This window comes from Faecalicatena sp., from assembly GCF_058819085.1.
In genome coordinates this window covers 230687-288357 of record NZ_JBZUUL010000004.1, presented here as the reverse complement: position 1 = coordinate 288357, position 57671 = coordinate 230687, and the positions used below count along the sequence as shown (strand labels likewise).

50 protein-coding genes and 1 tRNA gene (1 of these 51 cut by a window edge) are annotated in these 57671 nt (G+C 44.6%); 37 read left to right on the top strand and 14 right to left on the bottom strand.

Annotated elements, in window-relative coordinates; translation table 11 throughout:
- The first annotated feature begins 179 nt into the window (after positions 1-179).
- Together AC4OGX_RS03400 and AC4OGX_RS03395 are read left to right on the top strand one after the other, a co-directional pair.
- Positions 180-1301 carry a tyramine oxidase subunit B gene (locus tag AC4OGX_RS03400; protein ID WP_493328451.1) on the top strand — a complete coding sequence of 374 codons (1122 nt, stop codon included), beginning with the start codon at positions 180-182 and terminating at the stop codon, positions 1299-1301.
- 25 nt (positions 1302-1326) lie between these two features.
- Positions 1327-2628: an APC family permease gene (locus tag AC4OGX_RS03395; RefSeq protein ID WP_493328450.1), complete on the top strand. Its 1302-nt coding sequence runs from the start codon at positions 1327-1329 to the stop codon at positions 2626-2628.
- Between the two features lie 102 nt (positions 2629-2730).
- Here the strand turns inward: AC4OGX_RS03395 and AC4OGX_RS03390 are convergent, their stop codons facing one another.
- Positions 2731-3606: a MurR/RpiR family transcriptional regulator gene (locus AC4OGX_RS03390; RefSeq protein WP_493328449.1), complete on the bottom strand. Its 876-nt coding sequence runs from the start codon at positions 3604-3606 to the stop codon at positions 2731-2733.
- A gap of 108 nt (positions 3607-3714) precedes the next feature.
- On the opposite strand from AC4OGX_RS03390, the gene AC4OGX_RS03385 reads away from it, so the two are divergent.
- On the top strand, positions 3715-4410 hold the full coding sequence (locus tag AC4OGX_RS03385) for a GntR family transcriptional regulator (RefSeq protein WP_493328448.1): 696 nt from the start codon (positions 3715-3717) through the stop codon (positions 4408-4410).
- 53 nt (positions 4411-4463) lie between these two features.
- Here the strand turns inward: AC4OGX_RS03385 and AC4OGX_RS03380 are convergent, their stop codons facing one another.
- Positions 4464-5501, bottom strand: coding sequence for an AraC family transcriptional regulator (locus tag AC4OGX_RS03380; protein WP_493328447.1), 1038 nt, complete (start codon positions 5499-5501; stop codon positions 4464-4466).
- Positions 5502-5787: 286 nt separating this feature from the next.
- On the opposite strand from AC4OGX_RS03380, the gene AC4OGX_RS03375 reads away from it, so the two are divergent.
- Positions 5788-7752, top strand: coding sequence for an alpha-L-rhamnosidase-related protein (locus AC4OGX_RS03375; RefSeq protein ID WP_493328445.1), 1965 nt, complete (start codon positions 5788-5790; stop codon positions 7750-7752).
- A 191-nt stretch (positions 7753-7943) separates the two neighbouring features.
- A complete protein-coding gene (locus AC4OGX_RS03370; RefSeq protein ID WP_493328444.1) occupies positions 7944-9107 on the top strand; it encodes an amidohydrolase in 1164 nt (387 codons plus the stop codon).
- Positions 9108-9125: 18 nt separating this feature from the next.
- Here the strand turns inward: AC4OGX_RS03370 and AC4OGX_RS03365 are convergent, their stop codons facing one another.
- Entirely contained in the window at positions 9126-10055 is a 930-nt protein-coding gene (locus tag AC4OGX_RS03365; protein WP_493328443.1) for a LysR family transcriptional regulator, read from the bottom strand.
- Between the two features lie 145 nt (positions 10056-10200).
- Between AC4OGX_RS03365 and AC4OGX_RS03360 the strand changes: the two genes are divergently transcribed.
- The 7 genes from AC4OGX_RS03360 to AC4OGX_RS03330 all read left to right on the top strand — a co-directional run bounded on the left by AC4OGX_RS03360 (position 10201) and on the right by AC4OGX_RS03330 (position 19116).
- Positions 10201-11508 (top strand): NCS2 family permease, encoded by a 1308-nt coding sequence (locus AC4OGX_RS03360; protein WP_493328442.1) that lies wholly within the window; start codon positions 10201-10203, stop codon positions 11506-11508.
- Between the two features lie 180 nt (positions 11509-11688).
- Positions 11689-13488, top strand: a complete 1800-nt coding sequence (locus AC4OGX_RS03355) for an adenine deaminase C-terminal domain-containing protein (RefSeq protein ID WP_493328534.1) — start codon at positions 11689-11691, stop codon at positions 13486-13488.
- Between the two features lie 220 nt (positions 13489-13708).
- A complete protein-coding gene (locus AC4OGX_RS03350) occupies positions 13709-14533 on the top strand; it encodes an AraC family transcriptional regulator (RefSeq protein ID WP_493328441.1) in 825 nt (274 codons plus the stop codon).
- Between the two features lie 90 nt (positions 14534-14623).
- Positions 14624-15241, top strand: a complete 618-nt coding sequence (locus AC4OGX_RS03345; protein WP_493328440.1) for a DUF4867 family protein — start codon at positions 14624-14626, stop codon at positions 15239-15241.
- Between the two features lie 108 nt (positions 15242-15349).
- Complete coding sequence (locus AC4OGX_RS03340) at positions 15350-16834, top strand: L-fucose/L-arabinose isomerase family protein (RefSeq protein ID WP_493328438.1); 1485 nt, start codon at positions 15350-15352, stop codon at positions 16832-16834.
- 84 nt (positions 16835-16918) lie between these two features.
- A complete protein-coding gene (gene xylB / locus AC4OGX_RS03335) occupies positions 16919-18391 on the top strand; it encodes a xylulokinase (RefSeq protein ID WP_493328436.1) in 1473 nt (490 codons plus the stop codon).
- 86 nt (positions 18392-18477) lie between these two features.
- Positions 18478-19116 carry a lactate utilization protein gene (locus AC4OGX_RS03330; protein ID WP_493328435.1) on the top strand — a complete coding sequence of 213 codons (639 nt, stop codon included), beginning with the start codon at positions 18478-18480 and terminating at the stop codon, positions 19114-19116.
- 63 nt (positions 19117-19179) lie between these two features.
- Here AC4OGX_RS03330 and AC4OGX_RS03325 read toward each other — a convergent pair.
- The 7 genes from AC4OGX_RS03325 to AC4OGX_RS03295 all read right to left on the bottom strand — a co-directional run bounded on the left by AC4OGX_RS03325 (position 19180) and on the right by AC4OGX_RS03295 (position 25506).
- Positions 19180-19250 (bottom strand) — tRNA-Cys (locus AC4OGX_RS03325).
- Positions 19251-19456: 206 nt separating this feature from the next.
- On the bottom strand, positions 19457-20176 hold the full coding sequence (locus AC4OGX_RS03320) for a transglycosylase domain-containing protein (protein WP_493328434.1): 720 nt from the start codon (positions 20174-20176) through the stop codon (positions 19457-19459).
- Positions 20177-20393: 217 nt separating this feature from the next.
- The gene (locus tag AC4OGX_RS03315) at positions 20394-22421 is read right to left on the bottom strand and encodes an ABC transporter permease (protein WP_493328433.1); all 2028 of its coding nucleotides are present in this window, start codon (positions 22419-22421) and stop codon (positions 20394-20396) included.
- Entirely contained in the window at positions 22411-23175 is a 765-nt protein-coding gene (locus AC4OGX_RS03310) for an ABC transporter ATP-binding protein (protein ID WP_493328432.1), read from the bottom strand. The genes AC4OGX_RS03315 and AC4OGX_RS03310 overlap by 11 nt, the downstream gene beginning before the upstream one ends.
- A 104-nt stretch (positions 23176-23279) precedes the next feature.
- Positions 23280-24329 (bottom strand): sensor histidine kinase, encoded by a 1050-nt coding sequence (locus tag AC4OGX_RS03305; RefSeq protein WP_493328431.1) that lies wholly within the window; start codon positions 24327-24329, stop codon positions 23280-23282.
- A complete protein-coding gene (locus AC4OGX_RS03300; protein ID WP_493328533.1) occupies positions 24326-25000 on the bottom strand; it encodes a response regulator transcription factor in 675 nt (224 codons plus the stop codon). The genes AC4OGX_RS03305 and AC4OGX_RS03300 overlap by 4 nt, the downstream gene beginning before the upstream one ends.
- Positions 25001-25035: 35 nt before the next feature.
- Positions 25036-25506, bottom strand: a complete 471-nt coding sequence (locus tag AC4OGX_RS03295) for a YbaK/EbsC family protein (RefSeq protein WP_493328429.1) — start codon at positions 25504-25506, stop codon at positions 25036-25038.
- A gap of 294 nt (positions 25507-25800) precedes the next feature.
- On the opposite strand from AC4OGX_RS03295, the gene AC4OGX_RS03290 reads away from it, so the two are divergent.
- Positions 25801-26643, top strand: coding sequence for a ZIP family metal transporter (locus AC4OGX_RS03290; protein ID WP_493328427.1), 843 nt, complete (start codon positions 25801-25803; stop codon positions 26641-26643).
- Between the two features lie 38 nt (positions 26644-26681).
- On the opposite strand, the gene AC4OGX_RS03285 is transcribed toward AC4OGX_RS03290, so the two are convergent.
- On the bottom strand, positions 26682-27638 hold the full coding sequence (locus AC4OGX_RS03285) for a glycosyltransferase family 2 protein (protein WP_493328425.1): 957 nt from the start codon (positions 27636-27638) through the stop codon (positions 26682-26684).
- 193 nt (positions 27639-27831) lie between these two features.
- Here AC4OGX_RS03285 and AC4OGX_RS03280 point away from each other — a divergent pair, with 193 nt between their 5' ends.
- The 19 genes from AC4OGX_RS03280 to AC4OGX_RS03190 all read left to right on the top strand — a co-directional run bounded on the left by AC4OGX_RS03280 (position 27832) and on the right by AC4OGX_RS03190 (position 47935).
- Positions 27832-28791 (top strand): leucine-rich repeat protein, encoded by a 960-nt coding sequence (locus AC4OGX_RS03280; protein ID WP_493328424.1) that lies wholly within the window; start codon positions 27832-27834, stop codon positions 28789-28791.
- Positions 28792-28823: 32 nt separating this feature from the next.
- Positions 28824-30146 (top strand): vWA domain-containing protein, encoded by a 1323-nt coding sequence (locus tag AC4OGX_RS03275; RefSeq protein ID WP_493328422.1) that lies wholly within the window; start codon positions 28824-28826, stop codon positions 30144-30146.
- Positions 30147-30235: 89 nt separating this feature from the next.
- Positions 30236-31747 carry an ATP-binding protein gene (locus AC4OGX_RS03270; RefSeq protein WP_493328421.1) on the top strand — a complete coding sequence of 504 codons (1512 nt, stop codon included), beginning with the start codon at positions 30236-30238 and terminating at the stop codon, positions 31745-31747.
- An 80-nt stretch (positions 31748-31827) separates the two neighbouring features.
- Positions 31828-32706, top strand: a complete 879-nt coding sequence (locus AC4OGX_RS03265) for a Cof-type HAD-IIB family hydrolase (protein ID WP_493328420.1) — start codon at positions 31828-31830, stop codon at positions 32704-32706.
- Between the two features lie 160 nt (positions 32707-32866).
- Positions 32867-34813: a sensor domain-containing diguanylate cyclase gene (locus AC4OGX_RS03260; protein ID WP_493328419.1), complete on the top strand. Its 1947-nt coding sequence runs from the start codon at positions 32867-32869 to the stop codon at positions 34811-34813.
- Entirely contained in the window at positions 34810-35607 is a 798-nt protein-coding gene (srtB, locus tag AC4OGX_RS03255) for a class B sortase (RefSeq protein WP_493328418.1), read from the top strand. Before AC4OGX_RS03260 ends, srtB begins: the two co-directional genes overlap by 4 nt.
- Before the next feature lie 76 nt (positions 35608-35683).
- On the top strand, positions 35684-35872 hold the full coding sequence (locus AC4OGX_RS03250) for a DUF951 domain-containing protein (protein WP_493328416.1): 189 nt from the start codon (positions 35684-35686) through the stop codon (positions 35870-35872).
- A 128-nt stretch (positions 35873-36000) separates the two neighbouring features.
- A complete protein-coding gene (rpsF, locus tag AC4OGX_RS03245; RefSeq protein WP_493328415.1) occupies positions 36001-36288 on the top strand; it encodes a 30S ribosomal protein S6 in 288 nt (95 codons plus the stop codon).
- A 14-nt stretch (positions 36289-36302) separates the two neighbouring features.
- Positions 36303-36749, top strand: a complete 447-nt coding sequence (locus tag AC4OGX_RS03240) for a single-stranded DNA-binding protein (protein ID WP_493328414.1) — start codon at positions 36303-36305, stop codon at positions 36747-36749.
- 46 nt (positions 36750-36795) lie between these two features.
- Positions 36796-37062: a 30S ribosomal protein S18 gene (gene rpsR / locus AC4OGX_RS03235; protein WP_216245705.1), complete on the top strand. Its 267-nt coding sequence runs from the start codon at positions 36796-36798 to the stop codon at positions 37060-37062.
- Between the two features lie 381 nt (positions 37063-37443).
- Entirely contained in the window at positions 37444-38184 is a 741-nt protein-coding gene (locus AC4OGX_RS03230) for a LytR/AlgR family response regulator transcription factor (protein WP_493328413.1), read from the top strand.
- Positions 38185-38458: 274 nt separating this feature from the next.
- Complete coding sequence (locus AC4OGX_RS03225) at positions 38459-39466, top strand: ATP-binding protein (protein ID WP_493328412.1); 1008 nt, start codon at positions 38459-38461, stop codon at positions 39464-39466.
- Positions 39467-39668: 202 nt separating this feature from the next.
- Positions 39669-39830, top strand: coding sequence for a cyclic lactone autoinducer peptide (locus AC4OGX_RS03220; RefSeq protein WP_493328410.1), 162 nt, complete (start codon positions 39669-39671; stop codon positions 39828-39830).
- Positions 39827-40408 carry an accessory gene regulator B family protein gene (locus AC4OGX_RS03215; protein ID WP_493328408.1) on the top strand — a complete coding sequence of 194 codons (582 nt, stop codon included), beginning with the start codon at positions 39827-39829 and terminating at the stop codon, positions 40406-40408. Before AC4OGX_RS03220 ends, AC4OGX_RS03215 begins: the two co-directional genes overlap by 4 nt.
- A 188-nt stretch (positions 40409-40596) precedes the next feature.
- Complete coding sequence (locus AC4OGX_RS03210; RefSeq protein ID WP_493328406.1) at positions 40597-43194, top strand: ABC transporter permease; 2598 nt, start codon at positions 40597-40599, stop codon at positions 43192-43194.
- Positions 43179-43940: an ABC transporter ATP-binding protein gene (locus AC4OGX_RS03205; protein WP_493328404.1), complete on the top strand. Its 762-nt coding sequence runs from the start codon at positions 43179-43181 to the stop codon at positions 43938-43940. The genes AC4OGX_RS03210 and AC4OGX_RS03205 overlap by 16 nt, the downstream gene beginning before the upstream one ends.
- 271 nt (positions 43941-44211) lie before the next feature.
- Positions 44212-45486 carry an aconitase X gene (locus AC4OGX_RS03200; RefSeq protein WP_493328403.1) on the top strand — a complete coding sequence of 425 codons (1275 nt, stop codon included), beginning with the start codon at positions 44212-44214 and terminating at the stop codon, positions 45484-45486.
- Positions 45486-45929 carry an aconitase X swivel domain-containing protein gene (locus tag AC4OGX_RS03195; protein ID WP_493328402.1) on the top strand — a complete coding sequence of 148 codons (444 nt, stop codon included), beginning with the start codon at positions 45486-45488 and terminating at the stop codon, positions 45927-45929. Before AC4OGX_RS03200 ends, AC4OGX_RS03195 begins: the two co-directional genes overlap by 1 nt.
- A gap of 14 nt (positions 45930-45943) precedes the next feature.
- Complete coding sequence (locus AC4OGX_RS03190) at positions 45944-47935, top strand: FAD-dependent oxidoreductase (protein ID WP_493328401.1); 1992 nt, start codon at positions 45944-45946, stop codon at positions 47933-47935.
- A gap of 98 nt (positions 47936-48033) precedes the next feature.
- On the opposite strand, the gene AC4OGX_RS03185 is transcribed toward AC4OGX_RS03190, so the two are convergent.
- The 3 genes from AC4OGX_RS03185 to AC4OGX_RS03175 form a co-directional block, all read right to left on the bottom strand.
- A complete protein-coding gene (locus AC4OGX_RS03185; RefSeq protein ID WP_493328400.1) occupies positions 48034-48657 on the bottom strand; it encodes a TetR/AcrR family transcriptional regulator in 624 nt (207 codons plus the stop codon).
- Between the two features lie 240 nt (positions 48658-48897).
- Entirely contained in the window at positions 48898-49101 is a 204-nt protein-coding gene (locus AC4OGX_RS03180; RefSeq protein ID WP_493328399.1) for a cold-shock protein, read from the bottom strand.
- A 302-nt stretch (positions 49102-49403) separates the two neighbouring features.
- Positions 49404-50348: a LysR family transcriptional regulator gene (locus AC4OGX_RS03175; RefSeq protein ID WP_493328398.1), complete on the bottom strand. Its 945-nt coding sequence runs from the start codon at positions 50346-50348 to the stop codon at positions 49404-49406.
- 234 nt (positions 50349-50582) lie between these two features.
- Here AC4OGX_RS03175 and nhaC point away from each other — a divergent pair, with 234 nt between their 5' ends.
- From nhaC to AC4OGX_RS03150, 5 genes are all read left to right on the top strand, one after another.
- Positions 50583-52070 carry a Na+/H+ antiporter NhaC gene (gene nhaC, locus AC4OGX_RS03170; RefSeq protein ID WP_493328397.1) on the top strand — a complete coding sequence of 496 codons (1488 nt, stop codon included), beginning with the start codon at positions 50583-50585 and terminating at the stop codon, positions 52068-52070.
- 76 nt (positions 52071-52146) lie between these two features.
- Positions 52147-53151 (top strand): asparaginase, encoded by a 1005-nt coding sequence (locus tag AC4OGX_RS03165; protein WP_493328396.1) that lies wholly within the window; start codon positions 52147-52149, stop codon positions 53149-53151.
- Positions 53152-53234: 83 nt separating this feature from the next.
- Complete coding sequence (locus AC4OGX_RS03160; RefSeq protein ID WP_493328394.1) at positions 53235-54161, top strand: DMT family transporter; 927 nt, start codon at positions 53235-53237, stop codon at positions 54159-54161.
- Positions 54162-54335: 174 nt separating this feature from the next.
- A complete protein-coding gene (locus AC4OGX_RS03155) occupies positions 54336-55550 on the top strand; it encodes an AI-2E family transporter (protein ID WP_493328532.1) in 1215 nt (404 codons plus the stop codon).
- Between the two features lie 78 nt (positions 55551-55628).
- Positions 55629-57671 carry the 5' portion of a DHH family phosphoesterase gene (locus tag AC4OGX_RS03150; protein ID WP_493328393.1) on the top strand. 3 nt of this gene lie beyond the right edge of the window, so the window shows 2043 of its 2046 coding nt (coding positions 1-2043); its start codon is at positions 55629-55631; the stop codon falls past the right edge of the window.

The window sequence follows — 57671 nt, the reverse complement described above, 5'->3', positions numbered from 1 at the left end:
TATTTAGTTAAAAGTGCTGAAAAAACGAGAAATACAATAAAAAAATGAATTAATATTGACAAATGCAATATAATGCATTAGGGTGTATGTATCAAATGAAACATAAACAAAACATTCACATGTGAAGAGGAAAAAGTAAACAATTTGCTGAAAGGCATGATATGAAAGGAGATCATCATATGTCACACAAAACAGAATTCTTATACTTATCAGAACAGGATACGATTAAAGCAGGAGTACTTAACGCAGAAAAATGCATCGATAATGCAGAGGAAGTTTTTACTTTATTAAGTAAGGGAGATTATCTGATGGGGGGAAGTAACCATAACAGTCATGGACTGGGTCTGGTGTTCCCCAAGGAATCTCCGTTCCCGAATATGCCGATTGCCGGACCAGACAGAAGATTTGTAGCAATGCCTGCATATCTGGGAGGAAGATTTGATGTATGTGGTAATAAATGGTACGGTTCCAATGCAGCGAACCCGAAGAAAGGACTTCCGAGATCTGTACTGACTGTTACATTAAATGATAAAGATACCGGAGAGCCGCTGGCATTTATGTCTGCAAATCTTTTAAGCGCTGCAAGAACAGGAGCAGTTCCGGGAGTGGCAGCCAGACATCTTGCAAGAAAAGATTCAGAGGTTGTAACTGTTTTAGGATGCGGCCAGATCAACCGTTCCTGTCTGCGTTCCATTCTGACTCAGCTTCCAAATGCAAAGAAGATCGTATGCTATGATATTTTTGAAGAGGCTGGAAACAAGTTCCTTGCATGGGCAAAAGAAGAGCTGGGAATCGATGGGATCGTGACAACTGACCTGGAAGAGGCAGTTAGAGCTGGCGAAGTCATCACAGTTGCAGCTTCCCGCCTGAAACCTTTATATGTAAAGGACGAATGGCTTCAGGAAGGCGTGACACTTCTGATTACAGGACCGATGCAGTCAGATGATTCCTTCTGGATCAATACAAAGCTGATCTATGATAATGTAAGGCTGCATGAAGCATACGTGCAGGATGCTATCGAATCAGGAGATAAAGCAGCTTCCTATGCATCCGTGATCGGCGGTCCGATCTATACACTGATCGATGACGGTAAGATCCGTCCGCTGGCTGAGTCAACGAGTATTGGTGATGTAATCCTGGGTGAAAAAGAAGGACGTGTCAACGACAAAGAGAGAGTGACATTTGTTGCATGCGGAATGGCTACCTTTGATGTAGGTCTTGGCTACGACCTGTATCAGACAGCATTAAAAGAAAATATCGGCCAGAAACTCATTTTATGGGATGATCCTTATCAGAAATAGTAGAAAATGAAGGGGATAAAGGCATATGGAGAATAAAGATAAAGGTAAAATTGGCTTAATGACCGCTACATTCATGCTCATTGGAACAATTATAGGAGCCTCATCCTTTGTTGCCAGTGGTTATCAGGCGGAGGCAATGGGGCCGGCAGTATGGCTGGTTTACATAATCGGTGCACTTTTGACAGTGCCAGTTTGTATCCAGAGCGCCCAGATTGGATGTATCCTTCCGGTAGAAGGTTCCAGTTATGTTATGGTAAAGAAAACCAGTGGAAAATTGAGCACATTTATGTATGGATGGCTCTATATTATCTGGACAGCAATCTGGCTCCCGTACTGTGCCCATACGATTGCGAAATATGTACGGTTGTATCTTCCGAACGCCAATGTATATGTTGTTGCAGTAATCGCGCTTTTGATATTCGGAGTGATCCACTCCTTTGGATTTCAGGCGGCGGCAAGATTCCAGAGCCTGATCGTAATTATTCTGATGGCGGCAATGCTGGTATTTATCATCATGGGTGTTCCTCATGTGAAGGCATCTAACCTGACCCCGATGTTTCCGAAGGGGGCTGGTCCAGTCATCGGACAGATCATACCTGCTTACTTTGGATTTGTGGGGATCAATACCATGACTGAATGGGCGGGAAATGTGCATAAGCCGCAGAAAAACCTGCCGAAGGCGATGCTGTTGTGCATGGTCACGGTGACACTTTTATACTGCGGAATGACAGCAGTTTTGTGTGGAATGATGCCTTATAACGAGCTGGGGATCGATACACCTGTTTCTATCGCATCTAAACAGTTCGGAATGCCTGCAGTGACTGCACTTGTAACGCTTGGAGCAATGTTTGCAACGATTTCCACCTTAAATGGGATGTATGTCTGCCTGACACACGAGCTGCACAATATGTCCTGCCAGGGGAATATGCCTGGACTCTTTAAAAAGACAGCAGGAAAACGTAATGCACCGATCGTGGCAGTCTGGTTTTCCGTTGCAGTTGCAATTGTTTTAAGCTTTATGAGCGAATCTATTATGGAATATATTGATGTTGCGACTGCATTTGTTATGGTCAGTCTGATCCATTCTGCATTTGTATCTGTGAAGCTGAAAAAGGTTCTTCCGAAGGAGTATGAAGAGGCAGCATTTAAGATGAAAGGAATCTGGTATTATGTATGGCCGGTTCTGGAGATTGCATCCTGCGGATTTATCCTGGTAGTAACTCTCGCGGGAACACCAAAGCTGATCTTTCCTATGATTGTCATTATAGGAATCGGAATAATCTTCTACTATGCCTATGCTGCAAAGCATGAGACTGCGGAGGCATAAGGAAAAGTACAGGAATCTATATAATCAAAACAAAAGTCCGGCAGAATGACAGAAATGCCATTGCTGCAGGACTTTTGTTGTATCTGTGGATCGCCTTTGTCTTTATAAGCCCAGGTAGAATCCCTGGCTTAAGATGGATTCGGTCTTCTCAAGGATAGACTGTGCCTCTTTTGGATTCTGCCGTACCAGCGCGGTGATTAGATAATTGGTGAGGCAGAATGGCCCAACAAAGGAATTCTTATAGGAAAGACTTGATATTGCACAGGGGAGAATGATATCCCCATATCCACTGACTGCCTGATAGTTCAGGCTTGTGATCAGAATGATCTTTACCCCTGAATTCTTCATCCAGGAGATGATGGAGGAACTGACCTTGGAATAACGGGGGAAGAGGTATGCCACGCACACATCATCCGGCCCTGCGTTCACGATTTCCTCCGGATAGATCATGCCGGCAGACTGGATCAGGTGAACATTTTTGCGGATCTCGCCAAGTCGTGAGGCCATATAGTAAGCAGGGGAAAAGGAACTTCTCATGCCTAGGATATAGACAGAACGGGCTTCTGCAATAGAGGAGACTGCGGCATCGAGATCTTCACTTTTCTGCGCAGCAAGTGTCTGACGGATGTTCTGGATGTCATTCTCAAAGGAGTCTGACAGCAGTTCGTTGTCCGAAGATATCTCATTGTCCGGAAACATCTCAGGATCCGGAAGGCGCTCCGGCAGGGAGAGCTTCTGGGAAGTGCTTGAGTAGATATCCTGCTGGATCGCCTTCTGCATCTCGGAGAAACCATCATAACCTAATGCTCGTGAAAAGCGGATGATGGTAGTTGTGCTCACCCCGATCTTCCGGGAAAGTTCATCCAGTGTATGGAATGCGACTTTGTTCATGTGGTTTGTGATATAGTCGGCGACATTTTTCTGAGAGTTCGTAAAATGTGGAGACTGTGCATCTATTTTTTGGGAAAAATCGGACATATGAAATACCTTCCTATACTTGATAAATGTGTTTTCTACATCTTATCATTTTTGACAAAAAGCGTCAATTTTATGATATTATAAATAACATAGAAGAGGTGATATAGAATGCCAATACCAATAGAAGAGAAAAATGATGAACGTACATCGGCAAAGCAGCTGGTGTATGAAAGTATGAGAGACTGGATCATCGAGGGCCGCCTGGAGGCCGGCGAGAAGGTTGCGGATGCAGAGATCGCGGCTCACTTTAAGGTGAGCAGGACTCCGGTCAGGGAAGCGATCCAATTGTTAGAGATGCAGAAATTAGTGAGATCGTATCCCGGGAAGGCCACGATTGTGACGGAGATTCAGAAGGATCAGATTGAAAAATACTATCTACCGATGGCAAATCTGCAGCAGCTGGCAGTGACGATGGCAGTCGATAAGATAAATCCGGAGCATATAAAGCGGCTCAGGGAGTTGAGTGAGCAGTTCAGAAGGCTGATCACGGTGCAGGACGAACCGCTGCCGATCCTAAAGGCTGACATGGATTTTCACAGTTATATCCTGGATATTGCGGATAATGAATATGTGAAGGATTTCTGCAATGTGCTGTGGATCCATATTCAGCGGCTGGAATATAGTTACTTCAGAGATTCCCCGTCTTTAAAACAATCTGTGGAGGAGCACGAAGACATGATCCGTGCGCTGGAGTTCAAAGACGGATTCTCAGCCTCCCTGAGGATGAAGCAGCATTGGGACCGCACTGTGCTGGAGATCCATAGCCTGGAGGCGCGGGAAGGGATGGAAAATCAGGAAGCTTAGAGAAGAATCACTGCAGAGCGTCAGTTTAAAGAGCTGGCATTCTGCAGTGATTTTTATGAATGCAGAGCCCGGTATTGTCCCGGTGTCATTCCATATTCTTTTTTGAACACTTTCATAAAGCTTTCAGGATTGTGATATCCCAGCTTTACACTAATGTCATGGATGCTGATGTTCGCGGAAGTCAGCAGGGATTCGGCCTTTTTCAGCCGGATCTGCCTCACGAGCCGGGAAAAGGTATGTCCGGTCACTTTTTTGATATAGCAGGAACAGTACGGGACTGTATAATTCAGGTGGTCCGCCAGCTGGGCCAGTGTGACGGTATCATAGTGGGCTGCAAGGTAAGAAAACAGGGCATCATCTGCGGTATCCGGTATATCTGGGAACTCCTGATGGGATTTATGTTTCCTTATGAGCTTAGTAAAGAAAATGGGCAGCATACAGCCAAGGATCCGGTTGGCGTATTCATCGCGGTCTGTCTGCTCCTCATACATCTCCAGCAGGATTTTGGCAAGCTCGGCGTCCCCGTCCGTGTGGAACATCAGGCAGGAGGCGTAGTTCTTTCGATACAGGCTTCCCAGGAAGAAGGAGGCGATGAGAGTCTTGTCCTTGAGGACATTGAAAAAGATGTCTTCGATGGTATCTCTGCGGATCAGGATATTGAGGATGATGCTGTCATCATCTGTCACGGACAGGGAATGCCGAAGCCCGGGGGGCAGCAGGCACAGGTCGCCGCCCGCCATTTCCATGGTACTGTGGGAGACGCTGTGGACACATCTGCCCCGCAGAACATAGATGATCTCGAAAAAGATATGACTGTGCTCAAATGCAGGGGTATAGCGGTTGTGCCTGCGTATATAAATGCTGTCAAACAGCTGGTCTTCAAAATAATCTTCGTCTGTCAGGGAGTCCGGGATGAGACCGGGCATCAATTCTTTTACAAACAGTTTCCTTGCTTTCAAGGTTTCCGGGTCCTGTTCCAGGAGAAAATCTCTCAGCGCATCCGGATCCTTCTGCGCCTGGTAATAGCGGCGGTAAAATTCCTCATCTGGATTCATTTGCAGCAGACGTTCTGTCATGATCTTAGTATCCATAAATGTCCCCTTTCAAATCAGTTGTTACTGTTTACGAGTCGTTTTATCCTCTTTTCTCATCATACATCATAATCGTAAAAATGGACATGAAAACTGCTTAAATTTAACAATTGTTGTTCAAAGCAGTGATCTTTATAATAAAGGCAACTTACATAGGCAGAGAAGAATGTTGTGAGCTGATTGAAGGTGCAGTTTGAGGGGATAGGCAAATGATTTATGAAAAACAGAGTCAGAAAAGAAGGCTCAAATGAATCTTGAAAGCTGCGGAATGAAAGGAGATCATAATATGGCAGTAAAGAGTGCAAAATGGATCTGGTATCCGGGAGATCTTGAGATTTATCATGGGATGCTGCAGAATTTTCAGCGTGAGGAGCGTGGATACGGCTGGCCTGCATACTGGAAAATGGATGACTGGCACAAGAATGTAAAGTTTACAAAAGAGTATGAGTTAGAAGCGGCAGAGGAGTTCAGTGTCCGGGGAATCGGACAGGGATATGTTGAGGTCAATGGAAAGAAGCATGCATTTGAGGAAATGATCTACTGTGATCCCGGGCACACTGAGATTACAGTCTGCATAGGAAATATGACGGGACTGCCGTGCATTTATGCTGCCGGTAATGTCATTCGTTCGGATGAAAGCTGGACGGCGGATGATTTTGAGACAGGCAGGCCTGCAGGAGCATCTAAGCTGTATCAGGAAAAGGAGCAGGATCCGAACCGCGTTTATTTTGAAGAGCAGGAAGTATACCCGGTAAGCAAAAAAGAAGTAAACGGCGGCGTACTGTTTGATTTTGCAAGGATGGTAAACGGCACGGTAAAAGTAAAGCAGACAAAGCCGGTGGTCACGATCTGCTTTGGGGAATCAGACCGGGAGGCTCTGGATACGCAGTGGTGTTATTATAAGCAGGAAAACGTAACACCAGACAGTACGATACGCAAGCGGGCGTTCCGGTATCTGTACATTCCTGACTGCCGCATAGAAGAAATAGACTGCTATGCCGTCCATGAACATTTTCCGATCGAAGTAAAGGCAGAATTTTCTTCGGATGATGAGCTGCTGGATCAGATCTGGGATGTGGCAAAAAAGACCTATCAGCTCTGCAGCGGACTGTTTTTTATCGACGGGATCAAGCGTGACCGGTGGATCTGGTCGGGGGATGCTTACCAGAGTTATTTTGTGAATCCTTACCTGTTTTTTGACGAGGATATCAATAAGCGGACTATCCTTGCACTGCGCGGTAACCGGGAGATCAGGCAGCACATCAACACCATTGTGGATTACTCCCTTTTATGGGTGATCTCCATAGCGGACCATTACCGGATGACAGGCGACACAGAATTTTTGAACATGGTATTTGAAAAAATGCAGGCACTGATGGATCTTTGTGAGGCCCAGACAGACGAAAACGGATTCCTTTATGGCAGAGAGCAGGACTGGATCTTCATCGACTGGTGCGATATGGATAAAACAGGTGTGATCGCAGCGGAGCAGATGCTGCTTTTGAAATGCTATGAGACGATGGCAGAGAGTATGGATTTGCTTGGCATGCCGGGGAATTATTATGTGGAAAAAGCTGCGGCTTTGAAGAAAAATATCATAAAATTCTTCTGGGATGAGGAAAAAGGTGCTTTTATCGACAGTTTTGAGTCGGGAAAACGAAATGTTACCCGTCATGCGAATATATTTGCGGTTTTGTTTGATATTGCGGATGAGAAACAGACAGAAGCTATTGTGAAGAATGTACTATTTAATGAAAAAGTCACTGCGATCAGCACGCCGTATTTTAAATTTTACGAAATGGACGTGCTGGCGAAGCTTGGATATCTGGGTGAGGTGCTGAAACGCGTGAAAGAGTACTGGGGTGGAATGCTTTCGAAGGGTGCGGTCACATTTTGGGAAGAGTTCGATCCTAAGCAGTCTGAGGCAGAACAGTATGGGATGTATGGCGATCCTTTTGGGAAAAGTCTGTGCCATGCATGGGGAGCGAGTCCGATCTATCTGCTGGGTAAATATTATCTGGGCGTGTATCCGACAAAGCCGGGATATGAGGCCTTTGAGGTGAGTCCCCGGCTTGGGTTTTTTAAAGAACTGGACTGTACGGTGCCAGTCAAGGACGGAAAGGTGGATATTACCTATAAGGAAGGAATTCTCAACGTGACGGCTGACAGAGACGGCGGAACCCTGAAAATAGATGGGAAGGAATGGAGACTGACGGCGGGAGTATGTGTACAGGTAGAATATTTTTTATAGAAAAGTGATGTGAAAAGAGGGCTTCTTCATCATGTGCAGAAGGAAGACGTATAAATAGTATGTGGACTATAGTAATATAAAAAAGCAGTGCGCAGGTATGTAAAATAGTTCTGCTGCAGATACTATATTGGATAAAGGGCGGTAAGCCGGATATGAAATCTTAGATAGTATTTTGCGGGAGGACTATTTTTATGTTGATCACAAATGGGAGAATATTTACAATGGCCGGGCCGGTGATTGAAAATGGGTATGTGAAGATCCGGGACGGAGTTATCGTTAAAGTGGGGGAGATGGAAGAATTATCTGATCCTCAGGATTCCATCCTGGATGTTCAAGGGGCCTGGGTTATGCCGGGACTGATCGAGGCACATGCGCATATCGGACTGACAGAGGAGAAGAGCGGTGCGATCGGGGATGACTGCAATGAGCAGACGAATCCTGTGCTGCCGGCTCTGCGTGGACTGGATTCGGTAAATCCTCTGGATCCGGCATTTCACGATGCGATCCAGGCGGGGATCACCTCGGTCATGACAGGCCCCGGGAGTGCGAATGTGGTGGGAGGCCAGTTTGTATTTATGAAGACCCACGGAAGATGCATGGACCAGATGATCGTAAAGGCTCCTGCGGCTATGAAGATCGCGTTCGGAGAGAATCCTAAGACCGTTTATGGGGATCAAAGTCTCTGTCCTGCGACCAGGATGGGAACGGCATACATGCTGCGCAGGGAACTCTTTAAGGCGGTACAGTACATGGAAAAGCGTGAGTCAGGCAGTCTAAAGGAAAAAGATTTTGATCTGGAGCCGTGGATCCCGGTGTTGAAAAAGGAGATCCCGATGAAAGCGCACGCTCACAGGACTGATGATATCCTGACGGCGATCCGTATCGCAAAGGAATTTGATCTGGATCTTACACTGGACCATTGCACAGAAGGTCATTTGATCACAGAGGAAATCGTTGCCTCCGGTTTTCCGGTCATCTCAGGAACAGACCTGACCTCCCGCTCTAAGATCGAGGTGGAGTATATGAGTTTTAAGACTGCGGGAATCCTTGCGGATGCCGGAGTGAAGGTTGCTGTGACGACGGACCATCCGGTAGCTTTGATCCAATACCTTCCCATTTGTGCCGGGTATGCGGTGAAATATGGCATGACTATGGAAGAAGGACTTAAGGCGCTCACGATCAATCCTGCTCAGATCTGCCGTGTGGATGACCGGGTGGGCAGCCTGGAGCCGGGGAAGGATGCGGACATCGCGGTATTTGACGGGAATCCGATGGAAGTATTTACCCATACACTTTATACGATCGTGGATGGGGAAGTAGTGTACCGCCAGGAGGATGAGGTAAAGGCGGATTAACTTACACCGTGCAGGTTCTTAAAGAGAGAACCTGCACCGCATGACTTTTTTTACAATATCTATATAATCCTGGACGTACTCAGGCAGATACTGTCCCGGCCTGTAGGCGGCTATCATTGTGGTGTAGATCTGCCGGTCTCCGGTAGACAGGCATACCACTTCCCTTGAATTCTGTCCCATATGCTCCACATACCCTTCTGCGGCGAGCGTGATCCCGGCGTTTTTCGAAGCCATGCTGATGGCAACCTCGCTGCTCCTGGTTCTCATCCAAACATTGGGTTTGATCCCCGCACTGTCAAATAGCTCCTGAATGACTTTTCCTGTGGTCTGCTGCTCGTATAGCAGGACGAAGTTTTCTGACTTTAGTTCGCGGATGTCGATCCAGGGGTGCCGGTAACCTTCCTTTTTTATGGCCTTTAAAATGGCAGGGTGATCCTGATGGACCACCAGGACGATCTCGGAGCGGCCGATGACCTGATACTCCAAATTCTTAGGAAATGTGCTGACATTGTAGACCGCAAGGTCCTTTTCACTTTCTTCTAGCAGCATCCGTTCTACGGAGTGGGCAGCTTCGAAGATGTTGACATTCACGTTCGGATATTTTTTGTGAAACTCGGCTACCGTGTCTGGGATCAGACAGTTGCTGCGGACGATGGGGATAGCGATGTTAAGCTGTCCCTTTTTTACATCCATCAAGTCTTTATATTCTGCATTCCATTCATTCTCCAGTTCCACCATTTTTTTTGCATAATGGAGGTATCTTTTCCCAATATATGTGGGAACATATTCATTATGGATATGGCTGAACAGCTTGGTATTCATTCGGAATTCCAGGTTCTGCAGGTATTTGCTCAGTGAGGGCTGCGAGATATACAATGCCTTTGCAGCCTTGTTGATACTTTTATACTTGGCGATTGCCAGAATATATTTTGCTTCTTTTACTTCCATCCCATCCACCTCATCTTGTATTCATGAGAAACCTGTGTCTATAGCCTGAGTGCATAAAAAATATAGAATATATATATTTGAATTATATATAATTTCCACGTAAAATAAAAGCAGAATAAATCATTTTCCATGAAAGGAGTTACAAATGAAAGCCTGGATCGAGAAGCAGTTTCAATTGAAGGAATATCAGACAAGTATCAAGACAGAATTGATGGCAGGATTTGCAACTTTTATTACAATGGCGTATGTGCTCGCCACGGTGCCGAATATGCTTGGGAGCGCAGGACTGGACCGCAATGTCGTCCTGACAGTCATGATCTTTTTGATCATTGCCACCACCCTGGGGATGGCATTTTACACCAACCGCCCTTTTGCTCTTGCACCGGGGCTTGGCAGTGTCAGTATCGTAGCAGGAATGATCGCAAATGAGAATATTTCGCCACAGATCGCGGCGGGAGTTATTTTTTGGAGCGGCATCCTGTTCTGCGTGATTTCCTTCTTTGGATTAAGGGAAGCTGTTGTGAAAGTCATCCCTCCGAGCCTGAAGCAGGCGGTCAGCGCGGGTGTGGGACTTTTTATCGCTTTGATCGGAGCAAAGGGCTGCGGCCTGATCGTTGCAAATGAGGCCAAAAACAGCCTGGGCTTCGGGGATCTGACTTCTCCGACGGTTCTTCTTGCTCTGATCGGATTTGTGCTGATCATGCTGGCAAAGGTCAGAAATATTCCAGGGGGAATGATCATTGCGATCTTCGTGACTACACTGATCGGTATCCCGATGGGAATTACGAAGATGCCGGAGCATATTTTTGCGCTGCCTGTCAGCCCGGGGCCGCAGTTTATGAGAATCGATTTCCTTGGTGCTTTGAATTTTGCTTATATCCCGTTTTTGATCGCGCTGTTTGTGCCGGATTTCTTTTCCACATTCGGAACTGTGCTTGGTGTAGGTGCGAAGGCAGGTTATCTGGATGAGGACGGCAACCTTCCGGGGATCGATAAGTGCTTCAAGGTGGATGCACTGGCGACAGTAGTCGGAGGTCTGTTTGGGATTCCCAGTATGACAACCTACCTTGAGTCTTCCGTAGGCGTTGAGGCGGGCGGAAAAACAGGACTTACTGCAGTAGGAACCTGTATTGCATTCGCGCTCACCCTGCTATTTACCCCGCTGGCACTGATGATCCCTTCCGCAGCTACGGCGCCGGCTTTGATGGTCATAGGGATTGGGATGCTCAGTTCTATGAAAAATATCCATTACGAGGATCTGACAGAAGCATTTCCGGCATTTATCTGTATCGCCTTTACGATCTTTGGAAATAACATTGCAAACGGGATCTGTCTTGCAATTCCGGTCTATCTGCTGATGAAGCTGATGGCGGGGAAGAGAAAAGAGATCAACTATGTACTGTATATCCTGACGGCAGTCTGTATCCTGTATTTTTACACACTGATCAGATAGAATGGCCGGAGTTCTGAGAGATATACTGTGGCGGCAGATTAGGGCAGATGGCAGAATCGCGAAGAGGTATGGTGTTACGCAGAGTATGACATGTGCTTTGCCACCACCGGGATGTACTTGAATTTGCGGGTAAGGAGGCAGTTTATGGGAAACAGAGATGCGGTAACGGAGGAGACAAAGATGCGTGATTCGGAAAAAGCAGGTGCAAAGACTGCAGATATGCTGGTTAAGGATGTATCTGTTTATAATACGGTTTTTCAGCGCTTCTATCCTGCAGATGTGTACATTCTGGACGGCAGGATCTACCATGTTGATCTAAAAAAGGAGAGGCTGACCAGGGCAGAACAGACAATTGACGGAACAGGAAAATATATGGTTCCGGGATTGATCGATATCCATATGCATATTGAAAGTTCTATGATGACCCCGAATTCTATGGGAGAGCGGCTGGCGCAGTGTGGAGTGACGACAGTGGTCTCTGAGCCTCATGAGATGGCGAATGTAAACGGGATGAAGGGGATTCTGGACATGATGAAAGCGGGAGAGCAGTCCCCCATCGATATTTTTTATGGAATTCCAAGCTGTGTACCTTCGACTTCACCGGAGCTTGAAACGACAGGAGGCGTGATCGGATTTGAGGAAATGAAAGAGCTGCTGAAACATCCGCGGGTAGCCTGCATGGGGGAAGTCATGAATTACCGGCAGATCATCCGGGAGAACCAGCTTGAGATCAGCAGGATGCTTTCATATCTGTCTTCGCAACGGCCCGATGTTGTTATAGAAGGACACTGCCCGTCTCTGCTGGATCTGGATCTGGCTAAATTTATCTATCTGGGGATTGACAGTGACCACACGGAACACAGTCTGGAAGAATTAAAGCAGAGGTTTTTTAACGGCATGTTTATAGAGATCCAGGAAAAAATGCTGAGACCGGAAGTGCTGTCATTTATTGAGGAAAATAACCTCTATGGACATTTTGGTTTTGTGACAGATGATGTTATGGCGGATACGCTGATGGAGCAGGGGCATTTGGATGCGGTGGTCAGAAAGGCGGTCCAGCTGGGAATGCCACCCGAGCGTGCGGTCTATCATGCCACATATACCAATGCCATGAGAATGAAGTTTACGGACAGGACGATGCTTACACCCGGGAAGCTGGCAGATTTTGTGCTGCTGGATGATGTGGAAACATTTCGTGTCGATTCTACCTTTAAACGGGGCAGATGTATTTACCGGAAAAATGCTCCGGCAGACAGGATGCATGCCTCGAGTCAGACAGCTGATTTTAAACAGAGCGGATTCCCGGCATCTTACCGGCATACGATCCATCTTCCGGCGGTAACGGAAGAGGTATTCTCTGTGTATACAGCGGAGGACAGGGATGAGGCGACAGCGGACAAAGTATTAACTGAGGTGATGGTCGTGACCGACGGTTCTACAAAGACCGGCAGAAAGCAGGTATGGATGCCCGTAAAAGACGGTGAAATACAGTGGGAGAATACACCTTACCTGCTTGCGGTAGTGTTTGAACGTTATGGAAAGACCCATCATACAAAGCGGGATGGTTTTGGGAATATCGGATATGGATTTGTAACAGGGGATGTGATCAAACACGGCGCGGTGGCTACGACATATGCACACGACCACCACAATCTTCTGGCAGTGGGCAGTGACAAGAAGAGCCTTGCGCTGGCAGTCAACACCGTGATCGCAGACCAGGGTGGGATCGCAGTCACAGATGAAGGTGAGTTAAAAGCCAGCCTGCAGCTGAATATCGGCGGCATCCTGTCGGATGCTCCATCTGCACAGATTGGCGATGGTTTGAAAAAGGTAAGGGAAGCACTGTGCCGACAGGGGTATCGGCATTATAATCCAATTATGTCATTGTGTACCTTATCACTTCTGGCAAGCCCCGCACTGAAGATCTCGGATAAAGGGATCGTTGATGTGGCGGCGGGGAAGGTCGTGCCGTTGATTTGAGAATATTCTGAAAATGAGGAGCAAAAGGGTCAGGCCCCTTTCAAAGGGGCCTGACCCTTTTGCTCCTCATTTTCGCTATTTTCTGATTTATTGAAATTATTCAGGCCATATTCCCTATATTGTTGTGGCGGGAGCTGTAATTTGGTATACTGTATAAAAATGAAATATACCTTGATCGGGGAGAATTTTCAGACAAATAATCAGAAGGGGAGTGGAACCTATGGAGTTCAGCCATGAGTTGATCGTACCGAACGAAGACTTACCTTTTAAAATGTTCATATTCGAGGGGCGTGGAGGAAATTATTTCCGGGACAAACACTGGCATCGTTCGATCGAGATTTTTGCGGTGTTTGAGGGGTCGCTTACCTTTTACATTAATCAGGAACGTTACCCGTTGATGCCGGGCGAATTTATGCTGGTCAATTCCAATGAGATTCATTCGGTGGACTCCCCGGAACCGAATATGACAGTGGTGGTACAGATCCCGCTGAAAACGTTTGAAAAGTATTTTACGGGAGAGCAGTTTATCAGTTTTACCCATGATCCCAAGGCACAGGATGAGCGGGTGATGGGCGTGATTTCTGATATTTATCGTGCTTATACGGAAAAGAAATGTGGATATGACCTTAAGGTGCAGGGGCTTTTTTACGAACTTTTATACCTGATGGTGACGAAATACAGAGAGACGGAAGTCAGCGATGAGATGGTGAAAAAGAACCGGAAATTGAGCAGGCTGTCTGTGATCACTTCTTATATCAAGGAGCATTATTCGGAGGAGCTTTCCCTGGAACGGCTGGCGGAGATCTTCGGTTATTCGCCGACCTATCTCTCCAGGATGTTCCAGAAATACGCAGGAATCAATTACAAGTCTTACCTGCAGAGCATCCGTGTGGAATATGCATACCAGGAGCTTGCAAATTCAGAGAGGACATTAAGTGAGATCGCTCTGGAAAATGGTTTTCCGAACAGTAAGGCTCTGGCAAAAGCATTTTCGAAAAAGTACGGAATGCTGCCCAGCGAATACCGTAAAAAGACAAGAAAGTGACATTGATTAGATAAGTATTTGGTCGAAAAAAGAATTGCAAATTGATAAAATGACCTCATAAGACATGTAAGATTCTTAGGAGGGAATACCATGGAAATTCAGAAAGTAACGGATGCTTCATTTGGAAAGTACGGAAAGGTTCTGGAAGGATATTCAATCAGCAGGATCCTGAAAGAGATGGAGCACACACCACTGCCGGAGGATGTAATCTATGTGCCGTCAGTGGAAGAGATGGAGGCACTGCCGGAAGCGGAGGCGTTTAAGAACAGAGCATACGGAGGGCTGCCGATTCAGATCGGATACTGCAACGGAGACAACCATAAGCTGAATGCGCTGGAATACCACCGCTCATCGGAGATTAATATTGCAGTGACAGATCTGATCCTTCTGATCGGTGCGCAGCAGGATATTAAGGAAGACTATACATATGATACTTCTTTAGTGGAAGCATTTCTGGTGCCTGCGGGAACCGTGATCGAGGTCTATGCAACGACACTGCACTATGCTCCATGTACAGCTGTAAAAGGAGGATTCAGATGCGTCGTTATCCTGCCGAAGGATACGAACACGGAGCTGACCTTTGATGCTGGTAAAGAGGGCGAAGACCGGTTGATCACCGCGAAGAATAAGTGGCTGATCGCTCACGAAGATGCGGGGATCGGGGGCGCATTCTGCGGATTAAAGGGAGAGAATATCACCTTAGAATAAGCTGGGCAGAACAACAGCTAAGGGAGGTCTGCAGACGTATTTCTTTTACAAGGTAACAAATGAGTTTCTATCATAAAGTTTTAGTTTCAAGAAAGGAAGGTACATAGAATGAACAACATGCCAGAATTAAAAATTGGAGTAGTGGCTGTCAGCAGAGACTGTTTTCCGGAGAGTCTTTCCGTAACAAGAAGAGAGGCGCTGATCAAGGCTTATAAGGAAAAATACGGAGAAGAGGAGATCTACGAATGTCCGATCTGTATCGTAGAGAGTGAACTTCATATGGTACAGGCCCTGGAAGACGTGAAGAAAGCAGGATGCAACGCTCTGGTCGTTTACCTTGGAAACTTCGGACCAGAGATCGCAGAGACATTACTTGCAAAGCATTTTGACGGACCGAAAATGTTTATCGCAGCAGCAGAGGAAACAGGCAGCAGCCTGACTCAGGGACGCGGTGACGCTTACTGTGGTATGCTCAACGCCAGCTACAACTTAAAGCTGCGCAATGTAAAGGCTTATATCCCGGAATACCCGGTTGGAACTGCAGAGGAATGTGCAGATATGATCCATGAATTCAGACCGATCGCAAGAGCTGTGGCTGCACTGAGTGAACTCAAGATCATCAGCTTCGGACCTCGTCCGCTGAACTTCCTTGCATGTAATGCACCGATCCAGCAGCTGTACAACTTAGGGGTAGAGATCGAAGAAAACTCCGAGCTGGATTTATTTGAAGCATACAATAAGCATGCAGGAGACGAGAGAATACCTGCTGTGGTAAAGGAAATGGAGGAAGAGCTTGGAACAGGCAACAAGAAGCCGGAGATCCTTGCAAAGCTCGCTCAGTATGAGATCACTCTGAAAGACTGGATCGAGGAGCATAAAGGTTACAGAAAATACGTTGCTATTGCAGGAAAATGCTGGCCTGCATTCCAGACACAGTTTGGATTCGTTCCATGTTATGTCAACAGCCGTCTGACCGCTCAGGGAATCCCGGTTTCCTGTGAAGTAGATATCTACGGAGCACTGAGTGAATTCATCGGAACTGTAGTCAGCGAAGATGCAGTCACACTGCTTGATATCAATAATACTGTTCCAGCAGATATGTTCAAGGAAGATATCGAAGGAAAATTCAACTATACACATAAAGATACATTCATGGGATTCCACTGCGGAAATACGGCTTCCAGCAAGCTTTCCTTCTGCGAGATGAAATACCAGATGATCATGGCAAGAGCGCTGCCAGAGGAAGTGACACAGGGAACACTGGAAGGCGATATCATTCCAGGCGATATCACTTTCTTCAGACTCCAGAGCACAGCAGACTGCAAACTGCGGGCATATATCGCACAGGGCGAAGTACTTCCGGTAGCAACAAGATCCTTTGGTTCCATCGGCGTATTTGCTATTCCTGAGATGGGAAGATTCTACCGTCACGTACTGATCGAAGGCAACTATCCGCACCACGGCGCCGTTGCATTCGGAAATCACGGAAAAGCGTTATTCGAGGTCTTCAAGTATATCGGCGTTCCGGTAGAAGAAATCGGATATAACCAGCCGGCAGGAGTAAGATATCCTACAGAAAATCCTTGGAAATAGACTGAATATTCTGAAAGCGGAGGGCGAAGGGGTCAGGCCCCTTTGCTCTCCGTTTTCTAAATTGTTTACAAATGGAGGTAACAGATGTTATATATAGGTGTAGATTTAGGAACATCCGCCGTAAAATTGCTTTTAATGGATGCAAATGGAAAAATTGAAAATATTGTTTCAAAGGAGTATCCTTTGTATTTTCCTCATCCCGGCTGGTCTCAGCAGGATCCTCAGGACTGGTATACCCAGACTGTGGAGGGGATCAGGGAATTGACGGCAGACTGCGACAAATCCCAGGTTGCGGGTATTAGTTTTGGCGGACAGATGCATGGTCTGGTCGTATTGGACGAAAATGACGAAGTGATCCGTCCGGCGATCCTGTGGAACGATGGACGTACAGATAAAGAGACGGACTATCTGAATCGGATGATCGGTAAGGATAAGCTGTCCAGGTACACTGCGAATATAGCATTCGCAGGCTTTACAGCGCCGAAGATCCTTTGGATGAAGGAAAACGAGCCTGAGAATTTTGCAAGGATTCAAAAGATCATGCTGCCGAAGGACTTTCTGGCATATAAATTAAGCGGCGTGTTCTGCACGGATTATTCGGATGCATCCGGCATGCTTCTTCTGGATGTGGAGCACAAATGCTGGTCTAAGGAAATGATGGAGATTTGTGGAATCACAGAAGAACAGCTCCCGAAGCTGTATGAGAGTTACGAGATCGTTGGCAGCCTGAGACCGGAATTAGCGAAAGAATTTGGTTTCACAGGAAATGTCAGGATTGCGGCAGGTGCGGGTGATAACGCGGCAGCAGCGGTTGGAACGGGAACAGTCGGGGATGGCATGTGTAATATTTCACTTGGAACTTCCGGCACGATCTTTATTTCCAGTAAATCATTTGGCGTGGATGAGAACAATGCGCTTCATTCCTTTGCACATGCAGATGGATATTATCATCTGATGGGCTGCATGTTAAGCGCTGCGTCCTGCAATAAATGGTGGATGGATGAGATCCTAAAGACAAAGGAATATACAGCGGAGCAGGAAAACATTGTGAAATTAGGAGAAAACCAGGTCTTCTATCTGCCATATCTGATGGGAGAACGTTCTCCGCATAATGATCCGAAAGCGCGTGCTACTTTTATTGGGATGACTATGGACACCACAAGAGAGGACATGACCCAGGCCGTTCTGGAAGGTGTTGCATTTGGATTAAGAGATTCCCTGGAAGTTGCGAGAAGTCTTGGAATCAAAATTGAACGTACAAAGATCTGCGGAGGCGGTGCAAAGAGCCCGCTCTGGAAAAAAATTATCGCCAATGTTATGAATCTGAAAGTAGACGTGATCGAAAGCGAAGAGGGTCCTGGATACGGCGGTGCGATCCTGGCTGCAGTAGGCTGTGGAGAATACGAATCTGTGGAAGAAGCAGCAGGTAAGCTTGTAAAAGTTGTGGAAACAGTAGAACCAGATGCAAAGCTGGTGGAAAAATATGAAGAACGGTATCAGAAGTTCCGAAAAATTTACCCAACCGTAAAAGGACTTTTTCAGGAATTGACTCATTAATCTACAGGTATGGATTTTTGCCTCCTCTGAGTTTATAATGGATGTAAATAAAGTTAATCTGATGGTGAAAATGAGGAGGATAAAAAATGGAAGAAAATCGTAAAAAACACAATCAGTCCCTTGCAGATCATGTGATAAAAAATTTGAATACCAGAGGCATGGCTGGATATTATGCCGACAGTAAAGAAGAGGCTCTGAAAATCGCCCTTGACCTGATCCCAGAGGAAAGCAGTGTAGGCTGGGGCGGCTCCGCATCCATTGCAGAGATCGGCCTAAAGCAGGCTGTTCTGGAAGGAAATTACAAAGTGATCAACCGCGATGTCTGTAAGACGCCGGAAGAGAAACGCGAGGCGGAGCTTAAGTGCTTTGACAGTGATTTCTTCCTGGCAAGTGCCAATGCAGTTACCAGGGACGGCATTCTGGTCAATATAGATAAGTTTGCCAACCGTATCGCTGCAATTGCCTTCGGTCCCCGCAATGTGATTCTGATAGTCGGTATGAATAAGATCGTAAGCAATGTAGAGAATGCTGTTGACCGTTCAAGAAATGAAGCAGCCGCCATCAATGCAGTACGTCTGGATACACAGACGCCATGCTGCAATAAAGGGCTGTGTTATGACTGCAAGGGTACAAAATCTCTATGCTGTCAGATCCTTGTAACCCGCAGTTCCGGGATAGAGGGAAGGATCAAGGTGATCCTGGTGAATGATGATCTGGGATTTTAAAAAGAAAAGGTAAAACAAAAAAGCTCTGACCGCTTGATGATAAGCGACCAGAGCTTTTTAAAGAGGCACAGACCGGATTTGAACCGGTGATCAGGGTGTTGCAGACCCACGCCTTACCGCTTGGCTACTGCGCCATGCTGAGTAAAAATCTTCATATATCATATCTTACTCAGACAACGCTTAAATTATACCAGAAATTTTCAGGCCCGTCAAGATTTTAGACATGAGATTTTGTCTGGATTTCATCTCATTATCTATTTTGTTGTATCTCTCACTAACTTAGCTGATCTCTCAGTAAAAGACATCATGAGCAAAAGATATTTTTATGATCCATCCGTTTTCACTCGGCAGCTACATCCTGCAGGGCAGCCGTATCGAGTATCTGATTCGCCTCTTCCCGCGTCAGATACTTCTGCTTTATCATACTCTGTATCACCTTCTCCTGTCTTAAGTGGGCAAGCTCGGGGCTGACATCCGGTGAATAGGCAGAGGGTGCATTGGGGATCCCTGCCAGCATCGTGCTTTCATAAGCGTTCATATCCCGAGGTTCTTTGTTAAAGTACCCCCGGCTTGCGTCTGCGACACAATAGTAGGTGTCTCCAAAATAAATACTGTTGACGTATAATTCTAAGATCTCTTTTTTATCGTAATTTCTTTCCAGCTTCAGTGCCATAAAGAGTTCGGCAGCTTTTCGTGTGATGCTGCGCTCCTGGCTAAAATACATGTTTTTGGCAAGCTGTTGTGTAATCGTACTTCCGCCTTCTATCAACTGGCCTGCTTCAATATCATTTTTGACAGCCCGCCCGATGGAAATGATATCAAATCCGGGATGTTTATAAAATCGCTTATCTTCTACGGCGACCACTGCATCCAGATAGACCTGGGGCAGATCAGTGATTGGAGTATAAGAGGGATTGCTCTGGATCTCGGCAACCTTCTTGTCCAGACTCACTGCTTCCAGTGCCTCCCGGTACCGCTCATATCCGCGGTACCCAAAGAAGGCACCAGTGCAGAGGAGGCAGAGAAGAAGAAATGTAAGAAATCTTCGGATAAATTTCATGAAATCGCTCTCTTTCGTATATTAGGGGGCCTGCCGTCTGAATAGGCCCGTATATTTCAATGAGACGAATCTCCGGCAGAACCTATGGGTGATTGATTATATAGAGAATATAACATAATAATCTTGCATTAACATGATATTAATCTTACAAATTTCTTAATTTTTCCTAAATCTGCGCGGAAAACTAGAAAATGAACTGTGATTTTCAATACTTTTCCTATGATTTCAGATTTCGTTTAAACTCAACATAGGTGGCAGTAAAATAAATAAGGTATATCCCGCCGAACAAAAGAAGAGAGAGTCCAAAGTATGACCAGGCAGGGGCAGTTACATCGGAAAAGGCAGTAAACTGTCTGCTATCGTATAGGACCAGTCCGCCGCTGATCAAAACCGCTACAAGAAATGGAAACATATAGTAAAGAAATAATTGTTTCAAAATCGTTTTATTCAACTCTTTTTCCTTCATTCCCAGCTTTTTCAGGAGTGCATGCCTATATTTATACCTGTTTGAATCACTCAACTGCTGAACCGCAAGAACGGTTAGTGCCACGCATAGAAAGACCAGTCCGACATAGAAAAGCGGGAACATCAATACAGACAGCAAAGACTTCATTTCCAGGGTCTCTGTCTGGCGCACGAAAACATCCGCGTTGTTTACATACATCACATCGGTTCCATACCCTTTGTTTTCGTTATATTTAAAGCCGGATAATGTATCAGCAGTAGATTCTTTTGTGTCATTTTCCGCAATTTTTTCTAAATCCAGCTTCAGATTCTTGGGGACAGATCCTTTTACCTGAGCCATGAGAAGAGAATAGTAAGGCTTCATGGAATCGACAGCCTGGTCAGGAACAACGAGCAGGTAATCAGCACCGTTATGGCCGTTCTGTTCAAATGCTTCTGTCCGGATGCCTCCACATTCAAATTGGGTCCCGCTGATCTTAAGCGGTTGATCAGAAAAACGAGAAGCAGCATCAAAAAGGCGGCCCTTGATCTGGATCAAGTATTGATCTCTTTCTAAAGCAGCTTTTTTATGTCCCAGCATTTCCCGAAGCCGGTTATAATCAGACAATTTCATGTAGGTGTCGTGCTTAAAGTAAGCGCCGTCGCCTGCGACAGAATTGTTCAGGATATCAGTATAATAGTGCTTCATATATTCCGAAAAATCGTCCGAATTATTTTCGTATATCTGATAGACGTGCTTTGAAGCTAATTTTGTTTTATCTTGTAACAGCTTGATCTCCTTTGAAAAATCATAATTCGGTTCTTCGTGATAGATGGCAATATCAAAGGGCCATTTTTCATTCGACTGCGTGTTTTGATATTCATTCAGCATGAGTGCGTGGGAAGCCCCCAAAAGTGCAACCATAAAAAGCAGGGTCAATGTGCCCAGTGTAAACTGCATCGTTTTTATTTTGGAGGAAATCTGTCGGAGTACGAAGACATTTGCCTCCTTCCAGACACCTGCATGTCCTTTTTGGATATAGCTGACCAGGAAAGCGGAGAGCCCCACATAAAGCAGATAGACGGATGCGATGAGCAGGGCGGTCATAGGATAAACAATGTGTTCGTTCATATGTCCCCCGGCCATCATCCAGCCGAAGAAAAGAATGAAGAGCACAGAGACAATAAAAAGCCACTGTCTGCCGGTTTTGTTTCCGCCTTTTAGTTCTTCGTTCTGCTGTTCCAGATACATCATATCCCGAATGTTCATTTTTTTAAAACGCCGCTTGTTCCTGAAAAGTGCCAGTACATAGGCAGCGCAGAAAATGCCGGCAGTCATGAGCAGTGTCTGTGGTTTTACATCCAGATGGATCTGATATTTTGTGTTAACGATGGCATAGATAAGTGTGACAATGATCTGCTGCAGGAAAATCCCGGGGATCAGTCCGATGAGAAATGCAGCGGCTCCCAGTATCACAGTTTCTTTCAAAAAGAGGTTGGCGATCTGCTTTTTATGGAATCCGAGCAGCAGATAGGTTGCAAATTCTCTGCTTCTTTTTTCCGCCATGAACCTCATCATATAATGGACCAGCCAGATGATAATGATTACGATAAAAAATGTTACAAGACCGATCAGCATTGCAAGCATTCCCGCTTCTGCACAGACCTTTTGGATATCCTCGGAAAAGATCATGGAGTTGAATGCAAACATCAGGGCGGTAATGAGTACCATTGTCATGAGATAAATAAAATAGTTTCGGAAAGAGCGTTTTGCGTTTCTTAATGCGAGCTTATTCAGCATATCCGTCACCCCCCGTCAGGGAAAGAACATCCAGAATCTCGTCCAGAAACTGTTTACGTGTTTTATCTCCTTTATATAGTTCATGGAAAATTTGCCCATCCTTTAGAAATAAGATCCGGCTGCAGTAGCTTGCAGAAAATGCATCGTGGGTGACCATTAGGATGGTTGCTTCCATTTCCCGGTTCATATAGGTAAAGGTGTCGAGCAGCATCCGGGCTGATTTGGAGTCCAAAGCCCCGGTTGGCTCATCTGCGAATACAATCTTTGGATGGTTGATCAATGCCCTGGCACATGCACAGCGCTGTTTTTGCCCCCCTGACACCTGGTAAGGGAACTGATCTCTAAGAGGCCAGATGTCCAGCCGTTCCATGATATCACGGGTGCGCTTTTCAATCTCGGCTCTGCTCTTTTTGGTCAGTGCCATAGCCAGGGAAATATTTTCTTTGATCGTCAGTGTATCTAACAGGTTATAGTCCTGGAAAACAAAGCCTAGATTATTCTTACGAAAATCTGACATTTGATCCTCTGTCATCCTGGTAATATCTTCCCTGCCATACCAAATGTGTCCAGAGGTGACATTATCTACAGTGGCCATCAGGTTCAACAGCGTAGTTTTGCCGCTTCCGCTGGCTCCCATGATGCCGGTGAATTCCCCCTGGTTTACAGTGAAGGATATGCGATTAATTGCTTTGGTAATATGATTCTTGCCTCCGTAGTACTTTTCTACATCATCAATATGGAGTAATTCTTTCATAAGTGGTTCCTCCCTTTCTTGGTTTACTCTATACTCATGGTAATAGATAAAGTGCTTTTAAGGTATGGAAGTAGTTTACAGTAATCTTACGTTTTCGAAAGATTTTAATGGGAGAAATGGGAGCTGCCGTCCGGAAAGAGAAGGAGAATCCTGGTAAATTCCCCTGCTTTTGATTCTGCCTCCAGAGTAATGCCCAGTTTTCGGCTCAATTTTTTGCAAAGGTATAGTCCGATTCCGGTAGACTGCCGGTGATCCCTGCTGTCCATTCTTCCATTGCTTCCGGTAAAGCCTTTTTCAAAAATACGGCCCAGCTCTTCTGCAGGGATGCCGATCCCGTCATCTTCAACCGAAAGGACCGTCTGTCCTGCCTTTCGGAGGATCTGTATCTGAATCCTGCAGCTGTCCTCCTTTTTATATTTGACGGAATTGATAAAAAGCTGGTTCAGGATAAAACCCAGCCATTTTTCATCGCAGTAGACAGACTCATCCTGAAGGTCGGACAAAGCATCGATCTGTACATGATTCTGGATCAGATAAGGCTTTAGATGCCGGATCACATCCAGGATCACCTCATGCAGAGAAATCTTGTGGATCTTATAATCCTGATAAACAGAGTCGGAACGGGCATAGTATAAAGCTTTCTCGATATCATTTTCCAATTCACTCAAGGAGGCTTTGAGCCGGCGGGTATCCTGGGGCGTCCAGGGGATCGTTTTGCTGCGGTTGTCACACATTAGATTCATGGAAGTAAGGGGAAGCTTTACTTCATGGATCCAGTTTTCAATAAATTCTTTATATTCGGTCCGTTCTGTTTCTAAATGGTGGACCGCGTCTATGACAGATTTGTTGGAGCGCCTTAATAAGTCCCGGTACAGCCTGTCCTCCATGCGCCAGGAGACAGGCATGACTTCTGAGAGCAGGTAGGGCTTGTCCAGGCCCTCCAAGAGCTTATAAAGTTTTTGAAAATAGCGGCTTCTCTGGTACCAGCTTATAGCAAGAAAGGCACACAGCAATAGTGCCCAGGCGATATAAAAGAGAAGCAGCTGTCCCGAAGTCATTTTGCACACAGATAAATAAAAGCCGCCTGCCAGCATACAGATAAGCTGCAGCAGCAGAATCATGGTTTTATCTTTTAGAAATTCCCAAAATGTCATATTAGATATCCTTGTCCTCTCCTGGTCTGAATCAGATCTTCCACACCGATATCCTTTAATTTACCACGAATGCGGGTGATATGGACGCTCAGGGTATTGTCATCTATGAAGATCTGGTTCTCCCACAGATCATCGATCAGATCTTCTCTGGAAACAATCTGTCCGGCTTTGGAAAATAAGTTATAACAGATCCGCAGTTCATTTCTGGTGAGCTCAACAGAGGTGTCTCCATGTTTTAGAGTGCCGTTCAACAGATTTAGCCGGCATCCCTTCCAGGTAAAAAGATAAGGATCCTCCTGAGGGGCCTTCCTGCCGGTACGTTTCAGGACGGCAGCAATGCGGGCAAGAAGCAGCGGGGCATGGTATGGCTTCCTGATATAGTCGTCACCGCCCATCATCATGCCTGTAAGCTCATCCATTGTACCATCTAAGCCTGTCACAAAAATGATGGGGACCTCCATGGTCCTGCGGATCTCCTGACAGAGCGTCAGGCCGCTGATTTTGGGCAGCTGGATATCCAAAAGGATCAGATCCGGAGACAACTGTCCGACCTGCATGGCGGTCTCTGTAAAATCAACGATCGCATCCACATGATAAAGTGCATTTTCCAGAAGCAGCTTTAGTTCTTCCCGGATGTCCGGGTCATCTTCAATAATCAGGATACGGTACATCACAACCCCCTCCTTTTACATGGCACGCAAATGTTTTATTCCCAGTCTTTTCCTACATTTACCCACTTCACTGCGCGGGAATATGTTTCCAGTTCATCAAGGGCCAGCTCGATCGCGCTGTTTCCGCTTCCGGCGGCCGGATACACCGTCTCAAAACGTTTCAGTGACTCATCAAGATATACGGTCACCCCCTCATTGACAGCAAAGGGGCAGACGCCTCCGGGTGCATGTCCGATCAATGTTTCCACATCCTCCGGGCGTATCATTTTTGCTTTTTCGTGAAATTCTTCTTTATATTTTTTATTATCCGTGCGTGCATCACCGGCCAGAACGATCAGGATCGGCCCGGCAGAAGTTGTAAAAGACATTGTTTTAGCGATCCGCGCCGGCTCACATCCCACTGCCATGGCGGCCTCTTCCACTGTGGCGCTGGATGCCTCCGGTTCCAGGATTTTGTGATCGGCTCCATATTGCTTTAAATATTCTCTTACTTTTTCAACAGACATGATGTATTTCCTCCTTGTTGCTTGCTGGTCACTGCAGATCAGCAGATATTCTAAAATATAGAGTATAATTAATTGGGTAAAATGTCAAATACAGCGGGGGTAATCTGGAGGGGGAATCTCAAAAGGGACAGAGCGGCCTGCAAAGGGGTCTGACCCCTTTGCAGGCCGCTCTGTCCCCTTTTGAAAAAGTCCATATAAAATTGACAGATAAGGATAGCTTTTTGACATCTGCATGTCTATAATAGACATAGTGAGAATAAGAAAAAGGAAAATAGAGTACAGGAGAGATAAGACATGGGTGTGATGGGGACATTGTTATTGACAACGGCGATCGCGGGCGTTGGAGGAACCGGGCTGGGAGGTCTGATCGGAGCGCTATTCAAGAAGGAGTCCAACAAGGTGGTGAGTCTTCTGCTGAGCTTCGCGGCGGGGGTGATGACGAGTATTGTCTGTTTTGATCTGGTATTAGAGGCCATTGGAACAAAGACGAATATCGTGATCGTAGTACTGGCTATCATGGGAGGCGTTGCGATGGTCTACTTTTTGAATTATCTGATCGATGAGAGAGCCAACCGGGAGGTGCCCCATGTGAAGGCTGATGCCCATCCGAAAACAGCGGATAATCTGGACGAGCTGATCCACAGCGATCATTATGCCCAGCATCAGAAGAATAAAGACAACGGATGGTCTCTCTTCATAGCCGGGGTAGTCATGGCATGTGCGATCGCGCTTCACAACGTACCGGAGGGGATGACGATCGGTGCTTCCTATGCGAGTAATGAGGGGGTAATGGGAAGTGCGGCATTGATACTGGCGGTCTTGATCGGACTGCATAATATACCCGAGGGGATGGCTGTTTCCGTTCCGCTGATCAGCGGCGGGATGGCAAAGGGGAAAGCAATTCTGATCACAGCGCTTAGCGGGGCCCCTACGATACTGGGAGCGTTTTTTGGTTATCTTCTTGGAGATATCGGCCCGCTCGGACTGGCACTGAGCCTTGGATTTGCCAGCGGCGCAATGCTTTACGTTGTATTTGGGGAGATCCTTCCACAGTCTATCCTAATGTACCGCAGCAAAAAACCGACCTTCACGGTGATTCTGGGAATGATGGTCGGTTTACTGATGATCTATCTGTAAAAAATCTATAAAGACGGATGCACAATAACAAGGCATCCTTACTGCCCGGAGACATCCTCTTGTAAAAGCTGTTCATACCGGTACTGGCAGGCGATCAGGCGGATCTCAAAGTTCTGCCGATCCTGCTGAACGATGGAGGATAAAAGCATCCCGGCAAAGAAGGAAATGATCGCGGCCATATATACAAAGCCGCATACGATCAGTGTCGGAAAGTTCGGAACCAGTCCCGTGCGTGCATAAGTAACTACTACAGGGATCAAGAAGATCGTGCTGATTATGGTCAGCAATAGTGCAAATCCGGAAAAGAATCCAAGTGGTTTGTAATTCCGGTAGAGCCGCGCAATGGTTCGAAGGACTTTCATGCCGTCGCTGTAGGTATTCAGCTTGGATTCACTGCCCTCCGGGCGGTCTCTGTATTCGATCACCACATTTTCCACCTGCATATTTTTATCAACGGCGTGGATACTCATTTCAGTCTCGATTTCAAATCCCTTAGAAAGGACCGGGAATGTCTTAACGAAATTATAGCTAAAGGCACGGTATCCGGTCATAATATCCTTGATATCATTTTTAAATAGTTTATTGATCGTCTTACGGACCAGGGAATTACCCAGATTATGAAACGGCCGTTTATTCTCCTGGAAATAAGTGGAGGAAAGACGGTCGCCGACTACCATGTCTGTATGACGGTTCAGCACCCGGTCTACCATTTCTCTGCCGAATTCAGCCGGATAAGTGTCATCACCGTCTACCATGATATAGGCTTTTGCGTTGATCTCACGAAACATACGGCGGATCACATTCCCTTTTCCCTGCAGATATTCGTGCCGCACGACCGCACCGGCCTGCTTAGCAAGTTCGGCGGTCTGGTCTGATGAATTATTATCATAAACATAGATCACTGCTTCGGGCAGCGCCTGTCTCCAATCACTTACCACTTTCGTGATCGTCTTACTTTCATTATAGCATGGGATCAGAACTGCTATTTCATCCATTGAATTACCCTCTCATTCGTAAATCGCTGATTTTATACTACACTATCCGGCCGCCTTATGCAAGAAGTATCCAGAAGGCATACAGGCATGAATACAGAGGCGCGGATCACCGGAAAATCCAGGGACTCCTTGAAAAAATGGTACAGTACTCTTATAATGGGAAGATGAGTTTGGAAAAGAGGACGGCCGCCTTATGAAGATAGATTATCAGATAAAAAATAATGAAATAGAGATCATCCGCTGTTATGGAAATGACCCTAAGATCGTCCTGCCGGAGCAGATCGACGGTCTGCCGGTGACGAAAGCAGCACCTTATGCATTTTCGGATCACAAGGAGACGGAACAGGAGGAGGTGCTTTCTTATGAGACAGAGGAGGGATCTATATTTGCGGGTGAGAGAGGCCTGCTTGCAGGAACAGCTGTGGAAGAGGTGATCTTCCCGTCTGCTCTCAGAGAAATCGGGAATTATATTTTTTATGGATGCAAATCTCTGCGGCTGCTGGAGTTTTCTAATACGCTGCAGCAGATAGGCAGCGGTGCATTTACCGGGTGCGGTGCTCTGAGCAGATTAAAGGTGCATATGACAGAAGGAGACAGATCCTGTACCAGGGAGATTCTGGAGGATCTCTGGCAGCGTATAGATGTTACTTTTTTCTATGAGCAGGAAAAGAAACGTGCGGTTCTTGTTTTCCCAGAGCATTATGAGGAGGCTGTGGAGAATACACCGGCCCGTATTTTATTTACACAGCACCATGGCTCCGGGAATAATTACAGGCAGTGCTTCTATAATAAAGAAATGGATTACCGCAAATATGACAGCCTGTTTTCTGTTGCGGCAGCGTGGGATAAAATAGAAGTGCTTGCGGATATAGCCTTTGGCAGGCTTCGCTGTCCTTATCAGCTGACGGAAAATGACAGACAGGTATATAGAAATCTGATCCGGGAGCGATTTCAGGAAACGATAAAGTATCTCATTGAACAGGAACTTTTTCACAACATACGTGTCATTTCTACTGAAGGATTGTGGAGCCGTGAAATGTTAGAGTATGCTCTGGAGATTGCATCCAAACAAGGGAAAATGGAGATACTGAGCTATCTCATGAATGAGAAACAAAAAAACTTTAGGCAGGAAACGAAAAAGTTTATACTATAAAAATGAAATGTTTTCTGTTGGGGAAGGGAGGTATGAAAGCGATGACAGATTTTGAAGAACAGGATGGCAGAGAGGCAGCAGTGCGATTAGAGGCTCTTGGGAATCAGATCTTGAGTGCGGCAAGGGATGAGCTTTATCTGGGAATGCGTTTTCTGGATGTGGCGCTGAGCAGCTTTGTCTATCAGATGGACACATCTGTGGATCCATTTGGCACGGACGGCAGTGTGATTTATTTTAATCCCCGGTATCTGGGCGGTCTGTACCGCCAGAATAGGATTCTGGTAAACCGGGGATATCTTCATATGGTATTCCACTGCATTTTTCGGCACATGGTGAAACCGGGGATGGATGAACGTTACTGGAACCTGAGCTGTGATATCGCTGCGGAACATATGACAGACAGTAATTTCCACCGTTGTGTCCGTTTCCCAAAGAGCCTTCTTCGAAGGGAAACATACCGCAGACTGGAGCAGGAGAAAAGGGTGCTCAATGCAGAACGGGTCTATGCGGTCTTGAAGGAATGGGATCTGTCGGAAAAGGAATTAGAACGTCTTGAGGCTGAGTTTTATGTGGATGACCACAGATACTGGGAAAACCAGCAGCCTGACAGACAGCCTGATCCCAGCCTGAACAGGAAATGGCAGGAGATCAATGAGCGTATGGAGACAGATCTGGAGACATTTTCCAAGGAAGCCTCTGAAAAGTCAGGAGATTTACTGGACCAGATAAAAATTGAAAATAAGGAACGGTATGATTACCGGGAGTTTTTAAAAAAGTTTTCTGTATACCAGGAGGAAATATCGGTCGATCCGGATACATTTGATTATACATTTTACAGCTATGGACTGCGTCTGTATGGAAACATGCCTCTGATCGAGCCGCAGGAGACAAGAGAGGTCAAAAAGATTTCGGAGTTTGCTGTGGTGATCGATACTTCGATGTCTTGTTCTGGTGAATTAGTCCACAAATTCTTAGAGGAAACTTATTCTGTATTAAGTGAAGAAAATAGTTTCTTCAAAGAGGTGAATATCCATATCATCCAATGTGATGAGAAGGTACAGGCAGATAAGCGCATCACCAGTGTACAGGAGTTAGAGGCGTATATGTCGCAGCTGACCTTATATGGTGAGGGCGGGACAGATTTCAGGCCGGCTTTTACCTATGTGGATGAGCTGTTGGAAAAAGGAGAATTTGAAAACCTGCAGGGGCTGATCTATTTTACGGACGGATACGGGATCTATCCTTCCAGAATGCCATCCTATAAGACGGCCTTTGTATTTATGCAGGAGGATTACCGGGATGTTGAGGTTCCGGCCTGGGCAGTAAAGCTTATGGTAGAAGAAAAAGATTTTTAAGTGAATGACCTTAGCGCCTGGAAACAAGTTTCCGGGGATAGATCGGGGTACAGGAGATAGACAGAAATCATTAAGGGAGGTATAACAGCGTGGATATTAAAAGAGCAAAACAGGAGATTAAAGATTCGATCGAAGCCTATCTGGCAAAGGACGAGTTTGGAGAATACAGGATTCCGGCGATCCGCCAGAGGCCCATCCTTCTGATGGGACCTCCGGGAATTGGAAAGACACAGATCATGGAGCAGATTGCCAGGGAGTGCAGAATTGGGCTGGTGGCTTATACCATCACTCACCATACAAGGCAGAGTGCGGTAGGACTTCCGTTCATTAAGGAGAAGGTGTACGCAGGACAGGAATTTTCAGTTACAGAGTATACCATGAGTGAGATCATTGGTTCTGTATACGAAAAGATGGAACAGACTAAGATCAAAGAAGGAATCTTGTTTATTGATGAGATCAATTGTGTATCAGAAACGCTCGCGCCCACGATGCTGCAGTTTCTGCAGGGAAAAACATTCGGCAACCAGAAGGTGCCAGAGGGATGGATCATCGTAGCGGCAGGGAATCCGCCGGAGTACAATAAGTCTGTCCGGGATTTTGACGTGGTGACATTGGACAGGCTCAAAAAGATTGATGTTGAGGCCAGCTTTGACGTGTGGAAGGAATATGCCTATAAACAGGGGCTCCACCAGGCAGTGATCTCCTATCTGGAGCTGCGCAAAGAGAATTTTTACCGCATAGAGACGACCGTGGACGGCAGGTTTTTTGCAACTGCGCGCGGCTGGGAGGATCTGTCAGAGCTTATTCAGGTATATGAGATCCTTCATAAAACAGTGGATCGTGATGTGGTGTACCAGTATATCCAGCATCGTATGATCGCCAAGGACTTTGCAAACTATCTGGAGCTGTATTATAAATACAAGAAAGACTATGGCATTGAGGATATTCTGAAAGGCGAGTGGAATACAGCCACGATACAGAAGGTCAAGGCGGCGCCATTTGACGAGCATCTAAGTATTGTGAGCCTGCTCAACGGGAAGCTTAGTGAATTGTTCGAAACTTGTTATATGACAGATGCTTATGTGACAAAGCTTTATGAGTATCTTATCTACTACAGGGAAAACAGGGTCACAGCTATGCTGGAGGATATCCGGCGTTTGGCTGAGAAGGATCTGGAAGAAGAGAAAGCCTCCGAGCTTTTGACCCGGCGGGAGGAGATGACCCTTAAGAGGGTCATCGCTTCACTGGAACGTTTTTCAATGACCATCAAGGGAGAATTATTCATCGGAGATGGGGCATTTGAGGAGGTAAAGGCTCTATTCGAACGGGAAGTAAATGAGCGAGAAGAGGAAATTGCATATACATCTGCCACACTTCAAAATGTCTTCCATTTTATGGAAGATGCCTTTGGCGAAAGTCAGGAAATGGTGGCGTTTATCACCGAACTGAATGCCAATTACTACAGCGTATGGTTCATTAAGGAGAATGGATCGGACCAGTATTACCGCTATAATAAGGGACTGCTGTTTGATGAGCGGCAGCAGGATATCGTCCGTCAGATGGACGATGTGGAGGAGCTGCTGAACCGCGGGATTAAGTAGATTTGGGCGGGAGGATTTCAAAGGGGTCAGACCCTTTTGCCCGCCGAATTCAGAATATTCAGATAAAAGGAGAATGTAAGATGATTAAAGTGATCGCGTCGGATATGGACGGAACACTGCTGAATAACCACCACAGAATAGCCAGGGAGACTCTTGAGGCGATCCACAGGGCTTGTGAGGCAGGCATCCGCTTTATGGTGGCTACGGGCAGGAATTTCCGCGGAGCGATGGAAGAATTAAAGGATGTGGAGCTGACATGCGATTATATCGTAGGAAGCGGTGCAGAGGTGCGTGATCCCGGCAGGAAGGTGGTTTATACAGCGCCGATCGATATGGACTTGTGCGAAGAGGTGTATCAGGCACTGCAGAAGTATCCAGTGTCAGTTGTTTTCTGTACAGATGAGCACGATTACCGGATCGGGGATGAGGCGGAGATCGAGTCCGGCTTTCTTCATCAGCTTCGGGTATTCCACCTGGATCAGGATATAGATGAGGAGCAGGCCAGGCAGGATCCACTTTATCAGCGGATCAGGGGAAATACAAGGATCATATCTGATTTTTCACAGCTTCGGATGGCGGGCGTGCCGATTTATAAAATCTTTCTGTACTCCGAGGACATTCCGATGTTAGATATGATACGTGAGGAGCTGCAGGATCATCCGGCAATCGCCGTAGCCGCGTCTTTTGAGACAAATCTGGAGATTACGGATGTGAAGGCGCAGAAGGGGCCTGTTTTAAAGGAATATATTGAGTCACTTGGCTATACAATGGACGAAGTGATGGTGTTTGGAGATAGTATGAACGATTATTCCATGCTTTCCATGGACTTTGGTGCTACTGTAGCCATGGCAAATTCGATGCCGGAGGTAAAAAAGGCAGCAAAGTATATAACCAGATCAAACGAGGAATTGGGGGTTGCTTTTGCGATAAATGAGCTGCTTAACAGATACGGACTGTAAACTGGTGCTGTCAAGAGAGAAAGTTTTGATAATTCTGGGGAAACAGGAGATTTCAGCATTAAGTTATGATACAATGATGGAAAGCAGGAAGTGGCCCGGAATATATAAAAAAGTACTTCATGCCATACTGTACATATAATAATCTATAAGGAGTCAGGGTATGGATAAAAAGAAGGATCAGGTGGTATACAAAGGTCGTACATTAGAACAAGTGCTTGAAGAAAATAAGAATCTAAACGCATTGATCCAAAATGTCCCGGGCGGCGTTATGTGCTGCGATGCGGATATTGAAGATGGATTAGAGCTATTGGAGTATAGTGATGGTTTTTTAAAACTTTTGGGTTATTCAGCTGAGGAACTAAAAGAGAGGTATGATAACAGATTCCGCCGGCTGATGTATGAACCGGACTGGGAAAAGACGCTGCAGTCGGTCAATGAACAGATGGCTCAGGGGAATACAAAAAAGATTGAATACCGTGTAAAATGCAAAGACGGTACATTAAAGGTAATATATGATCAGGGGCAGCTGGTGCGCCGCAACGGAAGAGATGTGTTTTACTGTATCCTGACGGATGTGACCGAACAGCGTGCGACTATGGAGGATCTGAGACTTAGTCTGGAACGACACAGGATCATCCTGGCACAGACGAGAGAGGTGATCTTCGAATGGGATATAACGAATGATACGATATTGTGGTCAGATAACTGGGAGAAAAAGTTTGGCTACAAGCCTTTTGAGGCGAATATCGAGGAGGGGATCCTGAAAAGCGGGCATATACATACTGAAGACAGAAAGACCCTATTACGTCTCTGCCACCGTCTGCTGGATAATACTCCTTATGTGGAAGATGAGGCCCGGCTGCAGAAAAAAGACGGGGCATTCATCTGGTGCAGGATTCGTGCAACATTACAGACCGGGAATGACGGGGCTAAGAAAAAGGTCATAGGCGTCATTTTGGATATAGATGATGAGAAAAAGAAGACCGAGAGGCTAAAGGAGAGGGCTGAAAAGGATGCTCTCACAGGTGTTTATAATAAAGGTACGCTGCAGATGTTTGGAAACCGGTATTTTTCCAATATGAAGCAGGGGGAAATGGCAGCCTTTTTTATGATCGATATTGATGATTTTAAGTATATCAATGATTTTTATGGTCATTTAAGCGGTGACGCGCTCCTGGCGGAGATTGCGGCAGGGTTGAAACATATTTTCAGAAGGCATGATATTATTGGGCGGATCGGCGGCGATGAATTTGCTGTGATCATGAAGAATATACAGAATAAAGAAATCGTCAGAAAGAAGGCCGCAGAGATTATGGCGATTTTCAATGAGTACATGCACGATGAAAACTATACATTTTCCAGCAGTATAGGAATCGCCTTTCTGCCGGAACACGGTATGGATTTTGAAACTATTTATAAAAATGCAGATATTGCGCTTTATAAGGCGAAGGCTTCTGGTAAGAATAACTGGAAGATTTATGAGCCGGGACTGCAGATGGAAGATGTAAATGAGAGGCTGTATACGGCAAAGCGCAGGCTCGATAATTTTGACACAGTGTGGCAGGGGGAGACCGGAATCATAAGCTATGTATTTACATCACTGTACAATGAACCAGATATAGAAAAGGGCATTGAAGGTATTTTGAAGATCATAGGAACCCAATTTGGCGCGTGCCGGGCGTATATTTTTGAATGCTCTGATGATGGGAACTATGGATATAAGGCATTTGAGTGGTGTAAAGAAGGGATCGAGCTCAGAAAAGAAAGGCTGCAGGGGCTTTCAAAGGAGATTTCGGAAGATTATTTTAGCAATTTTAATGAAAACGGTGTTTTCTTTTGTAACCATATAAAAGAGCTGCCCGAAAAATATCGTTCTACTATGGAGAAAGAAGGAACCAAGTCTGTACTCCAGTGTCTGATCAAGGATGCAGGAAAGATGAGGGGATTCATCGGATTTGACGAATGCAGGACCAGCCGCCTCTGGACAAAGAGCCAGATCGATACGCTGACAGTGGTAGCACAGGTAATCAGTGTTTTCCTGGCAAGAAACCGGATGCAGTCGGGCAGTATAGCGGACGAGACAGAAGATAGGAGAAACAAAGAATGAGCAGGAAAAAAAGACGAGAGGACAAGCATGGCAAAAAAGGAAAGTCCAGCGGGGTTCTATTGACGGTCGTGCTTTTGGCTGCGATCTGTGTATTCATTTTTTCGGCATATCAATTGATCAAGCTGCTGATCCCTTACTATTCCGGCGGTAAGGAATATGATAGGGTCAAGAAGCTGGCCATTACAAATGAGAAAGAGGACTCAAAGGATGGGGAAGAGGATGACGGCTTTCAGGTTGATTTTGATGTGCTGTTGAAAGAGAATCCCGATACGGTTGCATGGCTTCGCTTTGATGAGCCGTCTGTCATCAGTTATCCGGTTGTAAAAAGTGCGGATAACCAGGAATATCTGACGAAAACCTTCTCGGCAAATGACAATAAGCTGGGTGCGATCTTCATGGACATGCGCAACAATTCCGAGTTTACAGACCTCAACACCTTTATATACGGGCATAATCTAAAGGTGGGAGGAGAGATGTTTTCGCAGCTGAATGAGTATGCAAGTGAAGAGTTCTGCAAGAAGCATCCGTATTTTTATATTTACACACCAAAGGGGAAGCTTACATACCAGGTGTTCTCGGCAAGTACGGTGAAGGACAATGCCGATAATTATAATCTTGCCTATGCAACGGCAGAGGATTATGCGGCTTATCTGCAGTTATGCAGGAATTCGTCCAATTATCAGGTGGATGTCAAGCTGGACGCTCAGTCCCAGATCGTCAGCCTGTCAACATGTACGAATATCAATGATGATGAGCGGTTCCTGGTACAGGGTGTGCTTGTGAAGACGGAGTAGTGCAAAGGGGTCTGACCCCTTTGCTCACCGTTTTCAGAATATTCTCATTATTAGTAGGAAGGGCAGGGATGAAGTTATGCCGGACAGATTTGAGATCGGGGACGTGATACGCATGAAAAAGCCGCATCCATGCGGCAGTTATGAGTGGGAAATATTAAGAGTGGGGGCAGATTTCCGGCTGAAATGTACCGGATGCGGACACCAGATCATGGTACCACGGAAGTTAGTGGAAAAAAATACAAAAGAAATTCGTAAAAAAGCTTGAATCGGACAGCCTCTTATGGTAAAATAAGAACTCGTGACGTACCCGTTGAATATAAAATTCACGGACATCAATTTTCCTTGTTCCCGCTAAGGTACGGGAGCCAGAGACCATAAGGAGGTGCAAAAGACATGAACAAGTATGAATTAGCTGTTGTTGTCAGTGCAAAAATCGAAGACGACGCTAGAGCAGAAGTTATCGAGAAAGTGAAAACTTTAATTACACGTTTCGGTGGCAATGTTACAGACGTTGATGAATGGGGTAAGAGAAGATTTGCTTACGAAATTCAGAAGATGAAAGAAGGATTTTACTACTTCGTCCACTTCGAATCTGACAGTACTGTTCCAGGAGAAGTTGAACAACGTATCCGTATCATGGACAACGTACTCAGATATTTATGCGTTAGACAGGAAGCATAGAGAAAGAGGTATTTATGAATAAAGTAGTTTTGGTTGGGCGCCTGACAAGGGACCCAGAAGTTAGATATTCACAAGGTGATAGTGCAACTGCAGTTGCAAGATATACAATAGCTGTTGACCGCAAGTTCAAGAGAGACAACGAACCGACAGCGGATTTCATTCCGTGTGTTGTATTCGGACGCTCCGCTGAGTTTGCAGAGAAGTATTTCCGCCAGGGAATGCGAGTTTCCATTTCCGGACGTATCCAGACCGGAAGCTACACGAACAAAGATGGCGTGAAGGTATACACAACAGAAGTCATTATCGAGGATCAGGAATTTGCTGAGAGCAGAGCGGAAAGTGAAGCCAACAGAGGCTCCTTCCAGCAGTCAGCAGCTCCAAGCCCTTCACCAAGTGTTGATGCAGGTGACGGATTCATGAACATCCCGGATGGGATCGATGAAGAGCTGCCATTTAACTAAGACACGTATTGTGAAATCTTTCTATTAATATAGGAGGTAAAAAGAAATGGCTTACGAAAAAGGTAACAGACCAGAAGGCGGCTTCAAGAGAAGAGGACCGGCGCGCAGAAGAAAAAAAGTATGCGTATTCTGTGGTAAAGAGAATAACGAGATCGATTATAAAGACGTAGCAAAGTTAAAGAAATACATCTCTGAAAGAGGAAAAATCCTTCCTAGAAGAATCACAGGAAACTGTGCAAAGCATCAGAGAGCTCTTACAGTAGCAATCAAGAGAGCAAGACACATTGCTTTAATGCCATACGTTCAGGACTAATCTGAGATATAAAGGGGCTGCTGGGAAATTCTGTGTGAATTTCCCAGCAGCCCCTTTTTTGAGTGCGTCAGGCGGCGCACGCTTCTTACGGGTGAGAGTCCCTAATCTGTCCTCGTGGTGGGAACCCATTTCTTTACCAATTGAAGCCAGGGAGCAGCCGCTTTTGCAAGTGTTCCTATTCCAAGATGCATGGAAAGACGATTATCGAAATTTATTTTGGGGGAATTATTTTAAAGGTGTTTGTAACGAATTCAGAATAATCGGGTATCTGTGGATAAATTTGCGGAAACTCAAGGTATGAATCTGCTTGTTGAATCTGACCGATTCAACTATAATAATTGGAGGATTACATTTTTCCAGGGATAATGGGAGGATATAGATGTGAGTATTACGATTGCTGTATGTGATGATGACATTAATAGTACGAATATGATAGAGAATTTATTATATAAAATTGCAAAAGAAAAGGATATTGATATATATATAGATGTTTTTTATGATGGTGCGATGTTAATTAACTATATGGAAAGAAGTAATAAGATATATAATTTAATATATCTGGATATTGAAATGGATAGTTTAAGTGGAATAGAAACCGCACGGCAAATACGCGCTAAGGATTCATGTGCTGTAGTTATTTTTGTATCAAATTATGACAGCTATTTCAGAGATATGTTGGAAGTTGAGCCGTTTAGATTCTTAGATAAGCCAATTGACAGCGTAAAATTTGAAAATTACTTTTTAAAAGCATTAGAAAAAATTGAGTGCGGAAATGAAAGTTTTGTTTTTAAATATCAGAAAGAAATGTATATGGTTAAATATAAAGATATCAAATATTTTGAGAGTGATAAAAGAATCATTCATATAAGAGGGAAAGACAGATCTTATCAATTCTATGGAAAGCTGAATGAGATAGAAAAAATTGTGTTGGAAAAAGACAAACATTTTATGCGCATACATCAATCTTATTTGGTTAATATGCAATATGTGCGTAAAATTACATTTTCCTATATGGAAATGGAGGATGGAACAATCCTTAATATAAGTGAAGACAGGCAGAAAAGCTTTAGATACAAATACTGTGATTTAATAGGAGAGGATTTGCTTAATAATGACAAGTGAAACATTTTTATATTTAATCTTAAATCTTTTTTCATTATATCAAATGAAGCTATACTTTGATATATTTTTCAAGACCTCTAGAAAATCTGTAAAAACAGTTGCTATTTGGACTATTTCAATTATTTGGCAAATTATTTCTACGTTCTTGATTAGTGATAATGGGGTAGTTAACTTATTAATAAGTATATTTATGATTTTATTTTATACACTAGGGTTATATGAGGGCACACTATATAAAAAGATTATATTTGTTATGTTGTTTAACGTTATATATATGTTAGCAGAAGTATTGACAGCACTTATTCTGATTTATTCAGGTTTTGGTTTTGTGGAAAACAGTTTTTTAGGGGTACTTGTATCAAAACTACTCATGTTTATTGTGATAAAGAGTATTGATTTTGGGGGAAGGAAGAGAACTTTTGGAGAAATCGCTCATTTGACAGGGGGACTTATGATAGCGATTCCATTAGGGAGCATTTATATCGCCTGTTACATTTTTTACAGTGATTATAAATTATATGGCTCCAATATCTCTATTATTCAAACGATTCCGTATATAATTATACTAATTGTTAATATAAGTATATTTGTTTTATATGAAAGAATTTTTATGGAGCAAGAATTACGAAGGAGTAATTCCATATATGAAAAGCAGATTGAATCATTCAGACAAAATGCTTTGATACACAGACAAATTTCAGAAGAAGTGCGGAAAATCAGACATGATATAAAATATCAGATCTTCTATATTCAGAACGCTCTCGAGAAAAAGAAGTATAATGAGGCACAGGAATTTTTAGCAGAACTGAATTATCTTACAAAAATTAAAGTTGATAAGTATTTAGATACATCAAATCTAATTGTGGATTCCCTGATTAATTATGAATACTCTTTAGCCAAAGCAGTTGGAATCGATTTTTCTGCTAATGTAGAGATTGGCTCGGAACTATCAATTGAGGACGGGGATATCTGCTTGCTTTTAGGAAATATAATGGATAATGCAATAGAAGCATCTGAAAAAGTCGACATATCAAATCGTTTTATAAAACTATATATGAAGGAAATGAAAAACACACTCACTCTTGTTGTACAAAATTCGTTTATAAATAGTTTGGAAAAAGATTGGATGGGAAGATATATTTCATCGAAAAAAAATAAATTTTATCATGGAGTCGGATTATCAACAATAGAAAGGATTGTTAATAAATACAATGGTACATTCATGATAGATACTAAGGAACAGATTTTTACTCTAAAGATTATGATGTTTATGGGAGAGTAATTAGTATAGCTATTTAACTATTTGACTCTTTTGATAACCTATGGAAAAAATTACATATAATTTCTTAAAAATTACAAGTTGAAGAGTAACATAGTAAAAAATGTTAACCTATTAGCATACATCTAAAGAAAATTTCATTTAATACTAATATTATATATTTTATTAAATATCTGGAGTTCTTAACTATCATGGAGGGACATTAATGAAAAAATTTAGTGGGATTTTAGTAAAGAAATATAATATTGTAAATATGTTGGCTAGCATCGCTTTAATTGTAAGTACGTTTGTTGCGACGAGGCATTGTGTGTTTATTTATCATCAGGGAGAGATTCCTGAAAAGTTAGATTTACTGAGGAACCTATGAATAGAGTTATTAATTATTTCACGAATTATTTGATTAATGAAAATATTATAAAGGAAAGTGAATACGAGATCTATCAATATGGACTGTTGGTTGCCATGGAGATGTTTCTATCGTTGATAACCATACTGGTATTAAATATAGTTTTAGGGATTGGTTATGAAGGTGTGGTCTTTTTAATTGTGTTTATAAGTGTTCGGACTTTTTCTGGAGGGATGCATCTAGAAAAATTTTATAATTGTTATTTCTGTTCTAGTTTGACATATGTTGCTTGTATTAAAATAAGCAAATATCTTATACTGCCAAATGGTTTATGTTTAATGGTTGGAGTAGTTTTAGCAACATTTACTTTTGCATTCACCCCTGTAAAACAATATAATATGGATATATGTCTAAGTGAACAAAAGAAAATGAAAAAAAATGTTAGGAAGGTATTATTATTTTGGATGTTATGCAATATTACATTGTTATTTACAGGGTATATGAAAACGATGATTTATATTGAATCGGCATTGTTACTAAATTTTATATCCATGCTATGGGGAAGAATTTATTTTATCAAGAAGAGCAGAAGCGATTGACATATCATTTATCTAACTCAATTTAACTGAACTGTTAATTCGGAAATTATGTGCAATAGTTCAGTTGAACTTCTTATTTCTATAAAATTCTCGGATTTTACACAATAATCTTTATATACAACTGTTGCGAAGTCGGAACAGTTATTTAGTATACAATAAATTTTGGCGGTTCAGAACAGGGGGAGAATATGGATACAGAGCAAAAAGGCACGAAATTAAAAATTCTTTGTGGCTTCTTAATATTTTTTTCTTTACTAATTGAAAAATTAGGGACGCCATGGGGGTATTATAACATTTGGGATTTTGCGTTTAAAATTGGTGATGGGAGTCTAATGGTAGAGGATTTAAGAGTCTTGCTGACTTTGTCCTCGGTTATTCCGGCCTTGCTTACAAATATCTTATATTTTGTTCGTTCTATATGGCTGATTAAAAAGAAGAATCCCAAATATTTCATATTTTTGCCGGGAGTGGGAATGGTAGTTTACGCTATTTGTTTTCAACCCTATTTCCTAATTAATATTGTATTAGTAGTAGTTGATTATATGGGAGTACGCTGGCTTCAGGAACGAGATGAAATAAATGAGGCATATAAGAGGCAGAAAGCAAATGAAAAATTAGAGCAGGCAGAAAAAAAGAGGATAAAATACTTTCCAGGACGCTATCCAGAAGAATTTTTCCAAATGGTCCGTAAAAATTATATTTATACTAAAAAGGGGCAGATACTTTTATTGGCAGCGTGTTTCTTTACTGCAATGTGTATATATGTGATGCTGACTATGTATGGTTTAATTGCACAAGTGCATGGTAAAGAGGACTTTATGTCGAGTAATGGGCTTATAGAAATTTTTCGAAATACAGGGCTTTTGGTAGCTGTACTTTGTATTATTATGCTCATATTAGTTATTTCATATTATATAGGCTATCAGAAAAAAGCTAACAATTTGCTTTTAGTTTTGGGTATGCGCAGCAGAACAGTGTATTTAATATTTGTGATAGTATTTTCTGTAAATGCTTTGTTAGCTGGTATCTGTGGAATAGTATCCGGGAGTATTGCTGCTTACATTATTAAAAATGCATGGCAGAGTGTACTTTCACATAGTGGTGTCGAAATTACTCTTGCTTCAATTGTAAATGGTAAGTCTATCGTATTTTGTATATTGGGGTATTTGCTCGCAGTGCTTTTGGCTCTTGGATTAAATCAGGAAAATATATTAAGTTTAGCACGGTCAATGAATATGAATATAGAGGTGCAAAAGGAAAATCGCAATCATAAACATGCTTTTCTGCTTATGGGAATTGGTATCATGCTTTGCATCCAAGCCATTCGTTGGTGTTTTATAAGAGGCTGGGCAGAAAGTATATACATTCATATTGTAAGCGTATTAGGTATTTTACTGTTATTGTCAGGGGGGACGGTATTCTATCTTAATAGATTAAAGTCCGATAAAGACAAATATTATAGGAAAATTATTGTAAACCGCCCTCTTTATTATCGATATAAGAAAAGTTTCTGGAATCTGTTTTACCTGTCAGTTATCCATTTTTTTATATTATCAGTTTTTTCTGTACAATTTGCAGGCTCTATGATGGAACAGAATATAGCAGACCTGTATCCTTACGATATTGTAGGTACAGTTTATCATGCAGATATAGAAAATCTAATTGATGTTGCAGAAGAACACAACGCAGAAGGAAGTTTGTATCCCATGTTCCGCATGACGTCACTATATGGGAGTGATAAACTAGTCCCATGGTTTGGTCCGCGTCCGATTCAGTATCCGCAAGGGCAGCATATTGCTATATCTGAATCCACGTATCGAACCTTGAAAGAGAAAGCTGGCAAAATCCCCAAACAGCTTAATTTATCGGGAGAAGAGATGCATGTAGTATATCAGCAAGACCTATCAGTAAAAGCACATACTATTGACTGGGATACTAACAGGGTAAATAAACATCTTCGCATAGGTCAGCCACTTATGTACTATAATCCGGCAGATGTTGATACAGTATTTCCGGTAAGAGAAATAAAAAGTGAAGAAAGGGATATTCTTACGGGGGCGTTCCATCAGGGAATGGGAGAGAATTTAATTGTATTAAGTGACAAGTATTTTGAGTCGGAATATGAGAAAATCACGGAATATAATAAGCAGCAATGGAGTTTACGTGAAAGTGCATCTTATGAGGAATGGACGTATTATACTGGTAACCATACGTCTAATTTGACAGAGGGACCAACTAGCTTGTTCTGCTTTCATGTTTCTCAAGATGAGTATGATGCCCTGGTAACAGATATTCGGTATCTGGAGGATAAGTATCGTTACGATAAGGTATGGGATGAATCTATACGGCCATTCTATGAAAAGCAGCAAATGATAATTGATACGGGTGCAGAAATCTTTTTTAGAAGATTAGTGTATTTCTTTATTGTACTTTTGCTTACAATTATGGGTCTATTTCAGTATTATGTTAAACTGGAGGCAGAAGTAAAAGAAATGAATTGGCAGAACGTTTTCCTAAAAAAACTGGGTATGAGAGAAAAAGATAGGAAAAAGGCTATGATAGGGCAAATGAGGTTATTTGTAACATTACCTTTAGCAATAGGAGTATGTGGCGGACTTATTTTTACTAGCCTTGCGGTACGTGCTAGACTATATGAATTTAAAGAAATTCTAAATTATGTATGTTTAGATGGATGTGTATATCTGATCTATATAGCTATATGGGCGGCATGGTATGTCTGGATGAAGAAGTTGATATGGAGGCAGGCAGAATGGGGAAACAATTAATATTGAAAGTAGATAATCTGACTAAAAACTATCAAAAACAGCTATCGAGCGGTAAAATTGATGTAATTAAAGTGCTTAGGGGGCTTAATTTTGAGGTGGATGAAGGGGACTTTTTAGGCATTATGGGAAAGTCTGGCTGTGGCAAGACAACGCTTTTAAAAGTTTTGGGGTTAATTGACTCACAGTCAGGAGGAAATCTGCATTTTATGGAAAAAGACATCGATGGTCTTCACCCTGATGAGGAAGCAGATATTCGGCGAAAACGGATTGGTTTCATTTTTCAGGATTTTTATTTGATGGACTGCCTGACTGTAGAAGAAAATATCATGCTTCCCATGATATTAAATAAAGAGAAGTCGGATGTTATGCATAGCCGGGCAGCTGAGCTGGCACGGCAGTTCCAAATCGATCACTTGCTGGAAAATGATCCTTATGAGCTCTCGGGTGGGGAGAAGCAGAGGGTGGCTATATGTCGCGCGTTAGTGAATAATCCTGACCTGATATTGGCCGATGAACCAACCGGAAATCTGGATTCCAAGTCAGGGAAAATAGTAATAGATGCTTTAACACAAGTGAACCAAGATTATGGTAAGACTGTTGTTATGGTAACACATGATCCTAAGATGGCTGGATATTGCAAAAATATTATATTGCTTAAGGACGGAATGATTCTTGAAACCCTTGAAAAAAAGGGCGGAGGTGAAGAATTCTATTACACAATATTAGACAAGATGAGCGAATTATAGGGTGCTAAAAACAATTGTAAAGATGTTTTTTTGCTATAAAGCTGGGGGAATGGCAATGCCAACTCCCGGCTTTTTTGGCGTCTTTATTTCTATCTGCCCAAAAGCCTTTGGCGTTTATAGACAAAATACGACTCTCCTAATTGTTGAAAATGCTGAAAACTCCTTTCTCCTATTTTAAATTGGTTAATTAATTGACAAACAGTAAATAAGAGTTATAATAACATTAAACAATGTTCGACGAACAATGTTCAACAAATGAAAGGAGAAGCATATGCATTTAACGGATGAACAACAGGCCATATTAGATGGCAGACAAGGCGAACTGCTCCAGAAGACGATGGAGACTCTGGTGCGGTATGGAGAGGTGTACGAGGCTGACCGGATGGTAGAGTTAGACGGCCCGGTGCAGCTTGTATGCTCTTTTGCGATGGCACCATTGAGACCTTTTTTCAAGATTTTGAGAGAGTTTAAGGAGGCAGGGATCAAGACGAAGCTTCCATTTACCGCTGATCCGAGGCCTATGGATTTTGAAAATCTGGGATTTCACGGGAATACGGTGGAGGAGACGGTTTACAAGAAGCTGTACTCCATGCAGCCGGAATATGAGGAGCTTCTTAAGAGCGTTGGCTTAAAGGATCAGGATGCATTCTCCTGTGCCTGCTACTTCGATGAGATCGGGAATACTCCGTCTTATGGAGACAGACTGGCCTGGGCCGAATCTTCCGCAGTCGTTTATGCGAATTCCGTACTGGGTGCGCGGACGAACAGGAATTCAGGCGTGATCGAGATCTTCAGCGGAATCCTGGGGCTGACTCCGAATTTCGGTTTTATGACAGACGAGGGAAGAAAGGCTGACTGGGTGATCGAACTTAAGACAAGTAAGATGCCGCGGCCGCAGATCCTGGGAAGTGCAATCGGTTTTAAAGTGATGGAAAAGGTTCCGTACATCAAAGGCCTGGATCAATACCTGGGTACGGATATCGATCAGAAGGCAAAGGATTATCTGAAAGATATGGGAGCGGCTACCGCATCCAACGGGGCAGTGGGACTTTATCATGTGGAGAATCTGACACCGGAAGCCAGGGAGCACGGTGAGGCGCTGATCAAAGAAGGCGCGCAGACCTATGTGATCGATGATGCCGAATTAGAGCGCGTCAGGAACTCCTATCCGGTTCTCTGGAAATATGAGCATGCCATTCCGTATAAGGCATTTATCGGATGCCCGCACTGCTCCTATGATCAGCTGATCCAGTGGGCGCAGAAGTTTGAAGAGGCATTAAAGCGTCACGGCAGAAAGCGGATCGCCGTGGATACCATTATATGCAGTGCGCCGGCTGTTATCAGGCGTTTTAAGGAAACACCATATTATGAAAATCTGACGAAGATCGGTGTGGAAATAGGAGGGGTATGTCCTCTGATGAGAGTGAGCGGCATGGACGGAGTGCCTGTGATCACAAACTCCAATAAGCTGCGGACTTATTCCAAGTCCAGATATCTGGATGATGATGAACTGGTAGATGTAATTGTGACAGGAGGTGGTCTGTAATGAAGACATATAAAGGAAGAGCAGTTGTAAAAGGAAATGTGACCGGACGTTTACTTGTCTCCCATTACGGTCTGAATGTTCTTGCATCCTACTCCGGCGTTCTGACGAATCCGGCGGCTCCGGCCGTGTGTATCGATGCGGATAACAAGGATTTATATAACAAAGACCTGGCAGGCGTCATTTTATGTATCCCACAGGTGATCGGTTCCACCACTGCGGGAATGCTGATCCAGACCATCGCGGCGCTGAAAAAGCACCCGAAAGCGATTATTTTTGCAAACCCTATCGACTCTCTGGCGTTATCAGGTGTCCTCCTGGCAGATATTTGGGAGGATACGAAAATCATAGCGGTGGACGGACTGGGCGAGGCGTTCCTGGACGAGGTAAAAGACGGGCAGACCGCCGAGATCAAAGAAGACGGAACTATTATCATTGAAGATTGAAGGAAGGGAAGAGAATGAATAAAAAATATGCGCCGCTGTTTGAACCAGCCAGTATTGGGAAATTAAGATTAAAGAATAAGATGGCAATGGCCCCCATGGGACCGATCGGTTATGCAGACCCTAACTTTGCATTTACACAGAGACTGCAGGATTATTATGTGGAAAGAGCAAAAGGTGGGATCGGACTGATCATTACGGGACTGTGTGATGTTGCGCCGGATATCGAGGGCATTCCGCAGCCGGGAATGCCGAGCCCTACGGTCAACCCGATGGCTTTTGTACATAATGCTAATCAGATGAACGAACGGATCCATGCCTATGGCACGAAGATACTGCTTCAGCTTACCGCAGGAACCGGAAGGAGCACCATGCCCGGCAATGCGAAGAACTACATTGCACCGTCTCCTCAGGTCAACCGATTCGATGTGCGTATCCAGCACCGCGAGATGACAAAGGAAGAGATCGCGCTTATGACAAGAAAGTTCGTAGAGTCAGCGGTGATCGCACAGCGCTCCGGATTCGATGGAGTGGAGATCCATGCAGTACATGAAGGGTATCTGCTGGACCAGTTTGCCATCGCACTCTTTAACCAGCGCACGGATGAATATGGCGGCAGTTTAGAGAACCGCCTCCGTTTTGCAACGGATATTGTAAAAGGGATCAAACGGGCATGTGGTAAGGATTTCCCGGTTTCACTTCGTTACAGCTTAAAGAGTTGCATGAAAGCCGTGAGGCGAGGAGCACTTCCGGGAGAAGAATATATCGAGGCCGGACGGGATATCGAGGAAGGCATCGAAGCGGCAAAGCTTCTTGTAGAGGCGGGCTATGATGCACTGAATGTGGATGCCGGAACTTATGACTCCTGGTTCTGGAACCATCCGCCCATGTATTTCGAAGAGGAAGGTATGTATCGTCCATTCGGAGAGATATTAAAGAAAGAGGTGGATGTGCCTATCATTCTGGCAGGCCGCATGGAGAACCCGGATATTGCGGTGGAGGCGCTGGGTAAATCCTGCGATATCGTAGAGTATGGCCGCCAGCTTCTGGCAGATCCTTACTATCCGGAAAAGTTAAGGACCGAAAAATTAGAGGAAGTACGCCCGTGCCTTGGATGCCATGAGGGATGTCTGGGCCATATTACAAAGGGCCCGATCAGCTGTGCAGTCAATCCGGCCTGCGGGCGCGAGGAGATCTACGCACTTCCTCCGGCAAAAGAAGAGAAGCATATTCTGGTCATTGGAGGCGGTGTTGCTGGATGTGAAGTGGCAAGAGCATGTGCCGAGCGCGGCTACAAGGTGACCCTGTGTGAGAAATCCGGTGAATTAGGCGGTAACTTAATCCCGGGAGGTGTGCCAAGCTTCAAAAAATATGACAGGATGCTTGTGAAATGGTATGAAAAGCAATTAGAGCTTCTGAAAGTTGATGTGAAATACCACACGGCAGTACGCAGAGAGGATATTGAGGGATACCATGCAGATGCGGTTGTCACAGCTACAGGGTCCAGGCCCATCCGCTTACAGCAGGAGGAGTTAAGAGCTGCAGTCCCGGCAGATGACGTGCTTCTTGGAAAGGTAGTTCCGGGAGATAAGGTGGCTGTGATCGGCGGAGGTCTGGTTGGATGTGAGACTGCTCTGTGGCTTGCGCAGCAGGGCAAAAAGGTTGAGATCGTCGAGATGCTTCCGGAGGTGGTTGGAGGAATCCATGGCATCCCGTTCATGAACTATTCTATGCTGATGGCGCTTTTGGAAAAACATCAGGTAGCCATTCACACGAGCACAAAGGTCATGAAGATCGAAAATGGAAAAGTTGTGACACAGGCAGGAAATTATATCAGTGAAATAGAAGCAGATACTGTTATTTCAGCGGTCGGATACCGCTCTGACAATTCACTGTATCAGGAGCTGGTCGATCTTCCTGTGCCGCTTTATAATGTCGGAGATTCAAATCAGGTGCATAATATCATGTATGCCATCTGGGATGCTTATGAAATAGCACGTAATATCTAAAAGTCAAATATATTTTGCCGCATTAGCGGCAAAGCACGGGTCATACGAAAGTGAAGGAACATCCCCTAACGAATATTTTCGGGTGTGTTCCTTCGCTTTTATTCCTCAAGATAATTCTTAAGCGGGCCGGCACCATCCTTGAGAAGTCCTTTTAATAAGAAAGAAAGGTCTTCCTGAGCACGCACGGCAAGGTCATATTCATAGTCGTGGAGACACCAGTCAATAATATCGCCCCGGTTGGTGCGGATGAGGAATTCCGTGAGCTCTTCCGCAGACTTCTCTGAGTCGAAAAGTCCCTGCTTTACCGCTTCTTCTGTATAGTGCAGGATCGTCTGGTAGTATTTCCGGGTATTCCTGGTCGCATATCCCTCATGGATAGAAAGCATACCGATGTAGAGCTCTTTCGTAAAACCGGCTGTCCGCTCTGCTACATAACGTGTCTGATTCATAATAATATCAAATATGGCACGGACCGGGTTCGGGTTGGTCTGTGCATATGTCTGTAAATATTCTTCCAGATCCAGATCGTAGAATCCGAAACCCTGGTTGATAATATCTTCTTTGGAGGAAAAATAATGGTAAAAAGTGCCGATCGATACCTCTGCACACTGGCACAGATCGCGTATGGTGAGATCGGGAAAGCCCTTTTCCCTCAGCAGGTGGAGCGCCGCCTTTACCAGATTTTCCTTTGTCTGCATAGCCTGTTTCTGACGTTTATTCATGATTATCACCTTTCAGATCAATAGGGTTGATATCAATATCGTACCTTATTTGCAGAGAATTGTAAACTTCAGATCAACATATGGCCATAAACAAAGCATAAATAAAACATGGCTGCACAGATGCCAGGTCAAATGTATGGAAAAATCGCTGTAAAAAAAGAACCGGATACATCGCCCACCGGCAATGTATTCGGTTCTTTTTTGTTCACATCCTATTCAAAAGATACGATCCCGCTTGAATTAAGCAGCTGATACGTTAACAGCCTGAGGTCCGCGGTTTCCTTCTGTGATATCAAATGTTACTTTCTGTCCTTCTTCCAGACTCTTGTATCCATCAGCAGCGATTCCTGAGAAGTGTACGAATACATCTTCGCCGTTGTCGTCGTTTGTGATAAATCCAAATCCTTTTTGTGCGTTAAACCATTTAACTGTACCTCTGTTCATGAAGATACCTCCTAAAAAATAATAATATTTGTTGTAAATCCTCTGATAATAAAAAATCACATATTTTTGTAAAGCATTAACAATGGAACATAATGACTTACAAAAATATGTGAAATCTAATCCGATGAAAATACAAGTAAAGAATAACATAGAAAAAGACATTAGTCAAGTGATTTCGAAAAAATATGTGATTTTGAAAAAATATGAAAAAAATAATAGAAAATAATTGCAGCTCCGGCGGCATATGCCAGGAGCTGCGATCTTATAGTCTAAAATCATCTCACGGTTTCTTGTCCTGCAGATTACGGCTGTTTTTCCGTATCCCCCTGCTGCTTAGATATCACCGTCTCTAAATATTTCAGAAATTCAGAAACAATATGCGTCGGCCGATACCCTTTCCTGTAGATATAATAATATTCCCAGTCCACATCGATATCCGGCAGCGGAAGTGCGGTCAGGAACGGATGCAGCTCCTCCACGTGCAGCTGGGTCGTGCCAATGAAGATACCATCCGTGTTCCCGATAAAATTATACATGAAGCGCATACTGTCTGTAAAAATGGTCTGTTCAAACTGATTATAGAATGGGAAACCGGCAACAAGGTTGTAATCGTCCAGCAAGTTGGCGTCGTAATCTGTACGAAAAATGGGGTACTTGTAAAAGTCCTCCAGATGAAGCTCCGATTTTTCTAACAGGGGATGTCCTTTTCTGAGGATGGCATAGGATTTCGTCCTGAAAAGAAATTCGTGGACAAGATCTCTCTTTTTCAGGTCCTTGATCCATTCCATATTCTCCGAGGCAAGAACTGCGATGATCCCGATATCCACTTTCCTTGTAACAACATCGATAATCACCTGGGCACTGTCCTTTTCGTACAGATGCAGGGCATATTTTTTATCTTTTAAATAGTCCTGGCTGAATTCCACCAGTGCTTTTGCCACAAATGCAGCCCGGTCGCTTGAAAATTTCAAAATCTGCGGCTGTGAGGAAGACTGGGGGATATGTAACTGCTGAATGTTCTCCAGCTCCTGGATGATCGTTTTGGCAGAAGCCAAAAATTGTTTTCCCTCATCTGTGGGTCTTACACCTTTCCTGTCACGGATAAAGATACTGTAGCCCAGTTCGGTCTCCAGGTCCTTGATCGCATTGCTGAGTGCTGGCTGGGAGATAAAGAGCGTCTGCGATGTCTTATTAAAGGAACCCTGTCTTGCAATTTCTATGACATACCGTAACTGCTGAATATTCAAACAATCATCTCCTATCGTCCTTATGACGTATTATAAATTTTACTCATCATAACATAAAAATCACGAAAGTAAAAGATAAAACGCAAGGTTATAGGTAATTTTATGAAATGGATTTATTTTTCTGATAACAGTTATAAGAAATAGGAATTGGCAGGGAACGGGAATTCTGTAGTATGATGATTGCAGGAAAAGGAATCGTAAATTTCATTTTAGAGAAAGAATGGGAGGATTTTTATGGGAAAGAAAACGAAAAAGCATGTAGAAAAACGTCTGCCCAAATTCTGGGAGGCACTCATACCACTTGTGGCACTGATCGTTCTGCTGGTCTATGGGAAAGGGATTAAAAACTATTCCGTGGAAGCTCTTTTGATCATAGCAGCGGTGATCGCAGCTGTAATCGGAATCCGTACCGGACATACCTGGGAGGAGATGGAAAAGGAGGTCGGAAATAAGATCAAATCCGCCTTTGGTGCGATCATGATTCTATTGGCAGTGGGGATGATCATCGGAAGCTGGATCTTATCAGGCTGTATCCCGATGATGATCTATTACGGCGTGCGGATCATTAATCCACATCTGCTTCTGACAACTGCGTTTATCGTCTGTGCGGTGATCTCTGTAGTTACCGGGACATCCTGGGGCTCCGTAGGGACCATGGGGGTTGCGATCATGGGAATCGCCGGAGCACTTGGGGTATCACTTCCTGTGGCAGCAGGTGCGGTATTGTCTGGTGCATATTTTGGAGATAAGATCTCTCCCCTGTCAGATACAACAAACCTGGCACCTATGGTTTCCGGCTGTACGCTGTATGAACATATCAAACATCAGCTCTGGACGATCGTACCGCCTACAGTGATCTGTCTTGTAGCCTATACGGTCCTTGGCATGAGCGGAAAAGCCACAAATGCAGTCAATGCAGAGGGTGTGGAAGTTATGCTGGGCCAGCTGGATCAATTATTTAATTTCAATATCCTGCTTCTTTTGCCGGCAGTCATTGTTCTGGGAGGCTCATTGATGCGCCTGCCCACGACTCCGATCATGGTAGTTTCTGTTGCGGTTGCCAGTGTGGAGAGTATGATCTTCCAGCATGCTGCATTGGGAGATGTCCTGTCAGCGATGATCAATGGTTTCAACCTGGATCTGCTCCATGTACCAGGATTTGATATGGCAGAGATTGTACCTGAGATCAATACCCTGCTGGTGCGGGGAGGCCTTTCCAGCATGATGAGCACAATCCAGCTGCTTATGGTTGCCCTGACATTTGCAGGAATGCTGGTTGCTTCGGGATGTACAGAGGTGCTGCTTAACAAGCTGCTCTTATGTGTAAAGAGTACAGGCGGCCTGATCGCATCTACCCTGTTTGCAACTGCAGGATTAGCATTTACTGTTGGTGCTACATACCTTACGATCATTCTTCCCGGCGAGTTATTCCGGGATGTTTATAAAAAGAGAGGACTGGCGCCGGAGAACCTGTCACGGTCCCTGGAGGATGCGGGTACGGTTATCATGCCGCTGGTTCCCTGGTCCACCAGTGGTGTGTTCATGTCATCCACATTGGGCGTTTCTGTGATGGCTTACCTGCCATGGTCCTTCCTGTGCTATCTGTGTATCATATTTGCACTGATCTATGGCTTTACAGGAATCGGCATCAAGAAATTATCACCGGAGGAAATGGAGGCGCGGGAAGCTGCTGTTGTGGATGCGATCCCAAAAGAAGCCTAGAAGCGCAATTTCCTTCAACCCGCAATGTATTGCGGGTCTGCCCGCCGGGCAAAAGACTATAAAGGAGACAAAAAATATGAATGTTGGAGAATTACTAGCCGTCGCTTACCGCGGTGATTATGAGGACCTTGGCTTTACCGGACATATACTTGTGGTCGATTCCGCGGGAGAGATCGTTCACAGTATAGGAAACCCGGATAAAATGGTATTTGCCCGTTCTTCTGCAAAACTATTTCAGGCAATGGTAGTCCTGGAAAGCGGGGCCTATGACCATTATGGGATTACAGATAAAGAGCTGTCGCTGATCTGTTCTTCCCACAGCGGGGAGGATTATCATGTGGAAGCGGTTCGTGAGATATTGGGAAAAGCAGGGCTTACCGAGGAATATCTGCAGTGTGGTACACATTATCCGATGTATCAGCCTCTTGCAGACAAGATGCGCCGTGAGGGAACTTTGCCCATCCCGGCCCAGGAAATGTGCTCCGGGAAACATGCGGGGATGCTGATTACTTCAAAATATCTGGGAGACAGTCTGGATGATTATTATCTGACTACCCATCCGCACCAGCAGAGGATCCAAAAGCTGCTGGGAGAAATCTGCGATTATCCTGCTGAAGAGATCCGGCTGGGCATTGATGGGTGCGGAGTACCGGTCCATGCCATGCCGATGTATCACTTTGCGCTTGGCTTTGCAAGACTTTCAAGACCAGAGGTGCTACCCGAAAAGCACAGGGATGCTGCGGTAAGAGTTGTGGAGGCGATCCAGGATCATCCTCTATATGTATCCGGCACAGGGCGGCCGGATGCCAGGATCAATGCGCTTCCGGGAAAAAATGTATTCAGCAAGTCAGGTGCCGATGGCTTTTACGGTCTGGGAATCAAGGACAAAGGCCTTGGCATTGCCATCAAGCTGGACTGCGGCATGGGACCGGTCAGAGATGCAGTTGTGGTAGAGACGCTGCGCCAGCTCGGACAGATCCCGGACACACAGCTGGATGATTTTAAGCCGGAAATGGAAATGAATGTTTACAACTTTAAGAAAGAAGTTGTGGGAAAGACACGCTGTTGTTTTCGTTTATAAAATGGAATTGTCTGATTTAGGCAGAAGATCTTTATTTCCCTGTGATATCAGACAGAAATATGGCACAGGAGAAATGAATAATTATGAATAAGAAGAAGCAAAATCGTTTTTCTGATAACGGCGGCAGCCTTTTGGTGATCACTGCCGGTATCTTATGGGCAACCATGGGGATTTTTGTCCGGCAGCTTACCGCCTATGGACTGACCTCGATCCAGATATCCTGCTTAAGGCTGACAGTGGCGGCGGCAGGGTATGTGATCATCCTGCTCATCAGGGATCCTAAGTCATTTCGGATCCATTTGCGGGATATCCCGCTATTTTTCAGCCTGGGTGTGTGCGGACTTGCGATCGTAACATGTACTAATTTTACTGCTATACAGATGATGTCCATGTCAGTTGCCTCTATACTAATGTATACATCCCCTATCTGGGTCATGCTGATGTCCATTGTGTTTTTCCGGGAAAAGGTGACCGGAAAAAAGCTGGCGGCTCTGATGATCGCCTTTATGGGGTGTATCCTGGTATCCGGCAGCGGAGGCGGTATGGTGACTCCGGCAGGGCTTGTGCTGGGGATTATTTCTGGCATTTCCTATGGCTCTTACAGCATCATAGGGACGGTTGCCCTGAGGAAATACCCGCCTCTGGTGGTGACTACTTACAGCTTTTTATTTGCAGCGATGGTCATGTGCATCATTTCCAGGCCCTCAAGCTTCATTGCTGTTTATCAGGCTGCAGAGGATAGGGCGGGGCTGCTTGGGTGGTCCATTGCACTGGGGATCGTAACGGCAGTGATACCTCATCTTCTGTATACCATAGGGCTTAAGACGACCCCGGCCAGCAAGGCTGCGATCCTTGCTACCATCGAGCCTATGATGACTACGCTGTTCGGGGCTGTGATCTATAAGGAACCGCTGACCATGGGTTCAGCACTTGGGATCCTTTGCATCCTGGGTGCAGTCGTGATACTCAATGTGAATCTGCCTGTGTTATCCTTTCAAAAGAGCCGCTGATGACGGCTCTTTTTCTTGTATTTGAATTTCCCCCTAAAAACTATGGAACTATGCAATCTGATATGTTAGAATGTGGAATAATCGGTTACACTTTAACATGACCGGGAAAGTGTCAAAGGGGATCTGGAAATATCCGCTTTGGCTGAGTATATAATGATAGAAAGCAGGTATGATATGGAGCTGAATAAAGAAAATTTGAGGAAGATCAGAGGGCTGATCCTTTTTACGATCATTGTGCTGATCGCGCTCTGGAAATATACGGTCGTCCTGGAGGCAGCAGGGTTTTTACTGGGGATCATATTCCCGTTCCTTTTGGGGGCGGCGATCGCGTTTATCCTGAATGTGCCTATGCATTTTCTGGAGAGGAAGCTCTTTTATAATAAGAAGACAAAGGATCAGAACTGGGCCAGGAGGATCTCCAGGCCGGTAAGTCTTGTGCTGACGATTATTTTTGTCCTGGGAGTGATCTCCTTAGTCATCTTTGTAGTAGTTCCGAAGCTGGGCAGTACCTTTATGTCTCTCGGAAAAAGTATCCAAAACTTTGTGCCGAGGGTACAGGTCTGGGTGGAGGAATTATTTAATAATAATAAAGAGGTGGTGGCCTTAGTCAATGATATTAAGATCGACTGGGACAAGGTGCTCAACGGAATCGTATCCTTCTTTAAAAATGGGGCAGGAAGTGTCCTTGGTTCTACCTTCACGGTTGCAAAAAACATTGTAAGCGGCATGACTACTTTTGTGATCGCTTTTGTGTTTGCCTGCTATATCCTGCTGCAGAAGGAACGTCTGAATATTCAGATCCGCAAGATCATGTACGCGTATCTTAAGAAGGACTATGTGGAGAAGATACTGGATGTGTGCTCCCTGACATATAAGACATTTTCAAGCTTCTTGACCGGACAATGTGTGGAAGCGGTGATCCTGGGAGCTATGTTTGTAGTGGCGATGACAGTATTTCGTCTCCCCTATGCTCTGCTGGTCGGGGTGCTGATCGCATTTACGGCACTGATCCCGATTTTTGGTGCATTTATCGGATGCGTGGTAGGGGCATTTTTGATCTTAATGGATGCGCCGATGAAGGCGGTTGTCTTTATTATCCTGTTCCTGATCCTCCAGCAGATCGAGGGAAACCTGATCTATCCAAGAGTCGTGGGAGGCTCGGTGGGTCTGCCGTCTATCTGGGTTCTGGCAGCAGTCAGTATCGGGGGCAGCCTGATGGGGGTCGTGGGGATGCTTGTATTTATCCCCATCGTATCCGTTGTCTATACACTGTTTAGGAATCATGTGTATGGACAGCTCGATAAGAAAGGCCTTAAGATCGATCAGGAGTCCGGCAGACCGGTGACTGAGGCTGCCGAGATCCCAGTGAATACTGGGAATGAAAACTAAAAGTAGAATAATATGCGAAAAAGTGATATACTAGACACATTAACGGTAACATGATAGAAGGTTTATGAGGAAAATAACATGGGAAAGAGGAATATGCGATTAAAAGGACAGCTGCGGATGTATATGCAGTGGCCGCTGATTATGACGGTTCTTTTGCTCGCGATGAATATCTGGATGTATATGATCGACAGGAAGGCAGGCGGAATGATGTCTGTTTTTGTTGTCATTTATCTTGTGATAGCAGGAATCCTGTACTTTTATAACCGCTCCCTGATCCTGGCGGACCTGATTCAGTTTTCAACGCAGTATAGGGGAATCCAGAACACACTGCTCAAGGAGCTGGCGATTCCATATGCGATCCTTTTAGAGGACGGACGTATCCTGTGGAAGAATGGCAGTTTTAATGACATGATCGAGGGGCAGAAGAGGGAGAAGTATCTGCATAAGCTGATCCCGGAGCTGAACACGGGGGTCTATCCCAGAGAAGAGTCCGACCACGTAGAGATCGAGGTGACTTACAGGGAGAGAGACTACCAGGTTGAACTTCGAAGGATTTCTGTTGAGGGGTTCAGTGAGTCTGAACAGCTTCTTTCTATTCCGCGTGAGAAGGAATATTTTATCGCGGTGTATATGAAGGATGTCACAGAGCTGAATGCCTATATTAAGGAGAATGAGGACCAGCGCCTGATCGCCGGGCTGATCTATATCGACAATTACGATGAGGTCATGGAGAGTGTTGAGGAAGTGCGGCAGTCTCTGCTTGTTGCACTGATCGACCGTAAGATCAACAAGTATATCGGAGATATTGACGGCATTGTAAAGAAGCTTGAGAAGGATAAATATTTTATCGTGATCAAGAAGGAAAGCTACCGTAAGATCGAGGCGGATAAGTTTTCTCTCTTAGAGGATGTTAAGCAGGTTAATATTGGAAATGCGCGATCCGCTACTTTGAGCATCGGGCTGGGATTGAATACAGCTACATATGCGCAGAGCTATAACTATGCCCGTGTGGCGATCGACCTTGCACTGGCCAGGGGCGGTGACCAGGCGGTCATTAAAGACTGTAAAGGAATTACATATTTCGGCGGAAAGAAGGAGCAGACCTCTAAAAATACACGTGTCAAGGCTCGTGTTAAGGCGGAGGCGCTGCGTGAGTTCATTGTGGCAAAGGACCAGGTCATTGTCATGGGACATAAGATCGCAGATGCGGATTCCCTGGGAGCATGTATGGGGATCTACCGTGCCGCTGTAGAGCTGGAGAAGAAGGCGCATGTGGTCATTAATGAGATCACGAATTCGGTCCGTCCGTTATACGATGAGATCGCTGAAAGCCCTGCTTATGGAAAGGATATTTTCCTGAATTCTGAGCAGGCGCTGGATTATATTTCAGATAATACCATGGTAGTCGTGGTGGATACCAATAAGCCGCAGATGACGGAGTGCCCGGAGCTGCTGAAGCGTTCCAAGACCATAGCAGTGCTTGACCATCATCGTCAGAGCAGCAATGTGATCGAGAATGCAGTGCTTTCCTATGTAGAGCCGTATTCCTCCTCTACCAGTGAGATGGTAGCTGAGGTGCTGCAGTATATTGTAGATGATATCAGATTCCCGTCAGTTGAGGCGGACTGCCTGTATGCGGGGATCATGATCGATACCCGTAACTTTATGAACCGTACAGGAGTACGAACCTTTGAGGCGGCTGCATTCTTGAGAAGATGCGGGGCAGATATTACCCGTGTCCGCAAGATGTTCCGCGACGATATGGAGTCCTACCGTGCCAAAGCGGAGGCTGTCCGCATGGCAGAGGTCTACCGGGATGAGTATGCGATCGCACAGTGTCCCGGGGATATTGAGAGTCCGACGGTCCTTGCAGCCCAGGCGGCGAATGAGCTGCTGGATATCAGCGGGATCAAGGCTTCCTTTGTGCTGACAATTTATGAAGGCAGGATTTTCCTAAGTGCCCGTTCCATCGATGAGGTGAATGTACAGATCATCACAGAGAAGCTTGGAGGAGGCGGACATATCAATTCTGCCGGAGCACAGTTTGACCATACAGATATGGAGGCGGCGATCAGCCTGCTGAAAGAGACCATAGACAATATGATAGAAGAAGGAGATATT

Excerpts from the sequence above, each read along its gene's own strand:
- AC4OGX_RS03400 (WP_493328451.1), top strand. The coding sequence starts at position 180 with ATGTCACACAAAACAGAATTCTTATACTTATCAGAACAGGATACGATT.
- AC4OGX_RS03395 (WP_493328450.1), top strand. The coding sequence starts at position 1,327 with ATGGAGAATAAAGATAAAGGTAAAATTGGCTTAATGACCGCTACATTC.
- AC4OGX_RS03390 (WP_493328449.1), bottom strand. The coding sequence starts at position 3,606 with ATGTCCGATTTTTCCCAAAAAATAGATGCACAGTCTCCACATTTTACG.
- AC4OGX_RS03385 (WP_493328448.1), top strand. The coding sequence starts at position 3,715 with ATGCCAATACCAATAGAAGAGAAAAATGATGAACGTACATCGGCAAAG.
- AC4OGX_RS03380 (WP_493328447.1), bottom strand. The coding sequence starts at position 5,501 with ATGGATACTAAGATCATGACAGAACGTCTGCTGCAAATGAATCCAGAT.
- AC4OGX_RS03375 (WP_493328445.1), top strand. The coding sequence starts at position 5,788 with ATGGCAGTAAAGAGTGCAAAATGGATCTGGTATCCGGGAGATCTTGAG.
- AC4OGX_RS03370 (WP_493328444.1), top strand. The coding sequence starts at position 7,944 with ATGTTGATCACAAATGGGAGAATATTTACAATGGCCGGGCCGGTGATT.
- AC4OGX_RS03365 (WP_493328443.1), bottom strand. The coding sequence starts at position 10,055 with ATGGAAGTAAAAGAAGCAAAATATATTCTGGCAATCGCCAAGTATAAA.
- AC4OGX_RS03360 (WP_493328442.1), top strand. The coding sequence starts at position 10,201 with ATGAAAGCCTGGATCGAGAAGCAGTTTCAATTGAAGGAATATCAGACA.
- AC4OGX_RS03355 (WP_493328534.1), top strand. The coding sequence starts at position 11,689 with ATGCGTGATTCGGAAAAAGCAGGTGCAAAGACTGCAGATATGCTGGTT.
- AC4OGX_RS03350 (WP_493328441.1), top strand. The coding sequence starts at position 13,709 with ATGGAGTTCAGCCATGAGTTGATCGTACCGAACGAAGACTTACCTTTT.
- AC4OGX_RS03345 (WP_493328440.1), top strand. The coding sequence starts at position 14,624 with ATGGAAATTCAGAAAGTAACGGATGCTTCATTTGGAAAGTACGGAAAG.
- AC4OGX_RS03340 (WP_493328438.1), top strand. The coding sequence starts at position 15,350 with ATGAACAACATGCCAGAATTAAAAATTGGAGTAGTGGCTGTCAGCAGA.
- xylB (WP_493328436.1), top strand. The coding sequence starts at position 16,919 with ATGTTATATATAGGTGTAGATTTAGGAACATCCGCCGTAAAATTGCTT.
- AC4OGX_RS03330 (WP_493328435.1), top strand. The coding sequence starts at position 18,478 with ATGGAAGAAAATCGTAAAAAACACAATCAGTCCCTTGCAGATCATGTG.
- AC4OGX_RS03320 (WP_493328434.1), bottom strand. The coding sequence starts at position 20,176 with ATGAAATTTATCCGAAGATTTCTTACATTTCTTCTTCTCTGCCTCCTC.
- AC4OGX_RS03315 (WP_493328433.1), bottom strand. The coding sequence starts at position 22,421 with ATGCTGAATAAGCTCGCATTAAGAAACGCAAAACGCTCTTTCCGAAAC.
- AC4OGX_RS03310 (WP_493328432.1), bottom strand. The coding sequence starts at position 23,175 with ATGAAAGAATTACTCCATATTGATGATGTAGAAAAGTACTACGGAGGC.
- AC4OGX_RS03305 (WP_493328431.1), bottom strand. The coding sequence starts at position 24,329 with ATGACATTTTGGGAATTTCTAAAAGATAAAACCATGATTCTGCTGCTG.
- AC4OGX_RS03300 (WP_493328533.1), bottom strand. The coding sequence starts at position 25,000 with ATGTACCGTATCCTGATTATTGAAGATGACCCGGACATCCGGGAAGAA.
- AC4OGX_RS03295 (WP_493328429.1), bottom strand. The coding sequence starts at position 25,506 with ATGTCTGTTGAAAAAGTAAGAGAATATTTAAAGCAATATGGAGCCGAT.
- AC4OGX_RS03290 (WP_493328427.1), top strand. The coding sequence starts at position 25,801 with ATGGGTGTGATGGGGACATTGTTATTGACAACGGCGATCGCGGGCGTT.
- AC4OGX_RS03285 (WP_493328425.1), bottom strand. The coding sequence starts at position 27,638 with ATGGATGAAATAGCAGTTCTGATCCCATGCTATAATGAAAGTAAGACG.
- AC4OGX_RS03280 (WP_493328424.1), top strand. The coding sequence starts at position 27,832 with ATGAAGATAGATTATCAGATAAAAAATAATGAAATAGAGATCATCCGC.
- AC4OGX_RS03275 (WP_493328422.1), top strand. The coding sequence starts at position 28,824 with ATGAAAGCGATGACAGATTTTGAAGAACAGGATGGCAGAGAGGCAGCA.
- AC4OGX_RS03265 (WP_493328420.1), top strand. The coding sequence starts at position 31,828 with ATGATTAAAGTGATCGCGTCGGATATGGACGGAACACTGCTGAATAAC.
- AC4OGX_RS03260 (WP_493328419.1), top strand. The coding sequence starts at position 32,867 with ATGGATAAAAAGAAGGATCAGGTGGTATACAAAGGTCGTACATTAGAA.
- srtB (WP_493328418.1), top strand. The coding sequence starts at position 34,810 with ATGAGCAGGAAAAAAAGACGAGAGGACAAGCATGGCAAAAAAGGAAAG.
- AC4OGX_RS03250 (WP_493328416.1), top strand. The coding sequence starts at position 35,684 with ATGCCGGACAGATTTGAGATCGGGGACGTGATACGCATGAAAAAGCCG.
- rpsF (WP_493328415.1), top strand. The coding sequence starts at position 36,001 with ATGAACAAGTATGAATTAGCTGTTGTTGTCAGTGCAAAAATCGAAGAC.
- AC4OGX_RS03240 (WP_493328414.1), top strand. The coding sequence starts at position 36,303 with ATGAATAAAGTAGTTTTGGTTGGGCGCCTGACAAGGGACCCAGAAGTT.
- rpsR (WP_216245705.1), top strand. The coding sequence starts at position 36,796 with ATGGCTTACGAAAAAGGTAACAGACCAGAAGGCGGCTTCAAGAGAAGA.
- AC4OGX_RS03225 (WP_493328412.1), top strand. The coding sequence starts at position 38,459 with ATGTTAGCAGAAGTATTGACAGCACTTATTCTGATTTATTCAGGTTTT.
- AC4OGX_RS03220 (WP_493328410.1), top strand. The coding sequence starts at position 39,669 with ATGAAAAAATTTAGTGGGATTTTAGTAAAGAAATATAATATTGTAAAT.
- AC4OGX_RS03215 (WP_493328408.1), top strand. The coding sequence starts at position 39,827 with ATGAATAGAGTTATTAATTATTTCACGAATTATTTGATTAATGAAAAT.
- AC4OGX_RS03210 (WP_493328406.1), top strand. The coding sequence starts at position 40,597 with ATGGATACAGAGCAAAAAGGCACGAAATTAAAAATTCTTTGTGGCTTC.
- AC4OGX_RS03205 (WP_493328404.1), top strand. The coding sequence starts at position 43,179 with ATGGGGAAACAATTAATATTGAAAGTAGATAATCTGACTAAAAACTAT.
- AC4OGX_RS03200 (WP_493328403.1), top strand. The coding sequence starts at position 44,212 with ATGCATTTAACGGATGAACAACAGGCCATATTAGATGGCAGACAAGGC.
- AC4OGX_RS03195 (WP_493328402.1), top strand. The coding sequence starts at position 45,486 with ATGAAGACATATAAAGGAAGAGCAGTTGTAAAAGGAAATGTGACCGGA.
- AC4OGX_RS03190 (WP_493328401.1), top strand. The coding sequence starts at position 45,944 with ATGAATAAAAAATATGCGCCGCTGTTTGAACCAGCCAGTATTGGGAAA.
- AC4OGX_RS03185 (WP_493328400.1), bottom strand. The coding sequence starts at position 48,657 with ATGAATAAACGTCAGAAACAGGCTATGCAGACAAAGGAAAATCTGGTA.
- AC4OGX_RS03180 (WP_493328399.1), bottom strand. The coding sequence starts at position 49,101 with ATGAACAGAGGTACAGTTAAATGGTTTAACGCACAAAAAGGATTTGGA.
- nhaC (WP_493328397.1), top strand. The coding sequence starts at position 50,583 with ATGGGAAAGAAAACGAAAAAGCATGTAGAAAAACGTCTGCCCAAATTC.
- AC4OGX_RS03165 (WP_493328396.1), top strand. The coding sequence starts at position 52,147 with ATGAATGTTGGAGAATTACTAGCCGTCGCTTACCGCGGTGATTATGAG.
- AC4OGX_RS03160 (WP_493328394.1), top strand. The coding sequence starts at position 53,235 with ATGAATAAGAAGAAGCAAAATCGTTTTTCTGATAACGGCGGCAGCCTT.
- AC4OGX_RS03155 (WP_493328532.1), top strand. The coding sequence starts at position 54,336 with ATGGAGCTGAATAAAGAAAATTTGAGGAAGATCAGAGGGCTGATCCTT.